Below are 57,531 nucleotides of genomic sequence, written 5' to 3' on the forward strand. Positions count from 1 at the left end.
GGATGCAGAGCACCTCCTTGACCTTGCCGGCCTCCTTCAGCTCCTTGCCCTTGGCGATCATGTCCTCGATGGTGGCGGGCGCGTCGGGGGCGAGGTCGGTGTTGCGGATCAGGGCGATGTTCTCCAGCGCGTACGGGGCTCCGTAGATCTGCCCGTTGAACGTCACGGCCTGGATGGCCTTGGGGGCGAACGACGCCTTCTGCTCCTCGGTGAGGGTGACCGGGTCGATGGCGCCGTTCTGCACCAGGTTGCCGATCCAGTCGTGCGCGCCGATCACGATGTCCGGGCCGCTGCCCTGCTGGGAGGCGGTCAGGAAGGTCATCTGGTTGTCCTTGCTGATCTCCTTCACCTCGACGGTCACGCCGTTCTCGGTGCCGAACTGCTCGGCGAAGGGCTGCAGCGGCTTGACCCGCAGCGGGTCGGCCCAGATCACGAGCGTGCCGCCGGCGGCGGCCGCCGAGGCCGGGGCGGACGTGCCCGGCGCCGCCGCGGGCTCAGCCGACGGGGAACTACCGCACGCTGTCGCGGCGAACGCCAGGGTCGCGAGTGCTGCCACTCCCAGAGCCCGCATGCGCATGGAGGACCTCCTGAGGTCACCGGGGAAACGGGGGCGCCAACAGGCGCCGCCGCCGGGTAAGAAAGCTTGAACGTTTCCGGGACGTTAGCGGCTCTTTGCAAGAATTGGAAGAACTTGCGAAAGAGCGTTACCTGATCCACATCGGGCTCACCCCGTCTGACCTCGCGTCCGAGCGTCCGTGTCCTGAAGGACGCGGTCCGCAACTTTCCGAAACTTGCGCTTGACCGTTCGCGGGTGATCGCGACATCGTTGACCGGAACATCACCGCCCGGGGGAAGGACAACCATGCTCGGCAACGACGACTGGTGGCGTGACGCCGTCGTTTACCAGGTGTACCCGCGCAGCTTCGCCGACGCGAACGGCGACGGCATGGGCGACCTGGAAGGCGTCCGTCAGCACCTGGGGTACCTCTCCCGGCTCGGCGTGGACGCCATCTGGCTCAGCCCCTTCTACACCTCCCCCATGGCGGACGGCGGCTACGACGTGGCCGACTACCGCGACGTGGACCCGATGTTCGGCACGCTCGCCGACTTCGACGCGCTCATCAACGAGGCGCACGACCTGGGCATCAGGGTCATCGTCGACCTGGTGCCGAACCACTCCTCCGACCAGCACGCCTGGTTCAAGGCCGGGCTGCGCGACCGGTACGTCTTCCGCGACAAGCCCAACGACTGGGAGTCCATCTTCGGCGGTCCCGCGTGGACGCAGGTCGAGGACGGGCAGTGGTACCTGCACCTGTTCGCCCCCGAGCAGCCGGACCTCAACTGGGACAACCCCGAGGTGCGCGCCGAGTTCCGCGACATTTTGCGCTTCTGGCTCGACCGGGGCGTGGACGGCTTCCGCGTGGACGTCGCGCACGGCATGATCAAGGCCGACGGGCTGCCGGACGTGGGCCAGAAGGACGGCCCGCAGGCCGAGATGCTCGGCGACGAGCAGGTGCCGTACTTCGACCAGGACGGCGTGCACGACATCTACCGCGAGTGGCGGCCGATCCTCGACTCCTACCCCGGCGGGCGCATGGCGGTGGCCGAGGCGTGGGTGTCCTCGCCCGAGCGGCTGGCCCGCTACGTGGGGCCCGACGAGCTGCACCAGGCGTTCAACTTCGAGTTCATGATGGCGGACTTCCACGCCAAGTCGTTCCGTACCGTCATCGACAAGTCGCTGCGGGAGGCCGACCTGGTCGGCGCGCCCACCACCTGGGTGCTGTCCAACCACGACAAGCCGCGCCACGTCACCCGGCACGGCAGCCTGGCGCGCGCCCGCGCGGCCACCCTGCTCATGCTGGCCCTGCCCGGCTCGGCCTACCTCTACAACGGCGAGGAGCTGGGCCTGCCCGAGGTGCTCGACCTGCCGGACGAGCTGCGCCAGGACCCCGCGTTCCTGCGCAGGGGCGAGAGCCGCGACGGCTGCCGGGTGCCGCTGCCCTGGACGGCCGGCGGCGACCTCGGCTGGCGCGACCCGTGGCTGCCGATCCCGCCCGAGTGGGCGGAGCTGTCGGCCGAGGCCCAGGAGGACGACCCCGGCTCGACGCTGAACCTGTACCGGGCCGCGCTGAAGCTGCGCAAGCAGCACCCGGCGCTCGGCGGCGGCACGCTGGCGTGGCTCGACTCGCCCAAGGACGTGCTGATCATCGAGCGTGACCCGGGGCTGGTCGTGGTGCTCAACACCGGCGAGGAGCCGGTGCGCCTCGACCTGGGCGGCGAGGTGCTGCTGGCGAGCGGCCCGCTGCCCGCCGACGGCACGATCCCGCCGGACACCACGGTGTGGCTCCAGCGCTGACTTCCCGAACCTGACGGATTGGCGAAACCTTTCCCCTTACGGGGCAATTGTCAATGGTCACGCTCGGTAGCCTCGTGGGATGGCACCCTGGTGGGCCAGGTCCCTGCGCGGACGCGTCACCCTCATCGCGACGGCCGTAGCCGCCCTCGTGCTCATCCCCGTGGGCATCGCCGGGGTGCTGGTGACCAGGTCGGTGATCACCGCCGGGGTGTTCAGCGAGACCAGGGACACCGCCGAGCGGATCGCCTACGAGATGCGCGGCGGCGCCCTGCCCATGGGCTCCGCCATCCCGGTGCCGCATCCCGCCGTGGATTTGATCCAGATCGTCGGCGCCAACGGGCACATCCTGGCCACCAGCGACGCCTCCAGGAACCTGCCGCCGCTCAGCGACGTCCGCCCGACCGTCAAGAACCGGGTCGTCAGCACCACGAGCTGCCTGCCGACCGAGTGCGTGCACCTGACGGCGGTGCGGGTCAGCATGTTCGCCGACTCCCCCGTCGTCTACGCGGGCCGCAGCTCGCCCGAGGTGCTGTCCAGCAGGACGCTGGAGGTCATCGTGTTCGGGGAGGTCGCCCTGCTCATCGGGGTGACGGCGTGGGCGACGTGGCTGGTCACCGGCCGGGCGCTGCGGCCCGTCGCGACCATGCGGGCCGAGCTGGACGCCGTGCACGCCGGCGACCTCAGCAGCCGCGTCACCCAGCCGCCGGGCGACGACGAGGTGGCCCAGCTCGCCCACTCCGTCAACGGCACCCTGGCCCGCCTGGAGCGCTCCGCCGAGCAGCAGCGCCAGTTCGCCTCCGACGCCTCCCACGAGCTGCGCACCCCGATCGCCGGGCTGCGCGCCCAGCTCGAGAGCGCCCAGCTCTACCCGGAGGACACCGACGTGCAGGCGCTGGTGCGCAGCGCGCTGCGCGACACCGACCGGCTGGAGGCCATCATCACCGACCTGCTGCTGCTGGCCAGGATCGGCTCCCGGGTGGACGTCGTGAAGGAGCGCGTCGACCTGGCCGACCTGGTGCGCAAGGAGCTGGCCGTGCGCAGCGACAAGCTGCCCGTACGGGTGGAGCTGGCCGACGGGGTGGTGGTCGAGGCCGTCCGGCTGCAACTGGCCAGGGTGCTGACGAACCTGCTGGACAACGCCCAGCGGCACGCCGAGCACGCCGTCAGAGTGACCGTCGCGAGGCAGGAGCCGGGCACGGCGGTGCTGGCCGTCGAGAACGACGGCGTGGAGATCGCCGAGTGCGACCGCGAGCGCATCTTCGAGCGCTTCACCCGCCTGGACGCCGCCCGCAGCCGCGACGCGGGTGGCACCGGCCTCGGCCTGGCCATCGCCCGCGACGTGGCCATGGCGCACCGGGGCGAGATCCGGGTGGAGGACTGCGCGGGCGGCGCCCGTTTCGTTCTGCGGCTTCCGATGGCGTTCGAGTAGATTTCCACCGCGCCGGTCGTGGATCATGGATTCATGACGGAACAGGCGCCGCAGGGCGTGAACCCCCACATCCCCAACGCGGCGCGGATGTATGACTACTTCCTCGGCGGCAAGGACAACTTCAAGGCCGACCGGGACCTCGGCGACATGGTGCTGAGCGTGATGCCGGAGGTGCGCGACGGCACGAGGGAGAACCGCGCGCTGATCGGCCGGGTCGTGAAATACCTGTGCGAGCAGGGCGTCACGCAGTTCCTCGACCTGGGCTCGGGGCTGCCCGCCCAGGAGAACGTGCACGAGGTGGCGCTGCGCCACGCCCCCGAGGCCCGGGTGGTGTACGTGGACAACGACCCCGTCGTGGCCACGCACGGCAGGGCGCTGCTGGCCGACCCGAACCGGGTGGCGATGGTGCTGGGCGACTGCCGCAGGCCCGAGGAGATCCTGTCCGACCCCGAGGTGCGCGCGCTGATCGACTTCGACCGGCCGGTGGCCGTGCTGATGATGTTCGTCCTGCACTTCATCACCGAGCAGGACGAGCCGCAGCGGTTCATGGCCGCCTACCGCGACGCGCTCGCGCCCGGCAGCTACCTGGCCATCTCGCACGTCACCAACGACGTGGCCACGGAGCGGGCGGCGCAGGTCTCCGACTTCTACCGCAAGGCCAACGCCGACTTCACGCCGCGCTCCGGCAAGGAGATCGGGGCCTTCTTCGGCGACTTCGAGCTCATCCCGCCCGGCCTGGCCACGGGGCTGCCCGCGCACCAGGTCTGGCCGTTCCACGACCCGCTCAACCCGGTCTTCGTGGACGAGGAGCTGGCGCGGATGGCGTACGCGGGGATCGGCCGCAAGCCGTAACGCACGGAAACCCGGAAACGGCGGGGAGGCGCCTCAGGCACTCCCCGCCGTCAGCCGGACGCTAGGCCGGGGACATCTCCTTGGCGGGCTCGTCCCGCCCGTCCTGCCCGTCCCGCGCTTCCGCGTCGTCGTCGTCCAGCAGGGTGGCCTCGTCGAACGGCGCCTGCCCCGCCAGCACCCGCTCCGCGCGCTCCCGGTCGAACTCCCCGGTCCACGTGCCGACGAGCACGGTCGCCACGGCGTTGCCCGCGAAGTTGGTCAGCGCGCGGGCCTCGGACATGAAGCGGTCGATGCCCACGATGAGGCCCACCCCGTCCACCAGCTCGGGCCGGTGCGCCTGCAGCCCGCCGGCCAGCGTGGCCAGGCCCGCCCCCGTGACGCCCGCCGCGCCCTTGGACGCGATCATCATGAACAGCAGCAGCGCGATCTGCTCCCCGAACTCCAGCGGCGACCCGGTGGCCGTGGCGATGAACAGCGTGGCCATGGTCAGGTAGATCGCGGTGCCGTCGAGGTTGAAGGAGTAGCCGGTCGGCACGGTGATGCCGGCCACGGTCTTGCTGACGCCCAGGTGCTCCATCTTGGCGATGAGCCGCGGCAGGGCGGTCTCCGACGACGACGTGGACAGGATCAGCAGGAACTCGCGGCCCAGGTAGCGCAGCAGCGACCACAGGTTGATCCTGGCCACCAGCCACAGGATCGCGCCCAGCACCACGCCGACGAACAGCACGCACGTCACGTAGAAGGCGATCATGATGATGGCCAGGCTCTTGAGCGCCTCGATGCCGGTCGCGCCCACGACGGCCGCGATCGCGCCGAACGCGCCCACCGGCGCCGCCCACATGATCATGGCGAGGATGCGGAACACCAGCCGCTGGAAGTGCTCCACGCCGCGCAGGATCGGCGCGCCCTTGGGGCCCATGGCCTGCAGCGCGAAGCCGGTGAGCAGCGCCACCAGCAGCGCCTGCAGCACCGAGCCGTCGGTGAGCGCCGACACGACCGTCTCGGGGATGATGCCGAGCAGGAAGTCCACGGTGCTGGCGTCCGCGCCCTTGGCCGCCTCCGCCTCGGCGGCCTGCCTGGCGGTGTCGGTGAGCTGCAGGCCGGAGCCCGGGTCGATGACGTTGCCCACGACCAGGCCGATGACCAGGGCGACCGTGGACATGACGATGAAGTAGCCGAGGGCGAGGCCGCCGACCTTGCCGACCTGGGCGGCCTGGCGTACGGAGCCGATGCCGAGCACGATCGTGCAGAAGATGATGGGGCCGATCACCATCTGGATCAGCGCCACGAAGCCGGTGCCGAGGGGTTTGAGCTCCTTGCCCACGTCCGGCCAGATGAAGCCGACCAGGATCCCGAGCAGGACCGCCACGATGACGGCCAGGTACAGGTAACGGGTGCGATCGCGCATAGGGGGGTTCTCTCCGGCGTTTTGAGGGACCTTCTCGATGTGCGACTATGCGCCTCACGAGTGACGCAGGTCACCATTGCGTAAGTTTCGTACATGGAGGGGAATCCGATGCGGCGCTGGAGCCTGGCAGGGCAGATGCTGGTCCTGCAGTTGCTCGTGGTCGCCGTCACGGCGGCGGGCGGCGCGGTGCTGGCCCTGCTGCAGGCCCACGAGCTGCTCCAGGAGGAGGCGGGCGCCACGGCCAGGGCCGTGGCGGTCAGCGTGGCGGCCTCGCCCGACGTGCTGGAGGCGCTCGGCGAGCCGGATCCGAGCGTGCGGCTGCAGCCGTACGCGCAGCGGGCGCGGGCGGCGACGGGAGTCGATTTCATCACCATCATGAGGACGGACGGCACCCGCTACACCCACCCGAACGAGGCCGAGATCGGTAAGCGGTTCCTCGGCCACATCGAGCCCGCGCTGCGCGGCGAGACGTTCACCGAGACCTACACCGGCACGCTGGGCGCCTCCAAGCGGGCGGTGACGCCGGTCATGGCGGGCGGGCAGGTGCGAGGGCTGGTCAGCGCCGGGATCACGATCGAGCGGATCAGCGCCAGGCTGCGCGACCAGCTCGCCTGGGGCGGCCTCATCGTGGCGCTGGCGCTCGGCCTGGGCGCGGCGGGCACCTGGCTGGTCACCGCGCGGCTGCGCCGCCAGACGCACGGCCTGGGCCCGGTCGAGCTGGGCCGCATCCACGAGCACCACGACGCGGTGCTGCACACCGTCAGGGAGGGCCTGCTGCTGGTCGGCAGGGACGGCACGCTGACGCTGTGCAACGACGCGGCCCGGCTGCTGCTCGGCCTGCCCGCCGACGCCGAGGGCCGCCACGTGCGGGAGCTGGGCCTGGACACCGTACTGGCCGGCGACGAGGAGCGCGTCCACCTGGTGGGTGACCGGGTCCTGGCCGTCAACAGCGCCGCCAGCAGGCTGGGCACGGTGGTCACCGTCCGCGACCACACCGAGCTGCAGGCGCTGACCGGCCAGCTCGACGCCGAGCGCGGCTTCGCCGAGTCGCTGCGCTCGGCCGCGCACGAGGCGGCCAACCGGCTGCACACGGTCATCACGCTGGTGGAGCTGGGCCGTACCGAGCAGGCGGTGGCGCTGGGCACGGCGGAGCTGCGCGCCGCGCAGGAGCTGACCGACCGGGTGGTGGGCGCGGTGCGCGAGCCGGTGCTGGCGGCGCTGCTGCTGGGCAAGAGCGCCGAGGCGGCCGAGCGCGGCGCCGAGCTGGTGATCACGCAGGACAGCGAGCTGGACGACCCCGGCCTGGACCCCCGCGAGCTGGTCACGATCGTGGGCAACCTGATCGACAACGCCATCGACGCGGCCGGCCGGGTGGAGGTGCACCTGAGCGCCGGGGAGCGGGAGGTGCTGATCAGGGTGTCCGACGACGGGCCGGGCCTGACCGGCACGGACGCGTTCGAGAAGGGCTGGACCACCAAGGGCGACGGGCGCGGGCTGGGCCTGGCGCTGGTGGGGCAGGCGGTGCGGCGGCTGGGCGGCACGATCGGGGTCGAGGGCTCGACGTTCACGGTGAGGCTGCCGAAACCATGATCTCCGTGCTGGTGGTCGAGGACGAGGAGATCACCGCCGAGGCCAACCGCATCTACGTCGGGCGGGTGCCGGGCTTCGAGGTGGCGGGGGTGGCCAGGTCGGGCGCGGAGGCGCTGCGCTTCCTGCGCGGCCGCCCCGTGGACCTCATCCTGCTCGACCTGTACCTGCCCGACATGCACGGCCTGGACGTGTGCCGCGCCGTGCGGGCGGGCGGCCTGATGTGCGACGTGATCGCGGTCACCTCCGCTCGCGATCTGGCCATGGTCCGTTCAGCGGTGTCGCTGGGGGTCTCGCAGTACCTGCTCAAGCCGTTCACGTTCGCGACACTGGCGGAGAAGCTGTCGCGTTACGCCCGGTTCAAGGAGGAGGCGGGCCTGGCCGTGGGGCAGGGCGACGTGGATCGGGTGCTCGCCACCCTGCGGGGTCCCTCGGAGCTGCCGAAAGGCATGGCGCGCGACACCCTGGACGCCGTGGCGGCGCAGTTGCGGGCGCACCCGGAGGGGATGGGCGCGCAGGCCGTGGCGGACGCGATCGGAGTGTCGCGTGTGACGGCCCGCAGATACCTGGAATACCTGGTCGAACGGGGTGTGGCGGCCCGCATCCCGCAGTACGGCGGAGTGGGCCGGCCAGAGTTGCTCTACCGGATCCCCATGGAAAGTTAATGGTGGTGACGCTGGCCGTTCAACCCGGCCCTCTAGCTTCTGGGTGCAATCCGATGCACTGAGGAGACACACCTTGCGAGTCCTGGCCGTTGTTCCCGCCCGCGGAGGTTCGGCGGGCGTTCCCCTGAAGAACCTCGCCCTGGTCGGGGGCGTCCCGTTGGTCACCCGGGCGGTGCGGGCCTGCCTGCGCGCCGAGCTGGTGGACCAGGTCGTGGTCAGCACCGACCACGACGGGATCGCCGAGACCGCCAGGCAGGCGGGCGCGACCGTGGTCGAGCGCCCGGCCGAGCTGAGCGGCGCGACCGCCTCCAGCGAGTCCGCGGTGCTGCACGCGCTCGACGCCCTGGGCGAGGACCCGGAGGTCGTCGTGCTCGTCCAGGCGACCAGCGCGTTCATCGACCCCGGCGACCTGTCGGCGGCGGTGCGCAAGGTGCTCGACGGCGAGGCCGACTCCGTCGTGTCCGGGCTGCCCACCCACGAGTTCCTGTGGACGGCCGCGGGCGGCGGCGTCAACCACGACCCGGCCGTCCGGCAGCGCCGGCAGGACCGCGCGCCGGAGTTCCGCGAGAACGGCGCCTTCTACGTCATGCGCACCGCCGGCCTGCGCGAGCACGGCCACCGCTTCTTCGGCGAGATCGCCGTCCAGCCGGTGCCCACCCAGCACGCCGTCGAGATCGACAACCCGGAGGACCTGGAGCTCGTGCGAGCGCTCGCCCCGTTCATCGACCAGCCCGAGCCGATCGACGTGGACGCCGTCATCACCGACTTCGACGGCGTGCACACCGACGACCGCGCCTACGTCGACTCCGACGGCCGCGAGATGGTGCTGGTCAGCCGGTCCGACGGGATGGGCGTCTCGCTGCTGAAGCGCTCCGGCGTGAAGGTCCTGATCATGTCCACCGAGCAGAACCCGGTGGTGGCCGCCCGCGCCCGCAAGCTCGGCGTGCCCGTGCTGCAGGGCCTGGCCGACAAGCGCACGGTGCTGGCCGACTGGCTGCGCATCGAGGGCCTCGACCCGGCCCGCGTCGCCTACGTCGGCAACGACGTCAACGACCTGGGCCCGATGTCCGAGGTCGGCTGGCCCGTCGCCACCCCTGACGCGCACCCGCGGGTGCGCGCAGCCGCCCGCGTGGTGCTGACCAGCGCCGGCGGCACGGGCGCGGTGCGGGAGCTGTGCGACCGCGTCGTGGCCGCCCGGCCCGAGCCCGAGCCCGCTCCTGCGGCGGTGCGCACCCGGCCGCACTTCGCCCCGGTGGCCATCGGCGACGTGCTGGTCGGCGACGGCGAGCCGGTGTACGTCATCGGCGAGATCGGCATCAACCACAACGGCGACATCGACCTGGCCAGGCAGCTCATCGACGTGGCCGCCGAGGCCGGCTGCCAGGCGGTCAAGTTCCAGAAGCGCACCCCCGCGATCTGCGTGCCCGAGGAGCAGAAGGGCCAGATCCGGCAGACGCCGTGGGGCGAGATGACGTACCTGGAGTATAAGGAGCGCACCGAGTTCGGCCGCGACGAGTACACGCAGATCGCCAAGTACTGCGACGAGCGCGGGCTGCACTGGTTCGCCTCGCCGTGGGACGTGCCGTCGGTGGAGTTCCTGGAGGACATGAACGTCCTCGTGCACAAGATCGCCTCGGCCAGCGTGGCCGACCACGAGCTGCTGCGCGCCCTGGCCGCCACCGGCAAGCCGCTCATCCTGTCGACCGGCATGTCGACGCTGTCGGAGATCGACGCCGCCGTGGAGATCCTCGGCACCGACAAGCTGATCATGATGCACGCCACGTCCACGTACCCGCTGCCGCCCGAGGAGGCGAACCTGCGGACGATCACCACGCTCAAGGAGCGGTACGGCGTGCCCGTCGGCTACTCCGGCCACGAGCGCGGCCTGCAGATCTCGCTGGCCGCGGTCACGCTCGGCGCGGTGACCGTGGAGCGGCACATCACCCTCGACCGCACCATGTGGGGCTCCGACCACGCCGCCTCGCTGGAGCCGTCCGGGCTGGAGCACCTCGTGCGCGACATTCGCATCATCGAGCAGGCCATGGGCGACGGCGTCAAGCGCGTCTTCCCCGGTGAGGAGGCTCCGAAGGCCCGCCTTCGCCGCGTGACCGTCTGACCGGAACCATCAGGAAGAAACGACAACATTGATCACGCTCTCGGTCGTCGTGCCCATCAGGGACGGCGAGCGCTTCATCGCCGACGCGCTCACCTCGCTGTCCCGCAACGCGCGCGGCGACTTCGAGTTCATCGTCGTGAACGACGGGTCCGTGGACGCCACGGGCGACATCATCGACGACTTCATCGGTGAGCTGCCCGGCCTGGTCGTGATCCGCAACCCCGCCCCGGTGGGGCTGGCGGACGCGCGCAACACGGGCCTGTCGGCCGCGACCGGCCGGTACGTCACCTACCTGGACGGCGACGACTGGCTGGCCCCCGGCTACCTGGCACGGCTCGTCGAGGCGATCGACGGGCTCGGCTGCGACTTCGTGCGCGTGGACCACGTGCAGGTGGAGGGCCGCAAACGGGTCGTGCACCGGGCCCCGCTGGCGCGGCGCGGCTCGGTGCTCGACCCCCGTGACGCCATCCTGCCGGCGAACGTGCGCACCATGGTCGACTACCCGTACGCGTGGGCGGGCGTCTACAGGCGCTCCCTGGGCGACCTGCTGCACTTCCCCGGTTCCCTGCACACCGCCGAGGACCGGCCGTGGATCTGGCGGCTGCACAGGGAGGCCGCCACGTTCGCGGTGGCGTCGCTGGCAGGGGTGTTCTACCGGCGCATGGTTTCGGGGTCGCTGACCCAGGTGGGCGACGAGCGCCAGCTCCACTTCTTCGACGCGTTCGAGCTGGTCTTCAAGGACCTGGAGCCGGAGTTCCTGCCCAAGGCGGCGCGCAACTTCTGCGCGCTGCTCGCCCACCACCTGGAGATCGGCGAACGGCTCACGCCCGCGCTGCGCGCCCGCTTCGAGGAGCGCGGCGCGCAGATGGTGCGGGCGCTGCCGCCCGAGCTGGTGGCCGAGTCGGTGTCGCGGATGTCCGTCGAACGCGAGGCCATCCTGCGGGCACTGGTGCCCGATCTGCCCCCCAGCCCGCACGTCCGGGTCCGCCGCGACCGGGAGGAGTCCTAAAGGTGAAGGTCTTCTACGCCTCGACGCTGTTCGGGGCGATGTCGCTGGCGGCAGCCATCGACGAGGGCCGCTTCGGCGACGGCCGGCGCGTCCTGATCGTGTCGAACAACGCGGCCATCCCCGAGGTGTCGGCGCCGCTGGACAGGACGCCCGGCTTCGCGGCGCTGCGCTCCCGCTTCGACGAGGTGCACTCGTGGAACGAGCTGATCGCGCCGCTGCACCCGTCCGACTGGCGGGCCCGCGTCATCGAGGTGCCGATGACGGAGCGGCTCATCCGCTCCCACTGGGGCCTGGACGGCGTCGAGGAGCTGGTGCTGGAGTCGATCGCGGTGCCGCCCGCCCGCACCATCGCGGGCCTGGTGCGCGACTGCCCGATCTCGGTCTACTCCGACGGGCTGATGAGCTACGGCCCCACCCGCGACCCGCTGCCGGCGGAGATCTTCCGCCGCATCGGCCAGCTGATCCACCTCGACCTGGTGCCGGGCCTCAAGCCGCTGCTGCTCAGCGAGTACGGCGTCGCCCCCGAGATCCTGCCCGACGAGCGGTTCCTGTCGATCGTGCACGAGGTCACCGCCACCGCCCCCGACATGATGGCCGGGCAGGCGATGATCCTCGGCCAGTACCTGTCGGCGCTGGAGCTGCTGACGCCGGAGGAGGAGGCGGGGCTGCACGAGACCATGCTCGGGGCGCTGGTCGCGCGCGGCTTCACCGACGTGGTGTTCAAGCCGCACCCGGCCGCCGGCCGCCGGCACGCCCAGCTCCTGCGCGCCGCCGCCGGGCCGTTAGGGGTGCGGCTGTCGGTGGCGGGCGAGAGCGTGCCCGCCGAGGTGTGCTTCGCGGCGCTGCGGCCCGAGCTGGTGGTGGGCTGCTTCTCCACGGGGCTGGTGACGGCGCAGCGCTACTTCGGGCTGGAGGTCGCCTCGTACGGCACGGATCTGGTGCTGGAGCGGCTGGCCCCGTACGAGAACAGCAACCGGATCCCGGTCACCATCGTGGACGCCCTGCTGCCCAGGCTGTCGGCCGAGGGGCACATCGAGCGCCCGCCGGTCGTCGACCTTCAGGCGCTGGTGCGTTCCGTCGGCTACTGCATGCAGGCCGACACCTATCCCGACCTGCGGCCGGACAGCATCGACTTCGACCGGCGCTACTTCAAGCGCAAGCGCCTGGAGACGCTGGGCTTCGTCACCGGCAAGCCCAGCGCCCTCACCAGGATCCGCAGGAAGATCAGGTCAGCGATCTGAGGTAGCGGCGCATGCGGCGCTTGGCCCGGTAGCCCACCCGCAACATCTTGGGCGGCACCTCCACCCGGAGGCGGGCCCTGCGCCGCCCCGCCGCGTGCTCCGGCCCGTCGAGCAGCGACGTGGCGGGCCGGCGCGGCCGGGAGATCGCCAGCCCGGCCAGCAGCCCCGCCCAGTCGTTGTCCTCGGCGGGCTGGAAGTAGTTGGCCGCGCACCAGGCCTCGGAGGCGGTGCGGAACTCGCCGGCGGCCAGCTCGTCCATGGTGCCCAGCAGGTCGCTGCCCTCGAACACCAGGTTGATCATCTCGGCGCTCACGCCGAAGTCGCTCAGCACCAGCGACGGCACGCCCATCGCGATGGCCTCCAGCGCCGCCGTCGAGCTGACCGTCACGAACCCGGCCGCCCGCTGGAGCTGCTCCTGCATCGATCCGGCGGCGAACACCAGCCGCCCCGGCTCGCCCAGCTCCCGCCACAGCCGCTGGTAGTGGAAGCGCTCGTTGTGCGTCTGCCGCTCGTCCTCCAGCGCGCGCAGCTTGACCACCACGTCCAGGTCGGGCCGGTGGCGCGCCAGCTCGGCCAGCGACAGCAGGATGCGCTCGCGCTGCTCGCGCTCGCGCGGCACCTTGGCCTGCGTGGCGAACACCACCCGGTTGCCGCCCGCGCCCGTCAGCTCGGGCCGCAGGAACGGCAGCCGGGCCAGGCCGACCGCCCCTCCCCCGCCGAGCCTGGCCGCGATCTGCGAGAACTCGGCCACCTCCCGCTCGCTGTGCACCACGAACAGGTCGCAGCCGCTGCGGAAGATCCACGCCTTCTCCGTCGCCGGCACCGAGATGCCCGGCAGCCCGCTGACGAACACCGGCCGGGGCCGCAGCCCGTCGAGCACCTCGGCCACCAGCACGTCCACCACCGGCCCCGTGCAGGCCACCAGGATCACGTCGGGCTGGCTCCGCTCGGCCAGCCTGCGCACCGAGCGCGCCGACAGCACGGGCGGCGGATCGCCCGCCCTGCCGTTCACCGCCGCGGCGATCTGCTCCGCGGACGGGGCGATCGGCGTGCGCACCACGACCAGCTCGGTCACGCAGCCCGCGGGCAGGTCACCGAGCAGGCAGGCCGCCCATTTCAGATACGAGTCGGAGTCGGCGACCGCCAACACTTTCAACTGGACACTCCGGTCAAATGCGATCGCAGGGCGGGGGCCGCCCTGCTGGTCCACCAGTCATCGGGAACGTCCACGGGCTCCACGGCGACGCCGCGCGGGCTGAGCAGCACCCGCAGCGAGGTGATCGCCGTGGAGGGGAGGCTGAGCACGCGCTGGCCGGCGTCCAGGCCGCGCAGCGTCAGCTCGGCGGGCACGCCGGCGTCGTGGACGGTGATGCCGGGACGCTCCCGGATCAGGGCGACGTCCACGGGGTCCTCGCGGCGGTGCGGGTAGTAGGCCAGCGGCTCGCGCGCGGCCAGGTCGGTCAGCCAGCGCAGGTAGTGGTCGCGGTGCACGAGCCCGTTGCGGACCAGGGAGGTGCCCAGCACGACCGTGCGCTCGGCGGGGCCCTGGCTGCTCGGCGGCTGGGAGCGCAGCCAGGCGAAGTCGTGGCGGACGAGGTCGACGCCTGCCCGGCGGACGGCCTCCGCCAGCTTGTCGTCCACGTTCAGTGCGGTGAAGACCGACACCTTGCTGAGCCGCAGCCGCAGCGCGGCGGCCAGGCCGAGGGTGGCGCGCAGCCTGGTGGGGTCGGCGCGGGCGCGCAGCAGCGGCCGGTACGGGCCCGCGGCGAGCAGTTCGAGCAGCCGCAGCGTGGCCAGCCCGTCGTCCACGATGACGATGCGGCCCGGCCGGGAGGTGAGCCAGCGCAGCTGCACCTTGCCGGAGAAGGCGTCCCCGACGGCCTGCACGCGCCTGGGCATGCGCTCGCGCGGCTCGGCCAGCACCAGGCCGTCGGGCAGCCCCAGGGAGCGCAGCTCGCGCCGCGTGGCCTTCAGCGGCCGCAGGCCCGCCCGCGGCACGACAGCCGTCCGGGGGCCGAGAAGCCCGGCGTGGTGGGCCTCGACGGCGCACAGCATCTGGAGCGGGGACTCCACCCAGGCCGACGCCTGTTCGACCACTCGTTGCCCTCCCAGCGGGGTGATGGCCCGTTAACGACCGCTTCAAGCTAGCCCCACCGCCTTAAGCCCTCAGAAACGCGGCGTGAACAATGGAGGGTATGAATTCGCTCATGCTCAACACTGACGGCGTGCAGATCCCGCAGCTCGGCTACGGGGTCTGGCAGGTCCCGGCCGACGAGGCGGAGAAGGCCGTCTCCACCGCGCTCGAGACCGGCTACCGGCACGTCGACACCGCCGCCGCCTACGGCAACGAGGAGGGCGTCGGGCGGGCCGTGCGCGGGAGCGGGCTGCCGCGCGAGAAGGTGTTCGTGACCACCAAGCTGTGGAACGGCGACCACGGCCGCGCCGAGGCCGCCTTCGACGAGAGCCTCACCAGGCTGGGCCTCGACCACGTCGACCTGTTCCTGATCCACTGGCCGGTGCCGCAGCAGGACAAGTACGTGCAGGCGTGGAAGGCGATGGAGAAGATCTACCGTGACGGCCGGGCCAGGGCCATCGGGGTCTCCAACTTCACGGTGCAGACGCTCACCCGGCTCATGGAGGAGACCGGCATCACGCCCGCGCTCAACCAGATCGAGCTCCACCCGTACCTGCAGCAGCGCGAGATGCGCGCCTTCCACGAGGCCAACGGCATCCTCACCGAGGCCTGGAGCCCGCTCGGGCAGGGCCAGGGGCTGCTCGCCGACCCCGCGCTGGCGGTGCTGTCGGGCAAGTACGGCAAGACGCCCGCGCAGATCGTGCTGCGCTGGCACCTGCAGCTCGGCAACGTGGTGATCCCGAAATCCGTCACGCCCGCGCGGATCAAGGAGAACATCGACGTGTTCGACTTCATCCTCGACACCGAGGACATGTCGGCCATCGGCGCGCTGAACAAAGGACAGCGACTGGGGCCGGATCCCGACACGTTCAACATGACCTGAGTGACGGGCGTGACATTTGTGACGCCGCGCCCTTAATTACATATCCCCCCATAACCCTTCCTTTACCCGCCCTATAACATCGCCGACGTGCGAGATTTCACTTGGGGAATTGCGGCCACCGGCGGTATCGCCCGTACCGTGGGGGCCGCCATCGCGGCGGAGCCCCGCATGCGGGTGGCCGCCGTCGGCTCACGGAGCCTGGCCAGGGCGCAGGCCCTGGCCGCCACGCTGGGGGCGGAGTCGGCGTACGGCTCCTACGAGCAGTTGTGCGCCGACCCGGGGGTGGACGCGATCTACGTGGCCACCCCGCACGCGCAGCACCTGGAGGTCGCCGAGCCGGCCATCGCCGCAGGTAAAGCCGTGCTCTGCGAGAAGCCGCTGGCCGCCACCGTGGACGACGCGGAGAAGATGGTGCGCCTGGCGCGCGAGGCGGGCGTGTTCCTGATGGAGGCCATGTGGATGCGGTTCAACCCGCTCATCCGGCTCATCGCGGACGATCCGCGCTTCGGCGCGCTCCGCTCGGTGCAGGCCACGTTCGGCTTCGCCGCGCCCTACGACCCCGCCCACCGGCTGTGGGCTCCGGAGCTGGGCGGCGGCGCCCTGCTCGATCTGGGGATCTACCCGTTCGGGCTGGCCCAGCTCATCCTGGGCATGCCCGCTGACCTGCGCATCACCGGATCCCTGGCCCCCAGCGGGGTGGACGCGGAGGCGGCCGGGGCATTGCTCTACCCCGGCGGCCGACACGCTCTCGTGGCCGCCTCATTGCTCGGGAATTACCCGAACACCGCCTGTGTTGTAGGTACTCAGATGCGGGCGGACATCCCGGCGCCGTTCTGGGCTCCGCAGCGGATCGTTCTCACCGGGCCCTCCATGGAGCCGGAAGAGCATGTGCTCGATCCGGCGGACAACGGATATGCCGGAGAGCTACGTGAAGTCCGCGCCGCCACGGCCGAAGGCAGGACCGAATCCTCGATCATGCCTCTTGACGAATCCCTTGCCATGATGGGGCTTCTGGCCGACGCTCGCAGGCAGATTGCCTAGCTGAGCTTTTATGGATTTGTAATCCTCTTGCCTCATGTATTACCTTATGGGGCATCTCGGGACATAAGTCCGGTTTGTCCGGCTATGTCTGACCATCGCACGAAACATCGCAGGATCGTCCTGCGACCGCTGAATCCGCCTCCGCGCGGAACCGGGGACCCATGTCTTTGGGGCGAATCGGCACTCCGGTGCCGTAGGGCAGCTTCCACGCCCGAGCCCGTCAGCTAACCCGGTAAGCGGCATGGAAGCAAGGAGCACCTCCCTCGATGGCCATGAACCGTATCAACGCTGTGTCGAAGAGCAACATCGCCCGCGCCGCCCTCGGCGTCACCGTCATCGCCTCCGCCCTCGGCGCGAACGCCATGACGGCCAACGCCGACACCGCCACGGGCGTCGCCGCGGCCACCGCCGCCAAGCACCCCGCCACCGCCCTCGCCGCCCACAAGGCCGGCGCGGCGGACAACGACCGCACCGAGACCAAGATCACCGTCACCGCTGACCAGGTCCTGGCCATGGCCAAGGCCCAGGTCGGCACCTCCGAGAACTCCTACGGCGGCGGCACCAAGTTCCAGCAGTGGTACGCCGGCTCCCAGCGCGCCGGCGAGACCGTCGCCCGCGACGGCGGCAGCCGCTCCGCGTACCTGAACGCCGCCTGGTGCTCGATGTTCGTCTCCTGGGTCGGCGAGCAGACCGGCGCCCGCCCGCAGGTCGGCTGGGACGCCTACACCGTCGCCCACGCCAAGTGGTTCGCCGCCAACCACCGCTGGGGCACCACCGCCAAGCCCGGCGCCGTCGTGTTCTTCGCCTGGGACGGCGGCAAGAGCCTGAGCGACATCCAGCACGTCGGGTTCGTCGTCAAGGACAACCAGAACGGCACCATCTCGACGGTCGAGGGCAACACCGGCAACGGCAAGGTCGAAGAGCGTGTCCGGCCGAAGTCGCAGGTCGTGGGGTACGGGTACCCGCAGTACGCCGGCTGACCGGAACGTTCCAGGCTTCCTGCCCCTTGCCGTAGTGCGATCAGCGCGCGTCCCCTCCGGGGGGCGCGCGCTCTCGCATTTCCTGGCTAGTTCAGGACCACACCCGGTCGAGGAAGCCGGCGATGAGCGGCGCGATCTCCGCCAGGTGCGTCTCCAGCGCGAAGTGCCCCGTGTCGAACAGGTGCAGCTCGGCCCCCGGCACGTCACACAGGTAGGCGCGGGCCCCCGGCTCGGGGAAGAACGGGTCGTCACGGCCCCACGCGATGAGCGTCGGCGGGGTGTGCGAGCGCAGCCACGCCTGCCACGCCTCGTACCGCTCCACGTTCGTGTGATAGTCGAAGGCCAGCGCGACCTGCGCCTCCTTCCGGCCCGGCAGGTCGAGGAAGTACTGGTCGAGTATCCAGCCGTCCGGGGCTACCACGGCGGGGTCGGGCACGCCCGTCTCGTACTGGCCGCGCGTGCCGTCCAGGGTGAGCAGGTCGCGGATCGCCTGCTCGGCGCCCGGGATCTCCGGCCGCAGCGCGACGAAGTCCCTGGCCGCGCCGGACAGGCCCTCGGTGTAGGCGTTGCCGTTCTGCACCACCAGCCCGGCGATCCACTCCGGGTGCCGCCCGGCCAGCCGGAAGCCGACCGGCGCGCCGAAGTCGAACACGTACATCACGAAGCGGGTCAGCCCGAGCCGCCGCACGAACCCCTCCGTGACGTCCGCGAGCCGGTCGAAGGTGTACGTGAAGCCGCCGGGCGCCTCGGTGTGGCCGAAGCCCGGGTAGTCGGGGGCGATCAGCCGGTAGCGGGAGCCGAGGGCGTCCATGAGGCGGCGGAACTGGTGCGAGGCGGACGGGAAGCCGTGCAGGAGCAGCAGGACGGGGGCGTCGGGGCGGTCGGGGTGCGACTCGCGGTAGAAGACGCGGACGCCGTCCACGTCGAGGTGGCCGTGGGTGATGCGGGGCAACATGGCGTTCTAACTCCTTGGGCCTTGTGTATGCATTAGGTATAGCGGTCTCTGATCTAATGGTCAACATGGCTTCATACCGTTAGGTGAACGCCTCGCGTTGGATGGCGTACAGCTCGGCGTACGGGCCTGGGCGGGCGATGAGGTCGGCGTGCGTGCCCTGCTGGACGACGCGGCCCGCGTCCAGGACGACGATCAGGTCCGCCGTCCGCACCGTCGGGAATCGGTGCGTGATCAGGAGCGTGACGGCGCCCGGGTGGCGGCGGGCCGCCTCGGCGTAGCGGGCGAAGACGGCACTCTCGGCCGGGGCGTCCAGGGAGGCGGTCGGCTCGTCCAGGACGAGCAGGAGCGGGTCGCGGCGCATCGAGGCGCGGGCCAGGGCGAGCTGCTGCCACTGGCCGCCCGACGGGCGGTGACCGCGTTCGAACGTGTCGCCCAGCTCGGTGGACAGCCCGTCCGGGAGGCGCGCGATCAGGCTTGTTGCGCCCGCTCCGGTCAAAGCCGACTCCACGGCCCGGCGGTCGCCGAGGCGGGGCAGGTCGCCCACGCCGACCGTCTCGGCGGCGGTCAGCTCGAACCGGGCCAGGTCCTGGAAGACGGCGCTGACCCGCCGCCGCCACGCCTGGGGTGTCAGGCGGTGGAGGGGGATGCCGTCCGCCCGGATCTCGCCGCGGTCCGGGTGGTAGAGGGCGCACAGGAGCTTGGCGAGGGTGGTCTTGCCCGACCCGTGCGCGCCGACCAGGGCTACGGTGGCTCCGGCGGGCATGCGCAGGTCGAGGTCGTGCAGGACCTGGCGGGTGGTGCCCGGGTAGGTGAAGGACACCCCGTGCAGGGAGATACCGCCGGCGAGCCGCCCCGGGAGACGGGACGGGCTGTGGCCGTCTTCGGGTGGGGCGGGCTGCCGCGCTGAGGCGGGCTCCTCTGCTGGGGCGGGCTCCTGTGCGTACGCGCGGAGCCAGGCCAGGCGGGCGGCGGCACGCAGCCCAGCGGTCACCGACCCGAGATGGAACGCCAGCCGGGACGCCTGCGTCACGAACTGCACCCCGACCGTCGCCACCAGCACCACGTCCCCCGCCGTCGCAGAGCCCTGCCCTGCCGTGAGACCGAGCGCGCCCACGTACCCCGCCAAAAATGTCGCCGAGCCCGCGAACGTGACCAGCCCCGCCCTGACCCCGGCCCGCCCCTGAACGTCCGACACCTCCTCCCACCGCCGGACGGCCATCCCACCCAGCGCGGGCCCGGCACCACTCAGCCGCACCTCCTTGGCAGACTCCGCACCCGTCACCATCTCCGACAGGTGCTGCTCAAGCCGGGCACTCTCCGCAGTGCGTTCCGCCGCCGCGTCAAGGTGACGGGCCGCGCGCCGCCGTACCAGCAGCGACGGCAGGACGGCGCCCCCGAGCAGCAGCGGCAGCAGCGGATGCACGGCGGCCATCAGCGCCACCCCCAGCCCGATCTGCGCCGCGTGCTCCACCACCAGCGCCAGCGCCCACACCGCGAAGTAGAGCTGCCAGCTCTCCTCCCGCAACGTCCGCAACCGGTCCAGGTAGACGGGCCGCTCCAGATGCTCGATCGTCGGCACACCCGAGGTGAGCGTGAGGATCTCCTCCTGAACCGCCAGCCCCATCCGCTCCGCCAGCTCCTGCATCAGCGCCAGCTCGGCCCGCCCCAGCGCGACACCCGCCGCCAGCGCGAACCCTGCCGCCACCGCCCACACCACGGCCTGCGGCGGGCGCCCGGACGTGGCTGCGTCGGCCACCTCGCGCAGAAACACGCCCACCAGTCCGTGGCTGACCGCGCCGGACAGCAGGAAGACCGCCAGGACGAGCCCGGCCTTGCGGTCCGTCCGCCAGGCCAGGCGCAGCAGGGTGCCCAAGGTGGTGGTGGCCCGTCTGCCGGTCATCGGTCGTCCCGGAGTACGAGGTCCGACTGGAGGCGGTACCAGTGCGCGTACCGGCCGCCCGCGGCCACCAGCTCGGCATGACTGCCCTGCTCGGCGACCGCGCCGCCGTCCAGGACGGCGATCCTGTCGGCCCGGCGGACGGTGGCGAAGCGGTGCGAGATGAGCACCAGGGTGCGTCCCGTGGTGGCGTCCAGGAGGCGGTTGAAGACGTCCCGTTCGGCGCGGGCGTCGAGGTGGGCGGTGGGTTCGTCCACGATCAGGGCTCGGTGGCGGGTGGCGTTCAGCGCGTACATGGCGCGGGCCAGCGCCACCTTCTGCCACTGGCCACCCGACAGGTCGCGACCGCCGGTGTAGGCGCGCGACAGCGGCGTGTCCAGGCCGTCGGGGAGGGTCTGGAGCAGGTCGAGGGCGTCTACCTGCTCCAGGGCTGCCAGGACGTGGGCGTCCGTGCCGTCGAAGACGGGGTCGCCGAGCCTGATGTTGTCGCGCAGTGGCAGCGGGTACCGGACGAAGTCCTGGAACACCACGGTGGCGGGGCAGGTGACGGCGGTGCCGCGGGTGGGCGGGTAGAGACCGGTGAGCAGCTTGACCAGGGTGGTCTTGCCCGCCCCGTTGCGACCGACAATCGCCAGCCGCTCCCCCGGGCGTACCTGGAGGTCGAGCCCTTCCAGCACGGGCTTCGTGGCGTGGGGGTAAGCGAACGTCACGCCGGCGAGCGAGATCCCACCGCGCCCAGGAGCCGGCCCATCGGGCGCGGGAGATCCTGGCTGGGACGTGGGAGGCGGCGGGACGGCCGCAGGAGATCGCGGCGCAGACGCGAGCGGCGGCGACGCGGACGAGGAAGGACGCGCGGCGGGCGCGGGAGACCACGAGGTGGACGCGGGCGGACACGGCCCAGGCACGGGCGGACGCGACCCGGCCACACAAGGACGCGGCGCGGGCGAGGGAGGCGGCGCAGGCGTGGGAGGCGGCGCAGGCGTGGGAGGCGGCGCAGGCGTGGGAGGCGGCGCAGGCGTGGGAGGCGGCGGCGCGGACGCGGGTGGACTTGAGGCGGGCATGCGAGGTCGCGGCGCGGGCGCGGGAGGTGGTGGGGTGGGCGTGGGCTTCAGGAGGCGGGTGATGGCCCAGTACGGCTCGGTTCCGTGGGCGATGTCGAACATGTGGTGGCCGCCCGCCCCGTACGCGAACACCAGCAGCGCCGCCACCAAGCACTCCGCCAGCTCCCCCGCCCCCAGCAGCCCCGCCGCCGCCCGCCCGCCCAGCACCGCGAACGTGCCGCATGCGGCGACCGCCTGTACTGCCAGCACCCACCCGTAGCCCCGGACCACGGCCCGCCGCCCGCGCGTCTGCGGCGCCAGGTACGCGCGCATCGCCGCCACCTGACGCCCGACGAAGAACGCCTCCAGCCCGAAGACGCGAATCTCCTTGGCCGCACCGCCCGGCCCGCCCGCCACCTCGGCCAGGTAGTCGGCCCGCCGCAGCCGCCGCGCCTGCCCCGGACTGTCGGCCAGCGCCTCCACTCCCCCAGCCCCCGGCCCCTCCCCGAATCTGCCCCCGGCCCCGGCACCGCCCCCAGCACCGCCGCCGTCCCGGGCACCAGCACCGCCATCCGTCCCCGGTCCAGCACCCCCGACAGCACCGCCAGCGCCAGCGCCGACGAGCATGGCCGTGATGCGCCGGTTCTGGGCCATGGAGAGTGCGAGCGCGGCGACCCCCAGCCACCACACGTGCGCCGACAGGACCATGGCGCCGAGTGCCGCCGAGGCGAGCCGTCCCAGCTCGCCCGCCGCGGCCACCGCCGCCGCCCCCGCGGTCCTCCCCCGGTGCCCGTGAAGCGCGAGCCGCACGTCCGCCTGCACCTGCGGGCTCTCCAGCCGCCCCGCCGGCATGGCGGCGGTCGCGGCGCGGACCCGTTCGCGCAGCACCCCGTCCACGCGGCGGGCCACGCCCGTTCCGGCCGGCTCGCGCAGCGCCGTGCACAGCTCCTGCGCGAGCAGCACCCCCAGAAGCACGACCAGCGGGACGAGCCCGCCGCCCGAGGCCAGCAGCCCGAGCGGGACGGTGCCGACCGGCCCCAGCACCGCCGCCCCCACCGCGAGCACGGCGAACGGCACCACCTGCCGCGCCCCCGCGAGCGGCAGCAACCGTATCAATCCAATGTGACCACATCGGTTTGCCATACATGCGACCGTAACAAGGCCCCGCAGGACAGGTCAAACCAATAGAGTCACATCGAAAAGAACTGAGCCAGCGCCCCGGCCACCCGCTCCGGGTCGTTCTCCATGGGGATGTGGCCCGCCCCCGCCACCCGCACCAGCCGCGTGTGAGGCATCTCGGCCGCGAACCGCTCGGCGTGCCGCACCTCCTGGAAGGTGTCCGCGTCCCCCCACACCAGCAGCTTCGGCGTCTCGTCGGCCCGCAGCGCGGGCACCAGGTCGAGGGTGTAGCGGCTGTCGGCCGCGCCGGCGAGCGCCATCCAGGAGCGGCAGACCCGCGGATCGTTCCAGGGGTCGAGGTAGTCGGAAAGCTCCGCCTCCGTGGCCGGGCGGCCCAGCGCCACCGTGACCGCCGTACGCCGCGCGGCCAGCAGTTCCTCCACCGTCGTGGCGGCCACCACGGCCGGGTCCCGGTAGCGCGCCACGGCGGGCACCGGCCACGAGTCGTACGTCACCGCGTTCACCAGCGCCAGCCTGCCCACCTTCGACACCCCGCCCGCCAGCAGGTGCTGGGCGATCGCGCCGCCGATGTCGTGCCCCGCCACGGCCAGCGGCCCCGCCACCCCGAAAGCCTCCGCGAAGCGCGCCACCCACGCCGCCAGCGCCGGCACGGCCGCCGTCTCCAGCGTCAGCTCGCCCTCCGACCGCCCCAGCCCCGGCAGGTCCACCGCGACCGGGCGCAGGCCTGCCGCCGCCAGCCGGTCGAGCACGGGCTCCCACACCCTGCTCCAGTACGTCCCGTGCAGCAGCAACACCACGGGCCCTCGCTCACCGGCCGTCAGATAGCTGGCCCGCCGCCCGTCGACCTCGATCGTCATGCGCTTCGACATGGCATAACCATGATGTTCTCGCATGGGTCCGGTCAAATATCAATTAGGGTATGGCGGTATGACATTAGCGCAGCTCAGAGTGCTGATCGCGGTGGCCGATCAGGGCGGGTTCACCGCTGCGGCGGAGCTCGTGGGGATGTCCCAGCCCGCCGTCAGCCGCGCCGTCGCCAGCCTGGAGCGTGAGCTGGGCGCGGCTCTGTTCGTCCGTCATCGCGACGGCATCGCGCTCACCGAGGCGGGCCGCCGCGCGCTCGTCCGGGCCCGCGAGGCGCTGCGCCACTTCGACCTCATCCGCGCGGACGTCGCCGCAGCCAGCGGCCAGATCACCGGTGAGCTGCGCCTGGCCAGCCTCCCCAGCGCCACCGGCACGCTCATCGCCCGGCTGCTGCGCGCGTTCAGCGACCGCTACCCGCAGGTCAAGGTCCGCCTGTTCGAGGGCATGGACGACGACGTGCGCGCCTGGCTGCGGCGCGGCGCGGCCGAGGCCGGCGTCGTCACCCTGCCCGCCCCCGGCCTGCACACCGTGCACCTCAGCACGCACGACATGGTGTGCGTGCTGCCCGCCGGCGACCCGCTCGCCGCCGAGAAGGCCGTGCGCCTGCCCGATCTCACCGGCCGGCCGTTCATCCTGACCACCGCCGGCTGCCGCCCGCTCATCATGGGCGCGGCGCTCACCGCCGGCGTGAGTTTGGACGTCGCCTTCGAGGCGAGCGGGCCGGCCGCCATCCTGGAGATGGTGGGCGCGGGGCTGGGCGTCAGCATCGTGCCCACGCTCGGGCTGCCCGCCGACCTGCCCGGCGTGGTCACCCGGCCGATGGAGCCGGGGATGACGCGGTCCCTGGCCCTGGCCGTCCCGTCGCTGGAGGATTGCGCGCCGACGGCGCGTGCGCTTCTCGACGAACTGAGCGCCTTTACGTTGTAGATCAATAGGGGGTTGACGAACGGCTGTTCGCACGTCAGTCTCGATCTCAAACCGTGAGAATCTTCGTCTTGGGGGCAGACGAGTGGAGAACGGGCATTGCATGACGATCTAACACGTGTAGTCGTCATGGTGGAGGGGTCACTGCTTCAGGCTGTGGCGTTCGGGGCGCTCCTGCGGGAGATCAGCTCGGACATCAGCGTGCTCACCGTGGTACGCGGGCTCGACGAATACCGGCGCGCGGTCGAGACGCGCGTACCGGACATCGCGCTGCTCGACGTGCGTTCCCTGCACCCGATGCTGTTGCAGGTCGTGCGGCGGCTGCGGGAGACCGTGCCGACCGTGAAGATCGTCCTGGTGGTGGGGGCCATCGACCCGGGCGGCGCGCGGGAGGTGATGCGGCTCGGGGTGAGCGGGCTCTTCTCCGGCGAGGCCGATCCGCGCGGGCTGTTACGCGGGCTCAAGGTGATCGGCGCCGGGGACGTCGTCATCGACGGGGTCGCCTCCGGCCTCGTCTTCCGCGAGCCCGGCGGGCCCGTACCGGAGCTGACCGCGCACGAGCTGCGGATACTGCGGCTGGTCGCGCGCGGCATGCGTAACGACGAGATCGCGCGGCAGCTCGCGATCAGCGAGTCGACGCTCAAGCGGAACCTCAAGCCGATACTGAGCAAGCTGGACGCCACCGACAGGGCGGGGGCGCTGCTGGCCGCCGCCAAGGCCGGCCTGCTCTGACACCTGGAAGTGCCCGTCCCCAACTTACTGGAGACGGGCACCCCGGCTCAGCCCTGCTGCTGCGCGCCTGCCCGTACGCCAGGCGTGCGCTCAGCCCTCGCTCAGCCCTGTGGTTGTGCGCCCACCTGGATCCTGGCGTGCGCCTCCCCCGGGAGCGGGCGCTGCACGCTCACCTGGATGTCGTACTCGCCCACCATCGGCACCATCACCTCGGCCGCGTACCACCCGGCCTTCCCCGGCACCTCGGCCATCTGGATCGGCCCCTTGCGATGCGCCATCGGCATCGCGACCATGTCCGCGTACATGACCACGCCGGCCCGCCCGAGCGGGTCATAGGTCCGCGTACTGACCTGAGCCTCCACCCTGACCTTGAGATCCCCGAGGTGCCGCGCCGACACGTGCACCGCCGGGCCGCCCGCCGGCGCGGACGCGGTCGGCGTCGGCGCGGCGGCGGCCGGAGGAGCGGGGAGCGGATCCGTCAGGACGAACGCCAGCGCCGCGATCAGCGTCGCCACCGTCAGCCCGGACCCCGCACCGACCAGGAAGCCGACCCGGAACGCCCGGGTGCGGGTCTGCCCCGCCGGATCCCGCCTCACGGGCCGGACCGGCTTCTTCGTCATCACCATCGAACGCCCCCACTCGTGCGCACCGCCGTGCCGAACGGATGGTCCGGCAGCTCGATCAGGTCCGGCTGCTTGGCGCCGAGGACCCGGAAGATCCCCCACTGCCCGCCCGTCAGGTGCCGGGCCAGCGTGCCCGACCGGTACAGGTAGTCGCCGGGGATCCCCGACGGGCCGCCCGCGCCGCCCGTCACGGCGGGGTCGAGGTGGATGTTGTAGGCGACCCCCGGGTTGAACTGGCCCTGGAAGGCGGCGATCTGCGACTGCGGATCGTCGGGGGCGCGCCGCCAGGTGTGCCCGTGCAGGGCGAAGCCCGTCGAGCGCGGGTCGCCGACCACCTGGGCGACGCGCAGCCGTACCGGATCCTTGGGGTAGGCGCGGAACAGCGGCGTCGCCGGGTCGCCGTGCACCGTGCTGGAGAAGATCTTCGCCAGGTCCTGGTTGACGGCGTACCGGTGGCTCCACGGCTCGTTGCTGTAGTTGATCGCGAACTCGCCCTGGTCCTCGGGGTCGTCGGCCTCGCGGCTCGGGGTGAGCGCCAGGTCCAGGTTGTCGGGCACCGGCAGGTCGTCGGCGGTGTTGCCGTTGGTGTCCTTGCGGAACAGCGACAGGTCGCTGTTCATCAGGATGACGTGCTCGCGGAAGTCCTTCCCGTTCGGGTCCACGATCACGGCGTCCACGCCGCTCTTGAGGTCGGCGCCGGTTCTCGGGTCCTTGTACGTCGAGCCCTTCGGCTCGATCACCAGGCCGCCGAAGAGGCCGTGGTGGCCGTGGTTCAGCGGGTCGGCGTAGTCCTGGAGCACGCCGAGGCCGGTCGCGCCGTCCTCCTCGGGCGCGTACCACCGGTAGAGGATCGACTGGCCGGGGCCGACCGTGCTGTCCGGGAAGTTGTACCCGACGTTGGAGCCCGCGCCTTCGACGTGACTGTCCACCATGGCTGGTCGCAGCCCGACGCGGGAGCTTACCGGGAGCGGCTTGAACCCGGGCACGTTGTGCTCGTTGCCCGGCGGCTGGTCGAGGCATCCGGGCAGCGCGAACCCGCCCTGCGATGGGTCGCGGAAGCCGAGCTGGCCTGGCTCCGTCCCCTCGAAGCAGTGGGGTTGCATCTTGGCCGGGTCGAGCTGGTTCTTCAGCGTCACCTCGACGCAGTCGCCGGCGTTGGCCCGGATGACCAGCGGCTCCGCCTTCTTCGTGCCGGCCTTGATCGCCGCCACGTCCTCCTCCAGCGCGTACATCGCCCCGTGTGGATCGTGGTCACCCGCCTTGTTGTAGGTGATGTCCTTGTTGAAGGCCGCGATCGTGAACCGTTTGATCGGCGCTGTGATCGTCTCGTCCTCGTCGTGCGGGCACGGGTTGTTGCGACCGGGGATCGGCAGCTTGGCCGCTTCCTTGGGCGGGCTCTGCGCCGGCGCCGCCGGTTGCGGCCCGGCACAGATCGTGTCCGGCATGTTGTCCGGCAGCCAGGCCAGCCGGCCGGTGGGCGGCTCGAACCCCTCCCGGCAGCCGTAGACGATGAGAGTGCCCCAGGTCCCGAGGAACCAGTCGTCCGCGCCGCCGTAGTTGTAGAGATAGGAGCGGTAATGGCCGGTGTCTCCCGGGGTGGCGATCTCGTACCCCATGTCGGCGTGCACGTCGAAGTACTCCAGCATGCCGATGTGCTGCGCCTGCACCCGAGGCGATTCCGGGTCGCGCGGCTCCTGTTTCCAGCGGAACCTGTCCAGGTTGAACCCGTGTGACTCCTCCTGGCTGAGCTGGAACAGCCGCCACTTGATCAGGTCCCCTTCGAACGCCCTGGGGATCGGCGTGTACGGGTTGCCGTGCACCCCGGAGTCGAACACATTCGCCATGTCCGACTGGCGGCGTCCCTCGAACGGTTCGAGCCGGTAGTTGATCCCCATCACGCCCTGGTCGTCGGAGCCGGAGGGGAACTTGGCCGGGAAGATGGGCACCCCCTCCGGGGTGACGAACCGGTCGTCGCCCGGGTCGCTCGCGTCCGCGGGCTTGAACATGGGGACGCGGTCCTCGATGAACAGCGACACGTTGCGGTAGTCCTGACCGTCCGCGACCCTGCCGTGGTAGTCGGTGGCGCCGGGAGCGCAGCGCACGTCCACGATGGTGCCGATGTGCACGACCGCCTCAGTGGTCGGATCATGGAACGTGCAGCCGGGCGGATGGATGGTGGCCCCGCCGAACAGGCCGTTGTCCTGGTGCACGTTCGGGAAGAAGTGGTCGTGGAACGAGTTCGTCGCCGTGTCGGCGTGCACGAAGTCGCGGTAGGTGTACTCCTTGTTCGGGGCGGCGGCGTCGGCGCCCTGGTCGTAGTTCCAGCCGTTGGCCGCGCCGTCCGACGACAGCACGTCGAACTGCACCATGTGCTGGTGGATGCCCACCTCGTTGGTGATCTGCCGCCGGTCGAAGACCGTGCCGCCGAACTCGGCGGGCAGGTCGTTGCGCAGGTGGTAGACGACGCAGTCGCCTACGTTGAGCAGCGGGGAGAACGGCTCAGGTTTCTCGCCGTTCCTGACCTTGGTGACCTTGGCGTCGCGTTCGGCGGAGGTGGTGCCGCCGACGTAGACGCGGCTCTGCGGATTGTTCCAGGCGAGTTCGGGGTTGTAGGTCTGTTTGAGCTCGATGGCCGAGACGTAGAACGTCTTGACGGGGATCGGCTTGCCGTCCGACCGCGCGGCCGGGCACGGGTCCTGGAAGAACCCGCCGGGCACCTGACCGCGGTCGTCGGCCGCCCGGATCTCCGCCGCGGTCGGCGGGAACGCGGCCCCGGTCTTGCGTTCGGCGACCGACAGCGGCGCCTTCGGCCCCTTGAAGCCGAACTTGCCCGGGATGAAGTGCGGGAACCCCGGCTCGTCCGCCGTGGGCGCCGGCGGGGCCGCATGGTCGGCGAGCGGGATCAGCCTGGGGATCTGCGTGGTGTCGGGGTTGCGGCGGGTGCCGTCCTCTAATCTGTCGAACGTGCGGTTCAGCCCCCACATGCCGTTGGCGAAGTGCGGATACAGGTGGCAGTGGAAGATGATGTCGCCGAACGTCGCCGGCTTGTCGTCGTGGGCGCTGCCCGCGCCGCCCTCCATGATCAGGGAGTAGTGCGAGCCGGGGCTGACCGCCTGCACGTCCAGCGCGTTGGTGACGGCGATGTGGTGGGTGGCCTTGCTGACCTCGTCGAGGCCGCCCTCGTCCTTGGGGTCGAACGGCCAGCGGTTGACGTGCTGGTGGAAGGTGTGCGTCTCGAACTCGGCGGGATGGATCAGCCTGAACTGCGTCGGCTCGCCCCGGTAGCTCGGGAAGACCAGGTCGCCGCCGCCCGGGTCGCCGAACGGCCAGGACGACAGGCTCGTCTCCTCGCCGATGCACTCGGCGGCGTTGAACCCCTGCGCGGCCCGCGTGGCGGCCGGACAGCCGACCTCCTCCCGGTTGAAGCCCGGCTCGGCCCGATAGTTGAACGCGAACCACTCCAGCTTCACCGGCACCTCGCCCTGCACGAGCGCGTCGGCGTCCCCGCCCGACAGGTCAGGCAGCGTGCCGGCCTTCAGCTTGGTCAGCTCCGCCGAGGTCGGCTCGACGCAGCTTCCGTCGTCCGCCTCCTCGCCCTCTTCCCCGTCGCGGCAGAGCCGCGTCAGGATGCCGGGCTGCGCCTCGACCTCGTCGTGCATGAACACGACCTGCTCGCGGAAGTCCTTGCCGTTCGGGATCTGGATGACGGCGCGGGTGCCGGACTTGATCGGCTGCCCCGTCGAGGAGTCGACCCAGGACGCGCCCTGCGGCTCCACCATGATCGCGCCGAACGCGCCGAAGGCGTGGGAGCCGATGAAGTTGCCCGCGCCGGTCTGGTGCGAGCTCATGTCGGCGCCGTCCTTGAACTGGAACTCGCCCTCCACCCCGGCGAACAGCCGGTACGACACCGACGCGCCCGGCGCGGCCGTGGAGGCGGGGTTGTTGCCGACCGCCGTGCCGTCCGAGGAGGTCACGTCGTAGGTCAGGCCGTCGAAGTGCATCGAGGCGTGCGGCGCCTTCGAGGTGTCGAACCGCACCTCGCGCGCCGACTTGGCGGGCGCGAACTGCCGCTTGGCCGTCGTGACCGCGCCGGGCGTGCCGACCAGCGTCTCCCCCGGCAGCGTGAACACCGACTCGCCGGCGTCGAACTCCAGGTCCGGGGCGGGCTCGTGCAGCCGGTTGGTGAACTTGACGGCCACGCAGTCGCCCTTGTTGACCCGCAGGGTGAGCGGCTCGACAAGGTCACGCTGCGCGAACGGGTCGGCCGCCCGCTTGAACGTGGACCGCACCGTGGCGACGTTCTCGTCCAGGACGTACATGCGCCCCTCGGGGACGACGTCGCCGAAGCGGTTGAGGAACAGCGGGATGTTGATCAGGGACACGTCGAACGTCCTGACGGGCGCGCCCGACGAGCACGGGTCGGCCGCCGCCTGGCTCGCCGCGCCGGACGGGAGCCGCTCGGCCAGCGCCGCGCTGAAGCTCCACATCCCTCCGCCCACCGCGACCAGCCACGCCGCGGCCAGCGCTCCCAGGAGCAGCCGCAGGCCGATGCCGCGGCGTCTGATCCTGATGAGCACCACGGCGAGCGCGATTCCCGCCAAGCCGACCGTGGACAGGTCGGCCACCGCATGGGAACCCACCATGCGCTCCTTTCACCGAGGGGACGGCTCTCTGCGAGGGCGTGAGAGCCTCCCCGTCAGTACCGCGCGCGCCGGGAGCGCGATCAACGACGCGGGCGCAACCTGACCCTCGCGGTTCACAAGTCGGACCGTCCACGCGGGCTCGGTGACCGGACGGGCTCACGTCCGCGAGCCTGATCGGTCACTTGTGCGGCGGAGAATGTCTCTCGGCCGTGTCGATCCGCGCCGCAGCCGTTCGACGCGTCGGTGAGACGGGACGAACCCTCGAAGGAGACGACGATGAAGTTCATGATCGTGGGCAAGGCGAGCGCCGAGACCGAGGCCGGGGGGCTGCCCAGCCAGGAACTGGTCGACAACATGCACGCCTACAACGAGTCGCTGACCAAGGCGGGGGTGCTGCTGGCGGCCGAGGGGCTGTATCCCAGCTCGCAGGGGGTGCAGATCGCTTACAGCGGGGGGCGGGCGACCGTGCTCGACGGGCCGTTCACCGAGGCGAAGGAGCTCATCGCGGGGTTCTGGATCATTCAGGTCAAGTCCCGGGAGGAGGCCGTCGAGTGGGCGCTGCGGGTGCCTGTGCCGCAGGGGGAGGAGGGGGTGGGGCTGCAGGTTTACCGGGTTTTTGACGCGAGTGACGTGCCGGACGAGTCGTTGCCTTCGGAGGAGCGGGCACACGAGGAGGCGCTGCGCCAACGGCTCCGCGGGAACGAACCCAACGCCTGATCGCGCAGGCCAGGCGGGCCGGACGCGCGCGTGTGCTGAGTGGGGCGGACGCGCGCGGGCCGGGCACGCGGGCGGGCCGGGCGCACGAGCGGGCCGGGGCAGCGCGGGGCGGGGCAGCGCGGGGCCGGGCCGGGCGCACGGGCGGGGCGGCCAAGCGCAGCGGACGCGCGGGCCGGCCGGGTGGGTGGGGTGGTTGCGGGGGTGGGGGCGGGGCTGATCTCATGGGCCGGTGACGGCTTCAGACACCCACCGCGCCATAGACGCCGTATGGCGCATCGAGGCGCCCCGCCTGATCGCCGGCCTGGCGGGCCTGGTGCGCGACGTCGGCCTGGCCGAGGAGCTGGCGCAGGACGCGCTGGTGGCCGCCCTGGAGCAGTGGCCCGAGTCGGGCGTGCCGCGCAACCCCGGCGCGTGGCTGATGACGGTCTCCAAGCGCCGCGCCATCGACCTGATCCGCAGGAACGAACGCCTCCAGCGCAACCTCATCGAGCTGGGCCACCGCCTCGACCTGGAGGAGGAGCTGCCGGAGGTCGACGAGATCGAGGACGACCTGCTGCGGCTGGTGTTCACGGCCTGCCATCCGGCGCTGTCGATGGAGGCCAGGGTGGCGCTGACGCTGCGCGTGCTGGGCGGCCTGACCACGGACGAGATCGCGCGGGCGTTCCTGGTGCCGGAGTCCACGGTGGCGCAGCGCATCGTGCGGGCCAAGCGCACGCTGGCCGACAAGCGGGTGCCGTTCGAGGTGCCGCAGGGGGCGGAGCTGGCCGGGCGGTTGTCGTCGGTGCTGGAGGTCATCTATCTGATCTTCAACGAGGGGTACTCGGCTACGGCGGGTGACGACTGGATGCGTCCGGGGTTGTGTGAGGACGCGTTGCGGCTGGGCCGGGTGCTGGCCGGGCTGATGCCGAAGGAGCCCGAGGTGCACGGCCTGGTGGCGCTGATGGAGATCCAGGCTTCGCGTTCGGCCGCGCGGGTGGGGCCGTCCGGCGAGCCGGTCCTGCTGCTGGAGCAGAACCGTGCCCGGTGGGATCGCCTGCTCATCGGGCGGGGGCTGGCCGCGCTCGAACGGGCCGAGGGGTTGTCGGGGGCGGCGGGGCCGTACACGCTGCAGGCCGCCATCGCCGCCTGTCACGCGCGCGCCGTGACCGCGGAGGAGACGGACTGGGCGCGGATCGCCGGGCTGTACGAGGAGCTGGCGCGGATGGCGCGGTCGCCTGTCGTGGAGCTCAACCGGGCCGTGGCCCTGTCGATGGCTTACGGGCCGGCGGCGGGGCTGGGGTTGCTGGATCAGATCGTGGACGAGCCGTCGTTGAAGGGGTATCACCTGCTGCCGAGTGTGCGGGGGGATCTGCTGTTCAAGCTCGGGAGGGTGGAGGAGGCGCGGGTGGAGTTCGAGCGGGCGGCGGGGATGACGCGCAACGCCCGCGAGCGCGCGCTGCTGGAGGAACGGGCCGCCGCCTGCCGGGAGGGATGAGGCTCAGGTCGCGGGCCACCGTAAGGAGGCGCGGGCAGCCGTAAGGAGGCTCAGATCACGGGCAGCCGGACGATCGGCGCGCCGTTGTAGTGGGCTTCCCAGGCCGTGGCGCCGACGAGCTTGAGCGGCGCTGTGATCATGAAGGCGGCATCACCGGCCGCCCAGCTCCCGACACGCCCGCGCGCCTCCTCCGTGTCGAGTCTGCCGACGAGGTGGGTGACGACCGTGGTCCCGTCCACCAGGGACAGGGCACACCGCAACGACGGATGGCCGGCCGCGGCGAGCGCGCGGTTCAGGCCGCCGCCGATGCCCTCGGCCGCCGCCTGCAACTCCGCGGGAGGCGGCGCGTATCCGGGCAGCAACTCCCGCAGCAGGCACCGCTCATCCGACTCGACCGCTTCCCGAGCCGGTCACCTCCCCCTCGCCGCCGAGCAGTTCCTCGACGGTGTCCTCGAGCTCGTCCCGGGGCGCGCGGGTGCCGCCGAACCACGAGATGCAGACGTCCACCGCGCCTACGGTAGCCCCAAAAAGGCGGTGACTGAGCCCCGTGACCGGCGGAAAGGGGCGGTGGTCCGGGTGACATGCCCTTGATGTGACACGAAACATGCCTGTTGAGGTGGGAGCGCTCCCAATCGGCTCTTTGGGGCCTTTATGCCGATAAAAGCAGTTTCTGGTGTCCAAACTGCACCATTGGTAACGGTTACGTTTCGCGGGATTGACGTGCACACCCGCTGAGTGCACCCTTTGTGGGAGCGCTCCCAAAGACTCCCACCGCGGCGGAGCGCGTGCCGCGGTGCACTCCCCCAACATTCACCCGAGAAGGGGTCCACCATGATGATCAGCAAGCGTCGCGGCGGTCTCGCCGCGGCTTCGGCCTTGGCCGCGGTGGCGCTTACCGTCACAGCCTGCGGTTCCGGCAGCACTCCGGAGTCCAGCGCTCCAGCCTCGTCGGCGGCCGCCCAGCCGGTCACGATCCGGGTCCAGACGTTCGGCGGCGGCGAGAACTTCGGCTACAAGAACGCCGTCGCCAAGTGGAACGCGGAGCACAAGGACATCCAGATCAAGCACGAGAACCTGACCGACCAGTTCGAGCAGCAGTACTGGCCGCAGATGATCCAGTGGCTGACCTCGGGCTCAGGCGCGGGCGACGTCGTCGGCATCGACGAGGGCGGCATGGGTCTGGCCAAGGCACGTTCCGAGTGGTGGGCCGACCTGAAGGAGTACGGCCTGGAGTCGCGCAAGGCCGACTTCCCCGCGTGGAAGTGGGAGAACGGCGTGGCCGCCGACGGCAAGGTGTTCGCCCTGGGCACCGACATCGGCGGCATGAGCCTGTGCTACCGCAAGGACCTGTTCGAGAAGGCCGGTCTGCCCAGCAGCCGCGACGAGGTCAGCGCCCTGTGGCCGACCTGGGACGAGTTCATGACCGTCGGCAAGAAGTTCCAGTCGAAGGTCAAGGACACCAAGTTCGCCGACGGCACCAACACGCTGTACCAGGTCGTCCTCTACCAGGAGGCGGCCAAGAACGGCAACGTCAGCTACTTCGACACCAGCAACAACCTCATCGTCGACAAGAACCCGGCGGTGAAGACGGCCTTCGACTTCGCGATGAAGATGAGCCAGCAGGGCATGACCGCCAAGCTGCGCAACTTCACCGACGAATGGGCGACGGGCACCCAGAAGGGCTCGTTCGCCACGGTCGGCTGCCCGTCCTGGATGCTCGGCGTGGTCAGCGGCAACGCCGGCGACGACGGCAAGGGCAAGTGGGACGTGGCCGCAGTGCCCGGCGGCGGCGGCAACTGGGGCGGCTCCTGGCTGGCCGTGCCCAAGCAGTCGAAGCACCCGAAGGAAGCGGCCATGGTGGCCGACTACCTGACGCAGGCGCAGACCGAGGCGAGCATCTTCACCGACTTCGGCAACATGCCGAGCAACACCAAGTCGCAGCAGGACCCGGCGGTGCAGGGCGCGAAGAACGAGTTCTTCAACGACGCCCCCATCGGTGAGATCTTCGCCAAGTCGGCGGCGAGCCTCCAGCCGGTCTTCCTGGGTGTGAAGCACGCGCAGGTCAAGAACGCGGTCGAGTCGGTCATCCAGGGCATGGACGACGGCTCCGTCCCCTACGACAAGGCCTGGCAGCAGCTGGTCGACGACGCGGTGAAGGCCGCGGGCTAGTCCTCCCGCCCGGCCCGCCAGCCGCGGGCCGGGCATGTTGCCGCCGAAAGGTCTGTTATGAGCCTCGACACCCTTCCGCGGGCGTCACGGAACACCCATCGCCGTGAACGTCCGCCCGGCCGCCGCTGGCGTTCCAGACTGGACGTCAAGGCGATGCCGTACTTCCTGGTGTCTCCCTACTTCATCCTGTTCGCCGCCTTCGGGCTCTTCCCGCTGGCCTTCACGCTCTACTACTCGCTCTACGACTACGACCTGACCGGGACCACGGAGTGGGCCGGGCTGGGCAACTACACCGCGCTGCTCGCCGACGACGACTTCTGGCGCGCCACGGTGAACACGGTGAGCATGTTCCTCATCGCCACCGTCCCCCAGATGCTGCTGGCGCTGTTCCTGGCCAACGCGCTGAACAAGCACATGAGGTTCCGCCTGCCGATCCGGATGAGCGTGCTGCTGCCGCTGGTCACCTCGGTGGTCGCGGTCGCGGTGGTCTTCACGCAGCTCTTCGCCCGCGACTGGGGCCTGGTCAACTACGTCCTGGGCCTGTTCGGGGTGGACAACACGAACTGGCGGGCCGAGCGCATCCCGTCGTGGATCGCGATCGCCACCATGGTCGACTGGCGCTGGACCGGCTACAACGCGATCATCTTCCTGGCCGGCATGCAGACGATCCCGAAGGACCTGTACGAGGCCGCCTCGATCGACGGCGCCTCGCGGCGCAGGCAGTTCTGGCAGATCACGCTGCCGATGCTGCGCCCGACCATGATCTTCGTGGTGCTCAACTCCACGATCGGCGGCCTGACGCTGTTCTCGGAGCCGATGACGTTCTACAACGGCAACCCCGACGGCGGCTCGCAGGGCCAGTTCCAGACGGTGGCCATGTTCGTCTACAAGGAGGCCTTCCGGGAGTTCGACTACGGCTACGCCTCCGCGGCCGCCTGGCTGCTGTTCCTGCTGATCCTCGTCGGAGCAGCGATCAACTTCCTGTTCGTGCGCAGGATCGGGGGCACGCGATGACCGTCTGGAAACCTACCGTCCTGACCAGGGTCATGCTGGGGCTGGCGATCTTCGTCTCGGCGTTCCCGCTGTACTGGATGCTGGTCATCGCCTCGCGGACGAACGCCGACGCGGTGGCCTCGCCGCCGAAGTTCCTGCCCGGCGGGAACCTGGGCGACAACATCGTGCGGGTCCTGACCCATCCGGAGGCGCAGTTCCTGCTGGGCCTGACGAACTCGTTCATCGTGGCGACCGTCGTCACCGTCTCGGTCATCCTCATCTCGACGCTGGCCGGCTTCGCGTTCGCGAACCTGAACTTCAAGGGCCGCAACGCGCTGCTGCTGCTGGTGCTGCTGACGATGGCGGTGCCGCTGCAGCAGATGGGCGTGGTGCCGCTCTACCGGCTGATGGTGAGCCTGGAGTGGACCAACACCCTCAAGGCGGTCATCCTGCCGTACCTGCTCAACGGGTTCGGCGTGTTCCTCATGACGCAGTACACGCGGCAGTCCGTGCCGATGGAGCTGGTCGAGGCCGCCCGGGTGGACGGCGCCGCCACGCTGCGCATCTGGTGGAACGTCGTGCTGCCCGCCGTGCGGCCCGGCATGGCCGTGCTCGGCATCAACACGTTCATGCTCATGTGGAACGACTACATGTGGCCGCTGATCGTGCTCAACCAGGAGAACCCGACCGTGCAGATCGCGATCAACGGCCTCAACGCGAGGTTCTCCACGGAGTACTCGTTGATCTTCGCGGGTACGGCGTTGTCCATCATCCCGCTGGTGCTGGTTTTCGTCCTCTTCGGCCGTCAGATCGTCGGCGGACTCATGGAAGGTGCGGTCAAGGCGTGACGACTCAAGAAGAACAGACGCGTACCGGGCTGCGCTTCCCCGCGGGCTTCGCGTGGGGGGCCGCGACGTCGGCGTACCAGATCGAAGGGGCCGTCGCCGAGGACGGGCGCGGCGCGTCCATCTGGGACACCTTCACCAAGACGCCGGGCCGGGTGCTCAACGGGCACAACGCGGACGTGGCCATCGACCACTACCACCGCTACCGCGAGGACGTCGCCGTCATGGCGGACCTGGGCCTGTCGGCCTACCGGTTCTCCGTGTCGTGGCCGCGCATCCAGCCGGCGGGTTCCGGCGCGATCAACCCCAAGGGCCTGGACTTCTACAAGCGGCTCTGCGACGAGCTGCGCCAGCACGCCATCGACCCGTGGCTGACCCTCTACCACTGGGACCTGCCCCAGGAGCTGGAGGACAAGGGCGGCTGGCCCAACCGCGACACGGCCTACCGCTTCGCGGAGTACGCGGCGGCGGTGCACGACGCGCTCAAGGACTACGTCCACACCTTCAGCACGGTCAACGAGCCATGGTGCGCCGCGTTCCTCGGTTACGCCTCGGGCGAGCACGCCCCCGGCAGGCGGGAGCCGGAGAACGCGATCAGGGGCGCGCACCACCTCAACCTGGCTCACGGCCTGGCCGTGCAGGCGATGGACGCGCGCAGGGTCGGCGGCTGCGTGAACCTGTACGCCATCACCCCGGAGACCGACAGCGAGCGCGACCTGGACGCCGCCCGCCGCATCGACGGCCTGCAGAACCGCTTCTTCCTGGACGCCCTGATGCTGGGCCGCTACCCGGAGGACGTGCTGGCGGACCTGCCGTTCGACAAGGACTTCATCGAGCCCGGCGACATGAAGACCATCAACGCGCCCATCGACGTGCTGCTCGTCAACTACTACAGCCGCTTCACGGTCTCGGGAGCACCGGGAGGCGCGCAGTCGGCGGCGGCGGCCCCCACGGACTCGGGTTCGCCGTGGGTGGGCAGCGAGCACGTGTCGTTCGTCAACGGCGGCCGGCCGGTCACCGCGATGGGCTGGGAGATCGACGAGGGCGGCCTGGTGGAGATCCTCACCAGGGTGGCGCGGGAGTACCCGCCGATCCCGATGGTCGTCTCGGAGAACGGCGCGGCCTTCGAGGACGTGCTGGACGAGGGCCGCATCCACGACAGGGAGCGGCTGGCGTACGTGGAGGCGCACCTGGGCGCCTGCAAGCAGGCCATCGACGCGGGCGTGCCCCTGGAGGGGTATTTCGCCTGGTCGTTGATGGACAACTTCGAGTGGGCGTGGGGCTACGGCAAGCGGTTCGGCCTGGTTCGCGTGGACTTCGAGACCCAGGAGCGGCTGGTCAAGGACAGCGCGCTCTGGTACGCGGAGATCATCCGGCAGAATAGGCGCCATGAACCGACCGACTCTTGAGGCAGTCGCGGCTCGGGCCGGGGTAGGCCGGGGCACGGTGTCTAGAGTCATCAATGGCTCGCCGAACGTCAGCGCGAAGGCCCGCGAGGCCGTTGAGCTGGCCATCCGCGAGCTGGGCTATGTGCCCAACCGTGCGGCGCGTGCTCTGGTCACGCGCCGCACGGACACTGTGGCCCTGGTGGTGTCCGAGTCCCAGTTCCGGGTCTTCGACGAGCCGTACTTCGCGGGCACCATCCGCGGCATCGGCTCGGCGCTGGCCGAGACGGGGTTGCAGCTCATCCTGGCGATGGCGCGCACCCCGGAGGAGCACGCGCGGCTGGAGCACTACCTGACGGGCCAGCACGTCGACGGCGTGCTGCTGCTGTCGCTGCACGGCGCCGACCCGCTGCCCGGCAGGCTGGAGGCGATGGGCGTGCCGACCGTGCTGGGCGGCCGTCCCGTCGGCCTCGACCCCTACAGCTACGTGGACATGGACAACAGGGCCGGGGCCCGGCAGGCGGTCAAGCACCTGCTGGGGCTGGGCCGCAGGGCGATCGCCGCGATCGCCGGCTCCCAGGACATGGGCGTGGGCGTTGACCGTCTGTCGGGCTACCGCGACGCGCTGCTGCCGTCGGGCCTGCCGGAGCTGGTGGCCTACGGCGACTTCTCCGAGCACAGCGGGGCGACCGCGATGCAGGAGCTGCTGCGGGCGCATCCCGGCCTCGACGCCGTGTTCGCCGCGTCCGACCCGATGGCCCTGGGCGCGATGCGCGTGCTCAAGGCCGCGGGCCGGGCGGTGCCCGGCGACGTGGCGGTGATCGGGTTCGACGACTCCAAGGCGGCGCTGCACGCCGATCCGCCGCTGACCACCGTGCACCAGCCGACCGAGGCCATGGGCCGGCAGATGGCGCAGTTGCTGGTGGCCAGGATCAACGGCGAGGAGCTGCGCCAGCCGGTCGTCATCCTCGACACGCATCTGGTGCGCAGGGAATCCGCCTGAGAGGGGTGACGTGGACAGCAGGACCAAGCGCCGGTTATCCGACGCGGAGCTGGACGCGCTGGTGCGCCGCGCGGTCGGCACGGGCGTCACGGCCGCCACGGAGCTGACCGACGGCTACGCCAACGCCGTCTGGCGCCTGAAGCTGGACGACGGGCGCGAGGCGGTGCTCAAGCTGTCTCCCCCGCCCGACCTGGAGCAGCTCAGCTACGAGCGCAACCTGCTGCGCATGGAGGCCGCCGCGATCGGCCTGGCCGCCGCGGCGGGCGTGCCCGTGGCGGGGCTGCTGCGGGCGGGCTACGACGACCCCGTGCTGGGCGGCGACTACCTGCTGCTGGCCGCGCTCGACGGCGTCTCGTGGAACGACGTCAAGCCGGACAACCACGCGGAGCTGCGCAGGGAGCTGGGCGGCCATCTGGCCAGGTTCAACGCGGTGACGGGCGAGGTGTTCGGCTACCCGCACGCGGGCATCACGGGCGCCACCTGGCGGGAGGCGTTCCTGGCGATGACGGCGGCGCTGCTGGGCGACACCGAGCGGTATCCGGCGCCGCTGCCGCTGCCCGCCGCGGAGCTGCAGGCGGTGTTCGGGGCCGCGGCGCCCGCGCTGGACGAGGTGACGTCGCCGCGGCTGGTGCACTTCGACGTGTGGGCGGGCAACGTCTTCCTCGATCTGAGCGGGACGCCGCGGATCCAGGCGATCATCGACCACGAGCGGGCCTTCTGGGGCGACCCGCTGGCCGAGTTCGTCACGCCGACGATCTTCGGGGAGCTGGCGGAGGACGATCCGCTGCTGGCGGGCTACCGCGAGGTGGCCCCGCTGGAGCTGACGGCGGCGGCGCGGACGAGGCTCGACCTCTACCGCGCCTACCTGTACCTGATCCTGCTGATCGAGAACGGACCCCGGCAGTACCCGCCGGACGAGTACGCCAGGGTCCGCGATCTCGCCACGGCGTCACTGACGGACGTGCTGGACCGCCTCGTACGGCCGTTCGGCGGACCGGCCGCCGGGTAGGTCGCCGCACCGGCTGCCGCCCTTGACGGTGTTGGGCACGTCGAGGTCGGCGGGCTTGCCGCCCGTGCAGACGAGCGCGCCCTTGATCGTGCTGCCGGACAGGATCGGCGCCGTGTTGCCGCTGAGCAGCGCGGCGCCGCGCACGTCCGCGCCCACGACGGTCAGGGCGGCGGCGCCGCTCACGGCGAGCGCGCCGTCCACGCGGGCGCCGAGCAGGTGCACCTGGGCGGGCCGCACGGCGTTGAGCGCGCCGGTGATCCGGCCGCCGTTGACGACCAGCGACGCGCCGGGCCTGACCGTGACGACCCCCGTGACCTGAGCGTCGTCCAGGCAGGTGACGCCGTCGGAGACGGTGAGCGGGCCGCGGTGGGCGCCCGTGACGGTCCTGGTGCAGGCGGGCGGCGGGGCGATGGTGGTGACGGTGAAGTGCTTCGCCGCGCCGTGATTGCCGGCGGCGTCGATCGAGCGGTACTCGATGACGTGCCTGCCGCGCGGCAGCCTGCCGTACACGAGGGAGTCGATCACCGTGCCCTGCTCGGAGAACGTCCAGGGCAGCTCCGAGGAGGTGGGCCAGCCGAAGTAGTTGAACCAGCCGTCGCCGTCCACCCGCGACTCCGAGACGACGTGGCCGTCGCGGTCGTCGCCGCCGGTGAGCCGCATGGTGAAGGAGCCGTTGTAGACGTAGGTGTCGCCGGATCTGGCCAGCGGCCGTGACAGCTCGTACGCCGTGCCCGGCCCCTCGGTGTCGACCGTCCAGGTGAGGGTGCGCCCGCCCAGGGTGGCGGTGAGCGTGCCGGCCTTCGCGTCGAGCGTCCCGAGGTCGAGGTCGGTGCCCTGGTAGGTGCGGCCGTTGAGGGTCCAGGTGACCTCGGGGACGGTGGCCGCCGGGTGGGTGGTCTCGACGTAGACGACGTCCTCGCGGCCGAGCGGCCGGTCGGTGGGGGTGGAGGAGACGAACGCGGGCTCGACGCCGTCCGGCGGGGTGGTGATCGCAGTGTCCACGGTCCAGGTGCGGGTCCTGGTCATGGCGGTCCTGATGGCCGGGTCCCGGACGAATTCGGTCGGGTCGGAGACGGTCGCGGTGACCGTGTGGGTGCCGGGGGCGAGGCCGAGGGTGCGCAGGTCGAGCGAGTCGCGGTCGCCGGGCAGCTCCTCTCCGTCCACGGTCCAGGCGGTCCGCAGGGAGTGGCTGACGGGGCGCATCGGCTCGACCCAGAGCACCCGGTCGGCGCCGACGGGCGCGCCGGCGGGCGTGGCGTCCTGGATCAGCATGGTCTTGGCGGTGATGCGCTGCGTCATGACCTCGCGGCTGACCTGGTCGAAGTAGTAGCCGAGGGTCTTCATCATGGAGTGGGCGCTGGGCCGCCACACGCCGGTCGTGTAGTACAGGCCGCCCTCGTAGCGGCCGATCGGGCCGCCCGACTCGCTGGGCTCGCCGAGCCAGCGCCACCACTTCCTGCGCTGGTCGAGCAGTTGCTGCTCGGTGAGCAGCGTGTGGTGGGCGCTGGACGGCTCCGCGCCGGTGTACGCGCCGCCGGGCACGCCGCGCTGGTAGTAGTCGTACTCGTCCTGGAGCCCGCCCAGGGAGTGGCCCAGCTCGTGCGGGCTGATTAGCGCGGACATGCTGTTGCTGCCGGAGGCGGTGGCGTACGAGCCGCCGGCGCCGCCGTAGGTGCCGCTGTTGCCGAGGGCGAGGATCTGCCGGTTGCCGGAGGCGGTGCCGGTGACCAGGTCGGCGTAGCGGGTGGCGGCGGCGTTGTCCATGGTGATGAGGCGCTGGACGCTGGCGGGGTTGCAGCGGCCCCAGAAGCCCATGCTGAGCGGCGTCGTACGGCGCGGCGCGTCGAGGCCGGGGTCGCAGCTGATGCCCGACTCGCCGGAGACGATGTCCACGCGGTAGACGTTGATGTAGTTCCGGTAGGACTTGAACGGCTCGATCGACCACATCACGTTGAGATGCCGGTCGGCGTCCGCGCGGAACTTGACCTGCTCGGCCTCGGTGTACCCGTCACCGAGGATGATCAGATTGAATCTCCTGTCCGGCGCGCCCGTCACCTGGACGGGCACGACCGTCGCCGCGCCGGGTTCGGCTGCGGAGGCGGGTGCCGCTGGGGACACGCATAACAGGGCGGCGGCCAGTGTCACGGCGGCGAAGATACGCATGATCGAGTATCTGACCGGCCTGGCCGCCCGGTCCATCCCTGTTCGATCACGCCTCGGGCAATTCGGCGAGCATGATGGGTTGTGTAGTGGGCTGCTCAGAGCCGCTGGCGGGCTCGACGGTGAGCGCCATGTGTTCGTCGCGGGCCAGCGGCGACAGCACCATGGGATGGCTGACGCCGTCCTGCCGCGGGTCGAGCAGGCCCGCGGGGCGCGGGCCGCCGGGGCCCATCAGCCACACCTCGTACCCCTTGGTGTCGGGCAGTTCGGCCAGCCCTGACGAGGTGAACACCATGCGGCCCATGTCGCGCGAGATCACGGCGGTGACCATGCCGCCGGTGGTGACGGACTCGCGCATGGTCTCGGCGTCGGGGGCGGCCAGCACCGCGACCATCTCCTCGTTCTTGCTGATCAGGTCGCCGAGGTCGCGGCGGGCGTCGAAGGCGACCACGCCGAGCGCGACGGCCGCCGCGGCGGAGATCGCGGTCAGCACCGCCATCGTCCTGGTGCGGCGCCGCCGCAGCGGCACCACCCGCGCGCCGTCGGCCGTCACGGGGATGGACGGCTCCATCCGGTAGGCGTTCCCCTCCGGCGGCAGGCTGAGCGTCGCCGATTGCCGCGTGTCCCCCGGCGCGGGTGGTGCGGGGGGTCTCCAGACGGTCGGGCCGTCGTCGGGCGCCTGCTGGTGCGGCGGGTCCTCGAAGCCCCTGGATCGGGAGGCGGCGTCCAGGAGACGTGCCCGCAGCCTGGCGGGCGGCCGTTCGGCCACCGTCTCGGCCAGCCTCGCGGCCGTCTCCCGCAGGCGCCGCACCTCGTCCGCGCACGTGACGCACGCATGCAGGTGTTTCTCGAACTGCACCCACTCGGCGTACGGCAGTGCGTGCACGGCGTAGGCGCCAGAGAGGGTGTGGAGTTCGTCCTTCATTTCCACTCCCTGTGTGTGAGAGGCGGCTCACTGCATGTACTTCGGTGGCTCGGGCACGCCGGATGGCCGTGAGCCTTGCTCATTTCGCATGAGACGGCCACGGCGTACGGCCCGAGCACGTCTCCGTAAAGGAACTTTGACTGCCCCTGGGTTCGTCTGCGGATAACCGCATTCTCACAACGTGGACAAGGGGGTCGGTGGGGCCGAGCCAGTGGAATACCCTCGTATCTCGTGAGCAGCAATCTAGTGGATCTCGATTCCTGGCGAGCCCTCCCCGCGGCGCAGCAGCCCGACTGGCCGGACCGCGGCGAGCTCGACAAGGTTGTCGCCGAGCTCGGCGGCCTGCCCCCGCTGGTCTTCGCCGGCGAGTGCGACCAGCTCAAGGAGCAGATGGCCGCGGTCGCCCGCGGCGAGGCGTTCGTCTTGCAGGGCGGTGACTGCGCCGAGACCTTCGCCGGCGCGACGGCCGACAACGTGCGCCAAAAGTTGAAGACGTTGCTGCAGATGGCCATCGTGCTGACGTACGCGGGCCGGGTGCCGGTGGTGAAGATCGGCCGGGTGGCCGGCCAGTTCGCCAAGCCGCGTTCCAAGGGCACCGAGACCCGGGGCGGCGTCGAGCTGCCGGCCTACCGGGGCGACATGGTCAACGGGTTCGACTTCACCCCCGAGGCGCGCAGACCCGACCCGTGGCGGCTGCTCAAGGCGTACCACTCCTCCGCGGTGACGCTCAACCTGGCGCGCGCCTTCACCAAGGGCGGCTACGCCGACCTGCGGCAGGTGCACGCGTGGAACCAGGACTTCGTGGCCGAGTCGCCCGCCGGGCGCCGCTACGAGCAACTGGCCAGGGAGATCGACCAGGCGCTCGCGTTCATGCGGGCGTGCGGGGCCGACCCCGAGGAGTTCCACACGGTCGAGTTCTACTCCTCGCACGAGGCGCTCATCCTCGACTACGACCGGGCGCTCACGCGCATCGACTCGCGGACGGGGCTGCCGTACGACGTGTCGGCGCACATGGTCTGGATCGGCGAGCGCACCCGCCAGCTCGACGGGGCGCACGTCGACTTCTTCGCGAGGATCCGCAACCCGATCGGCGTGAAGCTGGGCCCGACGACCACGCCCGACGAGGCGCTGGCGCTGATCGACAAGCTCAACCCGGCCAACGAGGCGGGGCGGCTCACGTTCATCACCCGGATGGGCGCCTCCAAGATCCGCGAGCACCTGCCCGCGCTGGTCAAGGAGGTCACCGCGACGGGCGCCAAGGTGGCGTGGATCTGCGACCCGATGCACGGCAACACGTTCGAGGCGCCGAGCGGGCACAAGACGCGCCGCCTCGACGACGTGCTCGACGAGGTGGCCGGCTTCTTCGAGGTGCACCGCTCGCTCGGCACGCACCCCGGCGGCATCCACATCGAGTTCACCGGCGACGACGTGACGGAGTGCGTGGGCGGCGGGTTCGAGATCGGCGAGACCGATCTGGCCACGCGTTACGAGACGGCGTGCGACCCGCGGCTCAACCGAGGCCAGTCGCTCGACCTCGCGTTCCGGGTGGCGGAGCTGTACCGGGGCTGAACCGCTCGACTCCAGGGCGCGCATGCCGCATCACGCCCTGTTCGAGTGATTTACGTCTCATTCCGGCAAGTGCCCATTTACCGATGTGAACGCGCCCTCCGGAGCTATGATCACCCCGAAAGACGCCAATTTCGGGAGACAATGTGGACACCGCTCCGGAGGGGGTCGACCCCAACGTCCCCAACGTCGCGCGTATGTACGACTACTACCTCGACGGCAAGGACAACTTCGCCGCCGACAGGGCGGCGGCGGAGCAGATCCTCAAGACCTTCCCCGACACCAAGGTAGGCGCCCGCGCCAACCGCGCCTTCCTGCGCCGCGCCGTGAGCTACCTCGTCAGTCAGGGCGTACGCCAGATCGTCGACCTCGGCGCCGGGCTGCCCACCCAGGGCAACACGCACGAGATCGCGCCCGAGGCGCGCGTCGTCTACGTCGACTACGACTCCGTGGTGTGCGTGCACGGCAGGGCGCTGCTGGCCAGGAAGGACAACGTCGACTTCCTCCAGGCCGACGTGCGCGAGCCGGACGCGCTGCTCGGCAAGCTGGGCGGCCTGGTGGACTTCGAGCAGCCGGTCGCGTTCCTGGCGCTGGCGATCCTGCACTTCATCCCCGACGAGATCGCCTACGACGTGGCGGCCAAGCTGCGCAAGGTGAGCGCGCCCGGCAGCCACCTGGTGATCAGCCACGCCGTGGACTCCACGCCGGACACCACCCCGCAGGCCCTGGAGATCTACAAGAAGGCCACGGCCTCGCTGAACCTGCGCACCCGCGAGGAGATCCTGCGCTTCTTCGAGGGGTACGAGCTGGCCGAGCCGGGGCTGACGTACCCGAACGGCTGGCGTCCCGACGACCCGGACGCGCCGGGCAACGGCGTCAACTTCGGCTACGTGGGCGTCGGCCGCAAGCTCTGACGTCCGTCCTGAAAACGCGAAAGCCCCGCCTCTGGGCGGGGCTTTGTCATGGGTGGGGTCAGTTCTGCTGGGCCTTCTTCAGCTCCTCGCTGAGCTCGGCCCTGATGGCGTCCATGTCGAGCGCCTTGACCTGGCGGATCAGGTCTTCGAGCGCGGGCGCGGGGATGGCGCCGGCCTGGGCGAAGACCACGATGCCGTCACGGATGGCCATCAGCGTGGGGATCGAGGTGATGTCGAAACCCTGCGCGAGCCCCTGCTCGGCATCCGTGTCGATCTTGCCAAAGGTGATGTCGTCGTGCTTGTCCGACGCCTGCTCGAAGATCGGGCCGAACTTCTTGCACGGCGGGCACCACTCTGCCCAGAAGTCGAGCAGCACGATCCCCTTGTCGGCGATGTCGTTGAAGTTCTTCTCTGTTACTTCGATGGTCGCCACAAGTGGCTCCTCGCTCGTCGTCGCTAGCAGTGCATCCGTCTCAACCACGTACCCGGCACCAGCATTCCATGCCCGCGTGCCGCCCCGTGCGGGACGCGAAGGAGCCGGAACATTTAGGCCGTATATATCCCTAGAAAAGTGATTAGACCCTAAAATTGGTGAACCTTGACGCGGGCCGCGGCGGGTATCACCCATGCATGGACTGGGTCACCTGCGCGTATTCCGCTGCTTGCACCGGAGTCGCTAGCCGGCCGTCAGGCCTCTGCCTGGCTCACCTCGATCCCGAACAACTCGGCGCGGCCCTGGCCGGCCTCTCCCCCGGCCGCCTGCTCGACCTGCGGGGCACCACCGTCACCAGCGACCTGCTGTCCAGGGTTCTCGACGCCACCGGCCGCAGACCCGGCCGCACCCGGCTCGACCGGGCCAGGTTCACCGGCGACGTGCGACTGCCGGGGGTGACGTTCGCGGGGGACGTCTCGCTCGACGGCGCCCGCTTCGACCGGCTGGCCTCGTTCTTCGGCGCCCGCTTCGAGGGCAACGTGTCGCTGGCGGGCGTGCGGTTCGCCAGGGAGCTGTCCTTCCACGGCGTCACCGTGCGCGGGCACGCCTCACTCGACCGGGCCGTCATGTCACGCGACGCGCTGTTCAGCCAGGCCGTGTTCGGCCACGGGCTGTCGTGCGAGCGGGCCAGGTTCGACGGGTACGCCACCTTCGACGGCGCCCGGCTCGGCGACGGGGGCGCGTTCAGGGGGGCGCGGTTCGGCCGTACGCTGTCGTTCCGCAAGGTCAGCGGGCACGCCGGGTTCGAGGCCGCGCACTTCGCCGCCGACGCGTACCTGTCGGCCACCGGCAGGCTCTCGGCGGCCAGGGCGCGCGCCGACGGGCTGCTCGACGTGGCCGTCGCCCGGTGCGGGGTGGACCTGCGGCGCGTGGAGGTGACCGGGCCGACGACCGTGCGGCTGACGGACTCGCAGGCCGACCTGGAGGGCGCGGTGCTGCGCGGCCCCGCCACCGTCATGGGGCGCGGCAGGTCCATGCTGACGTCGCTGAGGCAGGTCGACGCGGCCAGCCTCGAACTGCTCAGACTGGACCTGTCGTCGTGCCGGTTCGCCGGGCTGACCCACCCCTCGGGGGTGCGGGTCAAGGAGTGCACGTTCGCGCTCACGCCGCGCGGGGTGCGGGTGAGCCTGCGGTGGCCGATGCTGCGATGGTTCTCGCGGCGGCGGGCGCTGGCCGACGAGCGCACCATGCACACCGGCTCCGCCCACCCGCGCGACCCCGGTGACCCCGGGACCTCACCTGACCGGCTGGCGGCGCTGTACGCCGGGCTGCGGCCCGCCGACAGCGCCACCTCGGCCGACTTCGCCTTCGCCGCCATGGAGATGCGCCGGCAGGCCGGTCACGGGTGGTGGCTGTCGGTGTCGTGGCTGTTGTGCGGGTACGGGATGCGCATGGGGCGGGCGGCGGCCTGGTTCGCGTTGCTGATGGCGCTGATGGCGGCGGCCGTGGCCTGGAGTTCCACCTCGCACGCCGGCATCCGCGCCGAGACCGTCCACCCCGCCCTGCACCGCTGAGCCCCGCACGCAGCCGCCCGCGTCGCCCGGCTTACGTCGGTCAGGCCTCGCGGCGCCGCGCCGTCGCGTTCAGAGCTCGCCGGCGATCTGCTCGATGGCGCCGAACATGCGCGGCCAGCCGCCGCCCATGATCCGCCGCGAGAGCTGCTGCAGCTCGTCGCCCGGGTCGAAGCCCTCGTGGTCGAGGAACAGCCGCGTTCCCTTTCCCTCGGGCTCCAGCCGCCAGGTGACCGTCCAGTCGACCTTCCCGTCGCTCCAGCTGATCCGCAGCAGCTTCTCCGGCTCGACCCGCAACACCTCGCAGTACACGATCCCGTCGAACCCGACCTGCTTCCTGGGCTGCGTGGTGAAGGTGAACCGGTGGCCCACCTCGGCCTTGAAGTCGCCCGGCATGAGCCACCGGGCGACCAGGCCGGGCTCGGTGAGCGCCCGCCACACCTTCGCGGGCGGATGCGCGACGAACTGGTCGAGCCTGATCGCCCGCAGTTCTTCAGCCGTCTGTTCGTGAGTCATCTTCGTCATCCATTTCGTCGAGGAGCGCGGTGAGCGCGGTCAGCCGTTCGCGCCAGAACCGCTCGTACGGGGTGAGCCAGTCGCGGATCTCCATGAGCGGCGCCGCCTCCAGCCGGTAGTGCCGCTCCCTGCCCTGGCGCGTCTCGGCCACGAGCCCGGCGTCCTTGAGCACCTTGAGGTGCTCCGACACGCTGGGCCTGCTCATGTCGAACCGCTCGGCCAGCCGCCCGGCGGGCTGCGCGCCCTCGTCGAGCAGCAGCCGCAGCAGCTCGCGCCTGGCCGGGCTGGCCAGCGCGGTGAACACGTGGTCGGCGCTCACGTCTGGCTGACCACGAAGCCGTTGCCGAACGGGTCGTGGAAGAGCAACTGGCGGCCCCACGCCTCCTGGCTCGGCCCCTGGAAGGCGGCTCCGCCCTCCTTCAGCCCGGCGGCCAGCGCGTCGAGGTCGGGCGCGCCCAGCACGAGGCCGCCGATGGGCGCCATGTCGGGGAACCAGGAGGCCAGCAGCAGCGTGGTCGTGGCGCCATCGGGCGCGACGGTGAGCCAGCGGCCCATCGGGAACGGGTTGTCGGTGCGCACCTCGAAGCCGAGGACGCGGGTGTAGAAGTCGAGCGCCCGCTCCTGGTCGGCGACGGGCACGGTGACCGTGAGAATGGAGGAGATCGGCATGTCAGCCACTATACGTAGGAATTTTCCTACGTGACAACCCGGACGAATCTCAGGGTGCTCCCTGATGGACCCCCTAGATCGGCTCTCCCTAGACTTGAGCCATGCTCATCGACGACTACGTGGCGGAGCTCGACGGCGCCCTGAGCGGCCCGCACGGCCCCAAGCGGGACCTCGTCGTCGAGGCCCGCGACAGCCTAATCGACACCGCCGACGCGTTCGAGGCCGGCGGTCTGGAGCGGACGGAGGCCGAGCGGCTGGCGGTGGCGGAGTTCGGCGAGGTCCGCGAGGTCGCGCCCGGCTACCAGGCCGAGCTGACCGTCGTCGCGGGGCGGCGGCTGGGGGTGCTGCTGTTCATCAGCGTGCCGATCACCGTGGCCATGTGGTCGGTGCTGTGGCGAATCTACCCGGGCACCGACGAGGCCTGGCTCGCCCAGCCCTGGTGGTACTCCTCCGTCTCCCGGCTGCTCGACGTCGTCCAGCTCGGCACCGGCCTGTACGGCGGCCTCGTGCTCTACGCCCTGAGCCGGGGCTCGCGCTGGATCCGCCGCCCACGGCTGGCCACCAGGTCGCTGGGCGTGCTGGTCTTCGCCTCGCTGCCGGTCACGGCGGGCCTGGCGCTGCTGATGACGTTCGGCATGAACGCCCCCAGCACCCTGCACGGCCTGCCCGCCGTCGTGGCGAACCTGGTGACGTCGGCCATGTGGGCGATCCAGCTCTACGGCGCCACCCGGTGCGTGCGCATGACCAGGACGGCCCGCTAACGCACGGCGCTCGCGTCCGCCCGCAGGACGCCGCCGATCACGCTGGTGAACTCCCGCCAGGCCGACCGCTCCCCCTGGAGCTGCTTCTTGCCGGAGTCGGTCAGCCGGTACGTGCGCCGCTTGCGCCCGCCCACCGTCGCCCACTCGCTCGACAGGTGGCCGATCCGCTCCAGCCTGCGCAGCGCCGGGTAGACGGTGCCGGTGGGCACGTTGAGCGCGCCTCCGCTGCGCTGCTGCAGCGCCTCGATGATGGCGTAGCCGTGCAGCGGCTCGCGCTCCAGCACTGAGAGCAACAGCGCGTCCATGTGACCGCGCAGCGCATCAGGGTTCATGTCACTGATCCTAGACACCGTTCCGCTAAGTAGCCAGTCTACATGTAGGCTGTCTATATGTAGAGAGGCGCAACATCGGAGCGGTGATGGACGCATTGGATCTGGCGCGAACACAGTTCGCGGTGACGGGCAGCCTGCACTTCCTGTTCGTGGTGCTCACCCTGGGGCTGGCGCCGCTGGTGGCGATCATGCACACCCGGTGGGCGACGTCGGGCAAGCCGTTAGACCTGAGCATGACCCGGTTCTGGGGGCAGATCTACGTGATCAACTACGCCCTGGGCATCGTCACCGGGCTGGTGATGGAGTTCCAGTTCGGCCTGTCGTGGAGCGGGCTGTCGCACTACGCGGGCGACGTGTTCGGCGCGCCGCTGGCCATGGAGACGCTGGTGGCGTTCTTCCTGGAGTCCACGTTCCTCGGCCTGTGGATCTTCGGCTGGGGGCGGCTGCCCAGGTGGGCGCACCTGGCGTGCATCTGGCTGGTGACGCTGACGGCGTACGCGAGCGCGTTCTTCATCATGGTCGCCAACTCCTTCCTGCAGAACCCCGCCGGCGCCGTCGTCAGCGGCGGCCGGATGGCGCTGACGGACGTCGGCGCGCTGTTCACCAACCAGGCGCTCGTCTTCTCCTTCCCGCACGTCGTCGGGGCCGGGCTGTTCACCGGCGGCATGGTGCTGGTCGGCGCGAGCGCGTACCGGCTGCGGCGCAAGGCGCGGGAGACCGAGTTCTTCAGCCGGTCGCTGCGGACCGGCGTGGTCACCGCGGCCGTCGGCATCTTCCTGACCATGGGCTTCGGCTACGCGCAGTTCGCCGCCATCCCTGAGGACAAGTTCGGCAGCCACAACCCCCTCGCCGCCGTCGGCCTCGGCTTCATGATCGAGTTCGGGCAGCTCCTGGGGCTCGTCGTGCTGCTCGTGATGCTGCCCATGATCGGCATCCTGCCCCGGGTGCGATGGACGCACCCCATCCTGATCGCGATGACGCCGCTGCCGTTCGTGCTGTCCATCCTCGGCTGGATGGCCAGGGAGATCGGCCGCCAGCCCTGGATGATCTGGGAACGGCTCACCGTCGCCGACGCCATGTCACCCGGCCTCACCCCCGGGATGGTGACGACGTCGCTCATCGGGTTCGGCGCCGTGCTGGGGCTGCTGGCCGTCGTCGACTACGTCCTCATCGCCCGGGTCATCAGGCGCGGCCCGCACGCCCTCGACCTCGGCGCCACCCGCGACGAGCCCCGCACCCCCGCCCCCAGTTACTAGAGGAGTGTCCGCGACATGGAAGTGATCTGGTTCGCCGTCTTCACGGCGCTGCTGGCCGGCTACTTCGCGCTGGAGGGCTTCGACCTGGGCGTCGGGCTGCTGCTGCCCGTGCTGGGCAGGACCCGCGAGAACCGGGACAGGATGGTCGCCGCGATGGCCCCGTACGTGCTGGCCAACGAGGTGTGGCTGGTGGCCGTGGCCGGAACCATGTTCGGCGTCTACCCGCTGCTCGAAGGCGAGGTCCTGTTCGGGCTCTACCCGCTGGTCGTGGCCATGCTGCTGTGCTGGGTGCTGCGCGACGCCGGGCTGTGGTTCCGCCGCCGCCTGGACGGCCCCGCCTGGCGCGGCTTCTGGGACGCGGCCATCGCGTTCGGCTCCCTCGGGCTGTCGGTCGGCTGGGGCATGGCCCTGTACGCCGCCGCCACCGGCTTCGGCTCCCCGCCCGTGCACCCGCTCGGGCTCCTGCTGGGCGTGGTCGTCACGCTGCTGCTCGCCTTCCACGGCTGGACGTTCCTCGGCTGGCGGACGCCTGGCCGGTTCGGCGTCACCCGGTCGGGGCGGGTGCTGCTGGCGTCGGGGATCGTCGCCGCGCTGCCCGCGCTGGGGGTGCTCGGGGGCGCGATGCCGTACCTGCTGGAGCACAGCGCGCCCGCGGCCACGCTGAATGTGCTCAGTGTCATGGTCCTGCCCGTCGCACCCATCATGCTGGGGGCGCAAGTATGGGTATGGCGCACTTTCCGGCCAGGCAAGGACGCCTACCGCCTGCCGTCGTTCTTCTGAGGGAACGTGCACAAGGATCTGTTCGCACTCATGCGGGCCGAGCGCTCGGTCCGCCGCCACCTGGGCGTCACGATGGCCGCCGCCGTGCTCGCGGGGCTGCTCGTGCTGGTGCAGGCCGAACTGCTGGCCGGGGTCCTGTCCGGCCGCTTCGCCACCGGCCTGCTGGCGGTGCTCGCGGCGGTGGTCGGCGTACGGGCACTGCTCGCCTGGACGCAGGGCGTCTACGCGGGCCACACCGCCACCGGGGTGAAGTCCGCCCTCCGGCACCGGCTCCTGCAGCGGCTGCGCGACCTCGGCCCCGCCCGGCTCACCGCGCACCGCTCCGGCGAACTCGTCACCCTGGCGGGGCGCGGCCTCGACGGGCTCGACAACTACCTGACCGGCTACCTGCCGTCCATCGCGGTCGCCGCCGTGGTGCCCGTCGCCGTCCTCGTCCGGCTGTTCGCCGCCGACCTGGCCAGCGCGGTGATCGTCCTCGTCACGCTGCCGCTCATCCCCGTCTTCGGCGCGCTCGTCGGCATGACCACCAAAGCGGTCACCGAACGGCAGTTCGTGGCGCTGTCGCGGCTCGGCGGGCACTTCCTCGACGTGGTGCGCGGCCTGCCCACCCTGCGCGCCTTCGGCCGGGCCCGCTACCAGGCCACCGTCATCCAGCAGATCGCCGACGCGCACCGCACCGCCACCATGCGGACGTTGCGGGTGGCGTTCCTGTCGTCCCTGGTGCTGGAGTTGTGCGCGTCGCTTTCGCTGGCGCTGGTGGCTGTGCCGGTGGGGTTGCGGCTGCTCGGGGGGTCGCTGGATCTGACCACGGCATTGCTGGTGTTGTTGCTGGCGCCGGAGGCTTATCTGCCGTTGCGGGCCATGGGGACGCGGTTCCACGCCTCCATGGAGGGGGTGGCCGCCGCCGACGCGGCCTTCGCCGTCCTGGACCGGACGGGAGACGAGCCGATGCGGCCGGGCCACGCAGCACGGCCGGGCCACGCGGCGCGGCCAGACGACGCAGCACGGCCGAGCGACCCGATGCGGCTGGGCGAGGCGATGCGGCCGGGCGAGGCGGCGCTGGAGGCGCCGGAGATTCGGCTTGAGCACGTCACCGTACGCTATCCCGGGCGGGACGGCGCGGCCCTGGAGGACGTCACGCTCACGATCGGCCCGCGCGAACGGGTCGCCCTGGTCGGCGAGAGCGGCGGCGGCAAGAGCACGCTGCTCCACCTCATCCTCGGCTTCATCCAGCCGTCCGAGGGCCGCGTCCTCGTGGACGGCACCGACCTGCGCGACCTCGACCTCACGACCTGGCGGGCCCGCCTGGCGTTCGTCGCCCAGCGACCGCACCTGTTCGCCACCTCGGTCGCCGACAACATCCGCCTCGGCTCCCCCACCGCCTCGCCGGACGACGTCCGCAGGGCAGCGGAGGCGGCGCACGCCGACTTCGTGGCGTCCCTGCCGCAGGGGTTCGACACGGTGCTGGGCGAGCGCGGCGCCAACCTCTCGGCCGGGCAGCGGCAGCGCATCGCCCTGGCACGGGCCTTCTGCCGTCCCGCCGCGTCGGTGCTCCTCCTGGACGAGCCCACGGCCCGCCTGGACGGGCGCAGCGAGGCGGCGGTCGTCTCGGGCACCGCGGACCTGGCGCGCGACCGCACGGCCGTCATCGTCGCCCACCGGCCCGCCATGATCGACCTCGCCGACCGCGTCATCCGCGTCCACGAGGGCCGCATCATCTCCGACACCACCCGCCCCCAACCCCCTCCCACCCCGCACCCGCCCTCTGACACCCCACAGCACCCGGCCTCCCGCACCACCCAGCCCCCGCCGTCCGGCACGCAGCACCCACCCTCCGGCACCACCCAGCACCCGCCGCCCTCCGGCACCGCGCCCGCACCACCGGAGAGCGCTACAACAGCGCGGCAGGAAGGGAGTGCGCGATGAAGCGGCGGATGGGCACCAGGCTGGTGTGGGCGGTGCTGGCGGGGGCGGCGGCCGACCTGGCCGGGCTGGGGTTGATCGCCGCCGCCGCCTGGCTGATCACCAGGGCCGCCGAACAACCACCCCTGGCCGCCCTGAGCGTGGCGATCGTGGCCACCAGGGCGTTCGCCACCGGCAAGGGCGTCTTCCGCTACGCCGAGCGCCTCACCGGCCACGACGTGGCCCTGCGCGCCCAGGCGAGCACCCGCGAACGCCTGTACGAGGCCCTCATCCCCCCGCAGCGCCCCCGCCACGGCGGCGCCGATCTGCTGAGCCGGATGGTGGACGACACCGAGGCCGTGCAGGACCTGCTCGTCCGCTGCCTCCTGCCCGCAGCCGCGGCGGCGATGGCGGGGCTGGCGGCGGTCGTGATCGGGCTGACGATCCTGCCGGTGGCGGCGCTGGTGCTGGTGGCCGGGCTGGTGGTGGCCGGGGTGGCGTTGCCCGCGGGGACGGCGGCGGCGGCGCGCCGCTGGTCGGCCAGGATCGCCCCCGCGCGGGCGGCGCTGGCGAGCCGGGTGGCGGACCTGGTGCACGGCTCCGCGGACCTGGCCGCGTACGGGGCGGACGACGAGGCGCTGGCGAAGGCGCTGGCGGCCGACGAGGCGCTGGCCGCGCTGGAGCGGCGCCAGGCCCGCGTTCACGCCGCCGCTCTGGCGGGCGGCACGCTGGTGCAGGGGCTGACGGTGGCGGCCGTCGTCCTGCTCGCCCAGGGTGCGGGCGCCTCTTCCGTGGGTACGGCCGTGCTCGCGCTCACGTCCCTCGTGGCCTTCGAGCCCGTGCTGCCGCTGGCGGCGGCGGGCGAGCGGATGGCGGGCATCACGGCGGCCCTTCGGCGGCTGCGCGACGTGCGCTCGGCCGCCCCGGCGACGGCAGAACCCGCCGCGCCCGCGCCCCGGCCCGAGGCGCCCCTGACCATCGAGATCGACGACCTCGTGGTCCGCCACGCAACCCCGGACGACGCCCCCGCTCCGGACCCGCAGCCTGGCCGTGCCGGGCGGCCGACTCTGAACGGGCACCTCACCCTGGACAAAGAGCCCACCCCGGACGGGGAGCCCACCCTGGACGGCCAAGCCGCCCGAGACGGCCAACCGGCCCAGAGCGGCCAAGCCCCGCGCGACGGCCGGCCGGGGAGCGCCGGGCAGCCGGACAGTGCCGGGCAGCCGGGGAGTGCCGGGCGGTCTGGGCGTGTCGGGCGGCCTGCGCTGGACGGGGTGTCGCTGCGGCTGACCCCCGGCAAGCGGGTCGCCATCGTGGGCCCCAGCGGCGCGGGCAAGAGCACGCTGCTGGCCGCCCTGATGCGCCTGATCGACCCCGAGTCCGGCACGATCACCGTCAATGGCACCCCCCTGGCGAACCTGACGGGCGACGACGTACGCACGCTCATGACGGGCCTGACGCAGGACCCGTACATCTTCCGCGCCTCCCTGCGCGACAACCTGCGCCTGGCGGGCCCGGACGCCGGCGAGGAGGCGCTGCGCCGCGCCGTGCGGGACGCCAGGCTGGACGGCTGGGTGGAGCGGACCGGCTGGGACGCCGAGCTGGGCGAGGACGGCAGGACCGTGTCGGGCGGCCAGTTGCAGCGCCTGGCCCTGGCCAGGGCGCTGCTGTACGACCCGCCGGTGCTGCTGCTGGACGAGCCGGCCGAGGCGCTGGACGAGGAGACGGCCGACCTGCTGATGGCCGACCTGCTGGACGTGACGCGCGACCGCACGACGCTGCTCGTGACCCACCGGCTGAAGGGGCTGGAGGGGATCGACGAGATCGTGGTGCTGGAGGAGGGCCGGGTCATCCAGCGGGGGCGGCATGACGAGCTGGTGGCCGTGCCCGGCTACTACCGGGATCTGTGGGAGTCCGAGGTCCTGACCAGGCGGTAGCCGTGCCGGATGGGTCCGGGCTTGTGTTCGCGTCGCCGTGAGGTTTACGATACAAACCAGTTTGCGGGATCGAGGAGTTTGCATGGTGGAAGACGAGCGCACGCCGAGTCCCGGCGAGATGCTCCGCGTCATCGAGGAGCAGAGCGCCGCCACCACGAGATGGATCTACGGCGATCCGCTTCTGCTCTACGTCCCCTGGGGCGTGGCCTGGGCGCTCGGCTTCACCGCGCTGTTCCTGCGCTACGGCCTGGACGGGCACCCCTACGCGCCGATCAGCCAGATGCAGGCCGTGGGCGTGCTCATGGCGAGCCAGCTCGTGGCGGGCGGCCTGACGGCCTTCGGGTTCGTCCGGATGAACATGGTGGTGCGCGGCGACTCGAAGGCCAGGGGGACCATGTTCGGCTACGCCTGGTTCGCCGCGTTCGCGCTGATGACCGTCCTGTGCACCAGGATCGGCCCGCATTTGCCGGAGGAGGAGAGAGGCCTGCTGTGGGCGGGCGCCTCGCTGATGCTGGTGGCGGCGCTGCAGATGGCGGGCGGCGCGGTCTTCCTCATCTGGCCGATGTTCTTCTTCGGCGTCTACATCGGCGCCGTGAACGCGCTGGGCGTGCTGCTCGGCGCCGGGTGGCACGCGCTGCTGACGGCCGTGCTGCTGGGCGGGGGCTTCATCGCCGTCGGGGTGGTCCTGAGGCTCCGCTCGTGACGGCGGACACGCCGTTGCCCGAGCTCGACCCCGTCATCCACGCCCAGGCCAGGCTGCGGGTGGTGGCCGCGCTCAACGTCCTCGGCGAGGGCGACGAGATGGCCTTCAACTCGCTGAAGAATCTGCTCGGCATGACGGCGGGCAACCTGTCGGTGCACCTGACCAAGCTGGAAGAGGCGGGATACGTGGCGATCAACAAGACCCACCGTGGCCGTACGCCGGTCACGTTCGTGGCCCTGACCAGGCGTGGGCGGCTGGCTTTCGAGGACTACACCAAGGCGATCCGCGCCCTGCTGGACAACGCGGGAGGCACCCGATGACGGTTCTCGCCCGGGCGATCGAGGTCTCCCGCCGCTACGGCGACGTGCTGGCGCTCGACCGCGTCTCGCTCGACATCAGGGCGGGCGAGCTGGTCGGCCTGCTCGGCCCGAACGGCGCGGGCAAGTCCACCCTGATCAACCTGTTCGTGGGGCTGCGCAGGCCCACGTCCGGCGTGATGGAGCTGCTCGGCGGCTCGCCGCGCGACCCGGTCGCGCGGCGCGGCATCGGCGTGACACCGCAGGAGACGGGGCTGCCTGAGACGCTGCGGGTCGGGGAGATCGTCGACTTCGTGTCCGCGCACTTCCCCGACCGCGAGAACAAGGGCGAGCTGCTGGCCAGGTTCGGATTGAGCGACCTGGTCAAGCGGCAGGTCGGCGGGCTGTCGGGCGGGCAGCGGCGGCGGCTGGCGGTGGCGCTGGCGTTCGCGGGCAAGCCGCGGCTGGTCTTCCTCGACGAGCCGACGACCGGCCTGGACGTGGAGGCCAGGCGCGCCCTCTGGGACGGCATCAGGTCCTTCCATGAGGACGGCGGCACGGTGCTGCTGACCAGCCACTACCTGGAGGAGATCGAGGCGCTGGCGGAGCGGGTCGTGGTGGTCGGCTCCGGCAGGGTGCTGGCCGACGACACCGTGCGGGCCGTGCGCGACGTCGTGAGCGCCCGTCACGTCTCGC

General features: G+C 71.4%; 51 protein-coding genes and 1 riboswitch (2 of these 52 running past the window's edge). Of the genes, 32 read left to right on the top strand and 19 right to left on the bottom strand.

The window, feature by feature from the left end:
* Window positions 1-577 carry the beginning of a sugar ABC transporter substrate-binding protein gene (locus tag ABD331_RS23045; protein WP_344478055.1) on the bottom strand. The gene continues 695 nt to the left of window position 1, outside the view, so 577 of the gene's 1,272 nt are visible here — the first part of the coding sequence; the start codon lies at window positions 575-577; the stop codon falls past the left edge of the window.
* Between the two features lie 285 nt (window positions 578-862).
* Between ABD331_RS23045 and ABD331_RS23050 the strand changes: the two genes are divergently transcribed.
* The 3 genes from ABD331_RS23050 to ABD331_RS23060 all read left to right on the top strand — a co-directional run bounded on the left by ABD331_RS23050 (window position 863) and on the right by ABD331_RS23060 (window position 4,637).
* Entirely contained in the window at window positions 863-2,356 is a 1,494-nt protein-coding gene (locus ABD331_RS23050; protein ID WP_344478057.1) for a glycoside hydrolase family 13 protein, read from the top strand.
* 79 nt (window positions 2,357-2,435) lie between these two features.
* Window positions 2,436-3,785, top strand: a complete 1,350-nt coding sequence (locus ABD331_RS23055) for a sensor histidine kinase (protein ID WP_344478059.1) — start codon at window positions 2,436-2,438, stop codon at window positions 3,783-3,785.
* A 33-nt stretch (window positions 3,786-3,818) separates the two neighbouring features.
* Entirely contained in the window at window positions 3,819-4,637 is an 819-nt protein-coding gene (locus ABD331_RS23060) for an SAM-dependent methyltransferase (protein WP_344478061.1), read from the top strand.
* A gap of 61 nt (window positions 4,638-4,698) precedes the next feature.
* Here ABD331_RS23060 and ABD331_RS23065 read toward each other — a convergent pair whose 3' ends face one another.
* A complete protein-coding gene (locus ABD331_RS23065) occupies window positions 4,699-6,045 on the bottom strand; it encodes a cation:dicarboxylate symporter family transporter (RefSeq protein ID WP_344478064.1) in 1,347 nt (448 codons plus the stop codon).
* A 93-nt stretch (window positions 6,046-6,138) separates the two neighbouring features.
* On the opposite strand from ABD331_RS23065, the gene ABD331_RS23070 reads away from it, so the two are divergent.
* The 5 genes from ABD331_RS23070 (at window position 6,139) to ABD331_RS23090 (ending at window position 12,663) form a co-directional block, all read left to right on the top strand.
* Complete coding sequence (locus ABD331_RS23070; RefSeq protein ID WP_344478066.1) at window positions 6,139-7,635, top strand: sensor histidine kinase; 1,497 nt, start codon at window positions 6,139-6,141, stop codon at window positions 7,633-7,635.
* Window positions 7,632-8,297: a response regulator gene (locus ABD331_RS23075; RefSeq protein ID WP_344478069.1), complete on the top strand. Its 666-nt coding sequence runs from the start codon at window positions 7,632-7,634 to the stop codon at window positions 8,295-8,297. The genes ABD331_RS23070 and ABD331_RS23075 overlap by 4 nt, the downstream gene beginning before the upstream one ends.
* A gap of 73 nt (window positions 8,298-8,370) precedes the next feature.
* A complete protein-coding gene (locus ABD331_RS23080) occupies window positions 8,371-10,413 on the top strand; it encodes an N-acetylneuraminate synthase family protein (protein WP_344478071.1) in 2,043 nt (680 codons plus the stop codon).
* A gap of 28 nt (window positions 10,414-10,441) precedes the next feature.
* Window positions 10,442-11,422, top strand: a complete 981-nt coding sequence (locus ABD331_RS23085; protein WP_344478073.1) for a glycosyltransferase family 2 protein — start codon at window positions 10,442-10,444, stop codon at window positions 11,420-11,422.
* 2 nt (window positions 11,423-11,424) lie between these two features.
* Window positions 11,425-12,663, top strand: a complete 1,239-nt coding sequence (locus ABD331_RS23090) for a polysialyltransferase family glycosyltransferase (protein ID WP_344478076.1) — start codon at window positions 11,425-11,427, stop codon at window positions 12,661-12,663.
* Here ABD331_RS23090 and ABD331_RS23095 read toward each other — a convergent pair.
* Together ABD331_RS23095 and ABD331_RS23100 are read right to left on the bottom strand one after the other, a co-directional pair.
* A complete protein-coding gene (locus tag ABD331_RS23095) occupies window positions 12,647-13,813 on the bottom strand; it encodes a DUF6716 putative glycosyltransferase (protein ID WP_344478315.1) in 1,167 nt (388 codons plus the stop codon). The two genes, ABD331_RS23090 and ABD331_RS23095, sit on opposite strands and share 17 nt — an antisense overlap.
* 2 nt (window positions 13,814-13,815) lie before the next feature.
* Complete coding sequence (locus ABD331_RS23100) at window positions 13,816-14,760, bottom strand: hypothetical protein (RefSeq protein ID WP_344478078.1); 945 nt, start codon at window positions 14,758-14,760, stop codon at window positions 13,816-13,818.
* Window positions 14,761-14,858: 98 nt separating this feature from the next.
* Here ABD331_RS23100 and ABD331_RS23105 point away from each other — a divergent pair, with 98 nt between their 5' ends.
* The 3 genes from ABD331_RS23105 (at window position 14,859) to ABD331_RS23115 (ending at window position 17,701) form a co-directional block, all read left to right on the top strand.
* Window positions 14,859-15,680, top strand: coding sequence for an aldo/keto reductase (locus tag ABD331_RS23105; RefSeq protein WP_344478080.1), 822 nt, complete (start codon window positions 14,859-14,861; stop codon window positions 15,678-15,680).
* 87 nt (window positions 15,681-15,767) lie between these two features.
* Window positions 15,768-16,721 (top strand): Gfo/Idh/MocA family protein, encoded by a 954-nt coding sequence (locus tag ABD331_RS23110; protein ID WP_344478082.1) that lies wholly within the window; start codon window positions 15,768-15,770, stop codon window positions 16,719-16,721.
* Window positions 16,722-16,838: 117 nt separating this feature from the next.
* Window positions 16,839-16,975, top strand: a riboswitch (cyclic di-AMP (ydaO/yuaA leader).
* 12 nt (window positions 16,976-16,987) lie between these two features.
* Complete coding sequence (locus tag ABD331_RS23115) at window positions 16,988-17,701, top strand: CHAP domain-containing protein (RefSeq protein ID WP_344478085.1); 714 nt, start codon at window positions 16,988-16,990, stop codon at window positions 17,699-17,701.
* Between the two features lie 91 nt (window positions 17,702-17,792).
* On the opposite strand, the gene ABD331_RS23120 is transcribed toward ABD331_RS23115, so the two are convergent.
* From ABD331_RS23120 to ABD331_RS23135, 4 genes are all read right to left on the bottom strand, one after another.
* Window positions 17,793-18,656, bottom strand: coding sequence for an alpha/beta fold hydrolase (locus ABD331_RS23120; protein WP_344478087.1), 864 nt, complete (start codon window positions 18,654-18,656; stop codon window positions 17,793-17,795).
* 79 nt (window positions 18,657-18,735) lie between these two features.
* Complete coding sequence (locus ABD331_RS23125; RefSeq protein ID WP_344478089.1) at window positions 18,736-20,556, bottom strand: ABC transporter ATP-binding protein; 1,821 nt, start codon at window positions 20,554-20,556, stop codon at window positions 18,736-18,738.
* On the bottom strand, window positions 20,553-22,700 hold the full coding sequence (locus ABD331_RS23130) for an ATP-binding cassette domain-containing protein (protein WP_344478092.1): 2,148 nt from the start codon (window positions 22,698-22,700) through the stop codon (window positions 20,553-20,555). The genes ABD331_RS23125 and ABD331_RS23130 overlap by 4 nt, the downstream gene beginning before the upstream one ends.
* 83 nt (window positions 22,701-22,783) lie before the next feature.
* Window positions 22,784-23,602, bottom strand: coding sequence for an alpha/beta fold hydrolase (locus ABD331_RS23135; RefSeq protein ID WP_344478094.1), 819 nt, complete (start codon window positions 23,600-23,602; stop codon window positions 22,784-22,786).
* 58 nt (window positions 23,603-23,660) lie between these two features.
* Here ABD331_RS23135 and ABD331_RS23140 point away from each other — a divergent pair, with 58 nt between their 5' ends.
* Window positions 23,661-24,524 (top strand): LysR family transcriptional regulator, encoded by an 864-nt coding sequence (locus ABD331_RS23140; RefSeq protein ID WP_344478096.1) that lies wholly within the window; start codon window positions 23,661-23,663, stop codon window positions 24,522-24,524.
* Between the two features lie 126 nt (window positions 24,525-24,650).
* Window positions 24,651-25,253, top strand: coding sequence for a LuxR C-terminal-related transcriptional regulator (locus ABD331_RS23145; protein ID WP_344478098.1), 603 nt, complete (start codon window positions 24,651-24,653; stop codon window positions 25,251-25,253).
* A gap of 101 nt (window positions 25,254-25,354) precedes the next feature.
* On the opposite strand, the gene ABD331_RS23150 is transcribed toward ABD331_RS23145, so the two are convergent.
* Window positions 25,355-25,849 (bottom strand): hypothetical protein, encoded by a 495-nt coding sequence (locus ABD331_RS23150; RefSeq protein WP_344478100.1) that lies wholly within the window; start codon window positions 25,847-25,849, stop codon window positions 25,355-25,357.
* Window positions 25,850-25,872: 23 nt separating this feature from the next.
* Window positions 25,873-30,519, bottom strand: coding sequence for a hypothetical protein (locus tag ABD331_RS23155; protein WP_344478102.1), 4,647 nt, complete (start codon window positions 30,517-30,519; stop codon window positions 25,873-25,875).
* 276 nt (window positions 30,520-30,795) lie between these two features.
* Here ABD331_RS23155 and ABD331_RS23160 point away from each other — a divergent pair, with 276 nt between their 5' ends.
* A complete protein-coding gene (locus ABD331_RS23160) occupies window positions 30,796-31,236 on the top strand; it encodes a YciI family protein (protein ID WP_344478104.1) in 441 nt (146 codons plus the stop codon).
* A 229-nt stretch (window positions 31,237-31,465) separates the two neighbouring features.
* Complete coding sequence (locus ABD331_RS23165; RefSeq protein ID WP_344478106.1) at window positions 31,466-32,710, top strand: RNA polymerase sigma factor; 1,245 nt, start codon at window positions 31,466-31,468, stop codon at window positions 32,708-32,710.
* Window positions 32,711-32,760: 50 nt separating this feature from the next.
* Here ABD331_RS23165 and ABD331_RS23170 read toward each other — a convergent pair whose 3' ends face one another.
* Window positions 32,761-33,072, bottom strand: coding sequence for a hypothetical protein (locus ABD331_RS23170; protein ID WP_344478108.1), 312 nt, complete (start codon window positions 33,070-33,072; stop codon window positions 32,761-32,763).
* 19 nt (window positions 33,073-33,091) lie between these two features.
* A complete protein-coding gene (locus tag ABD331_RS23175) occupies window positions 33,092-33,217 on the bottom strand; it encodes a hypothetical protein (RefSeq protein WP_344478110.1) in 126 nt (41 codons plus the stop codon).
* 324 nt (window positions 33,218-33,541) lie between these two features.
* Here ABD331_RS23175 and ABD331_RS23180 point away from each other — a divergent pair, with 324 nt between their 5' ends.
* From ABD331_RS23180 to ABD331_RS23205, 6 genes are read left to right on the top strand one after another with little or no spacing between them, the layout of a single operon-like run.
* A complete protein-coding gene (locus ABD331_RS23180; RefSeq protein WP_344478111.1) occupies window positions 33,542-34,879 on the top strand; it encodes an ABC transporter substrate-binding protein in 1,338 nt (445 codons plus the stop codon).
* 57 nt (window positions 34,880-34,936) lie between these two features.
* A complete protein-coding gene (locus ABD331_RS23185; RefSeq protein ID WP_344478114.1) occupies window positions 34,937-35,893 on the top strand; it encodes a carbohydrate ABC transporter permease in 957 nt (318 codons plus the stop codon).
* Window positions 35,890-36,720, top strand: a complete 831-nt coding sequence (locus ABD331_RS23190; RefSeq protein WP_344478117.1) for a carbohydrate ABC transporter permease — start codon at window positions 35,890-35,892, stop codon at window positions 36,718-36,720. Before ABD331_RS23185 ends, ABD331_RS23190 begins: the two co-directional genes overlap by 4 nt.
* Window positions 36,717-38,126, top strand: coding sequence for a GH1 family beta-glucosidase (locus ABD331_RS23195; protein ID WP_344478119.1), 1,410 nt, complete (start codon window positions 36,717-36,719; stop codon window positions 38,124-38,126). Before ABD331_RS23190 ends, ABD331_RS23195 begins: the two co-directional genes overlap by 4 nt.
* Window positions 38,107-39,105: a LacI family DNA-binding transcriptional regulator gene (locus ABD331_RS23200; protein ID WP_344478121.1), complete on the top strand. Its 999-nt coding sequence runs from the start codon at window positions 38,107-38,109 to the stop codon at window positions 39,103-39,105. Before ABD331_RS23195 ends, ABD331_RS23200 begins: the two co-directional genes overlap by 20 nt.
* A gap of 10 nt (window positions 39,106-39,115) precedes the next feature.
* Window positions 39,116-40,114 (top strand): phosphotransferase family protein, encoded by a 999-nt coding sequence (locus ABD331_RS23205; protein ID WP_344478124.1) that lies wholly within the window; start codon window positions 39,116-39,118, stop codon window positions 40,112-40,114.
* On the opposite strand, the gene ABD331_RS23210 is transcribed toward ABD331_RS23205, so the two are convergent.
* Window positions 40,055-42,277, bottom strand: coding sequence for a M64 family metallopeptidase (locus ABD331_RS23210; RefSeq protein ID WP_344478126.1), 2,223 nt, complete (start codon window positions 42,275-42,277; stop codon window positions 40,055-40,057). The genes ABD331_RS23205 and ABD331_RS23210 overlap by 60 nt on opposite strands.
* A 46-nt stretch (window positions 42,278-42,323) precedes the next feature.
* Entirely contained in the window at window positions 42,324-43,199 is an 876-nt protein-coding gene (locus ABD331_RS23215; RefSeq protein WP_344478129.1) for an anti-sigma factor, read from the bottom strand.
* Window positions 43,200-43,430: 231 nt separating this feature from the next.
* Between ABD331_RS23215 and ABD331_RS23220 the strand changes: the two genes are divergently transcribed.
* Together ABD331_RS23220 and ABD331_RS23225 are read left to right on the top strand one after the other, a co-directional pair.
* Window positions 43,431-44,768 (top strand): class II 3-deoxy-7-phosphoheptulonate synthase, encoded by a 1,338-nt coding sequence (locus ABD331_RS23220; RefSeq protein ID WP_344478131.1) that lies wholly within the window; start codon window positions 43,431-43,433, stop codon window positions 44,766-44,768.
* Between the two features lie 143 nt (window positions 44,769-44,911).
* Complete coding sequence (locus ABD331_RS23225) at window positions 44,912-45,679, top strand: SAM-dependent methyltransferase (protein WP_344478133.1); 768 nt, start codon at window positions 44,912-44,914, stop codon at window positions 45,677-45,679.
* A gap of 58 nt (window positions 45,680-45,737) precedes the next feature.
* Here the strand turns inward: ABD331_RS23225 and ABD331_RS23230 are convergent, their stop codons facing one another.
* A complete protein-coding gene (locus tag ABD331_RS23230) occupies window positions 45,738-46,112 on the bottom strand; it encodes a thioredoxin family protein (protein WP_344478135.1) in 375 nt (124 codons plus the stop codon).
* Window positions 46,113-46,309: 197 nt separating this feature from the next.
* Between ABD331_RS23230 and ABD331_RS23235 the strand changes: the two genes are divergently transcribed.
* Window positions 46,310-47,686: a pentapeptide repeat-containing protein gene (locus ABD331_RS23235; protein WP_344478137.1), complete on the top strand. Its 1,377-nt coding sequence runs from the start codon at window positions 46,310-46,312 to the stop codon at window positions 47,684-47,686.
* A 69-nt stretch (window positions 47,687-47,755) separates the two neighbouring features.
* Here the strand turns inward: ABD331_RS23235 and ABD331_RS23240 are convergent, their stop codons facing one another.
* The 3 genes from ABD331_RS23240 to ABD331_RS23250 are packed head-to-tail and all read right to left on the bottom strand — an operon-like array spanning window position 47,756 to window position 48,868.
* Window positions 47,756-48,199 (bottom strand): SRPBCC family protein, encoded by a 444-nt coding sequence (locus ABD331_RS23240; protein WP_344478139.1) that lies wholly within the window; start codon window positions 48,197-48,199, stop codon window positions 47,756-47,758.
* Entirely contained in the window at window positions 48,177-48,518 is a 342-nt protein-coding gene (locus tag ABD331_RS23245; RefSeq protein ID WP_344478141.1) for an ArsR/SmtB family transcription factor, read from the bottom strand. Before ABD331_RS23245 ends, ABD331_RS23240 begins: the two co-directional genes overlap by 23 nt.
* A complete protein-coding gene (locus tag ABD331_RS23250; protein ID WP_344478143.1) occupies window positions 48,515-48,868 on the bottom strand; it encodes a VOC family protein in 354 nt (117 codons plus the stop codon). The genes ABD331_RS23245 and ABD331_RS23250 overlap by 4 nt, the downstream gene beginning before the upstream one ends.
* 101 nt (window positions 48,869-48,969) lie before the next feature.
* Here ABD331_RS23250 and ABD331_RS23255 point away from each other — a divergent pair, with 101 nt between their 5' ends.
* Window positions 48,970-49,629, top strand: a complete 660-nt coding sequence (locus tag ABD331_RS23255; RefSeq protein WP_344478145.1) for a permease prefix domain 1-containing protein — start codon at window positions 48,970-48,972, stop codon at window positions 49,627-49,629.
* On the opposite strand, the gene ABD331_RS23260 is transcribed toward ABD331_RS23255, so the two are convergent.
* Window positions 49,626-49,961, bottom strand: coding sequence for a helix-turn-helix transcriptional regulator (locus ABD331_RS23260; RefSeq protein ID WP_344478147.1), 336 nt, complete (start codon window positions 49,959-49,961; stop codon window positions 49,626-49,628). The genes ABD331_RS23255 and ABD331_RS23260 overlap by 4 nt on opposite strands.
* 86 nt (window positions 49,962-50,047) lie before the next feature.
* Between ABD331_RS23260 and ABD331_RS23265 the strand changes: the two genes are divergently transcribed.
* The 7 genes from ABD331_RS23265 to ABD331_RS23295 all read left to right on the top strand — a co-directional run.
* Window positions 50,048-51,217 carry a cytochrome ubiquinol oxidase subunit I gene (locus tag ABD331_RS23265; protein WP_344478149.1) on the top strand — a complete coding sequence of 390 codons (1,170 nt, stop codon included), beginning with the start codon at window positions 50,048-50,050 and terminating at the stop codon, window positions 51,215-51,217.
* A gap of 15 nt (window positions 51,218-51,232) precedes the next feature.
* Window positions 51,233-51,997, top strand: coding sequence for a cytochrome d ubiquinol oxidase subunit II (locus ABD331_RS23270; RefSeq protein WP_344478152.1), 765 nt, complete (start codon window positions 51,233-51,235; stop codon window positions 51,995-51,997).
* Window positions 51,998-52,003: 6 nt separating this feature from the next.
* Entirely contained in the window at window positions 52,004-53,923 is a 1,920-nt protein-coding gene (cydD, locus tag ABD331_RS23275) for a thiol reductant ABC exporter subunit CydD (protein ID WP_344478154.1), read from the top strand.
* Window positions 53,920-55,836: an ATP-binding cassette domain-containing protein gene (locus tag ABD331_RS23280; RefSeq protein WP_344478157.1), complete on the top strand. Its 1,917-nt coding sequence runs from the start codon at window positions 53,920-53,922 to the stop codon at window positions 55,834-55,836. The genes cydD and ABD331_RS23280 overlap by 4 nt, the downstream gene beginning before the upstream one ends.
* Before the next feature lie 82 nt (window positions 55,837-55,918).
* Entirely contained in the window at window positions 55,919-56,539 is a 621-nt protein-coding gene (locus tag ABD331_RS23285) for a hypothetical protein (RefSeq protein ID WP_344478159.1), read from the top strand.
* Complete coding sequence (locus tag ABD331_RS23290) at window positions 56,536-56,859, top strand: winged helix-turn-helix domain-containing protein (RefSeq protein WP_344478162.1); 324 nt, start codon at window positions 56,536-56,538, stop codon at window positions 56,857-56,859. Before ABD331_RS23285 ends, ABD331_RS23290 begins: the two co-directional genes overlap by 4 nt.
* On the top strand, window positions 56,856-57,531 hold the 5' portion of the coding sequence (locus ABD331_RS23295; RefSeq protein ID WP_344478164.1) for an ABC transporter ATP-binding protein. 206 nt of this gene lie beyond the right edge of the window; only the first 676 of its 882 coding nucleotides appear in the window; it begins with the start codon at window positions 56,856-56,858; the stop codon falls past the right edge of the window. The genes ABD331_RS23290 and ABD331_RS23295 overlap by 4 nt, the downstream gene beginning before the upstream one ends.

The sequence above is a fragment of the Nonomuraea monospora genome (genome assembly GCF_039531895.1).
GTDB classification, from domain to species: domain Bacteria; phylum Actinomycetota; class Actinomycetes; order Streptosporangiales; family Streptosporangiaceae; genus Nonomuraea; species Nonomuraea monospora.

Coding starts and splice junctions, on each gene's coding strand:
- ABD331_RS23050 (WP_344478057.1), top strand. CDS start 863: ATGCTCGGCAACGACGACTGGTGGCGTGACGCCGTCGTTTACCAGGTG.
- ABD331_RS23055 (WP_344478059.1), top strand. CDS start 2,436: ATGGCACCCTGGTGGGCCAGGTCCCTGCGCGGACGCGTCACCCTCATC.
- ABD331_RS23060 (WP_344478061.1), top strand. CDS start 3,819: ATGACGGAACAGGCGCCGCAGGGCGTGAACCCCCACATCCCCAACGCG.
- ABD331_RS23065 (WP_344478064.1), bottom strand. CDS start 6,045: ATGCGCGATCGCACCCGTTACCTGTACCTGGCCGTCATCGTGGCGGTC.
- ABD331_RS23070 (WP_344478066.1), top strand. CDS start 6,139: ATGGAGGGGAATCCGATGCGGCGCTGGAGCCTGGCAGGGCAGATGCTG.
- ABD331_RS23075 (WP_344478069.1), top strand. CDS start 7,632: ATGATCTCCGTGCTGGTGGTCGAGGACGAGGAGATCACCGCCGAGGCC.
- ABD331_RS23105 (WP_344478080.1), top strand. CDS start 14,859: ATGAATTCGCTCATGCTCAACACTGACGGCGTGCAGATCCCGCAGCTC.
- ABD331_RS23115 (WP_344478085.1), top strand. CDS start 16,988: ATGGCCATGAACCGTATCAACGCTGTGTCGAAGAGCAACATCGCCCGC.
- ABD331_RS23120 (WP_344478087.1), bottom strand. CDS start 18,656: ATGTTGCCCCGCATCACCCACGGCCACCTCGACGTGGACGGCGTCCGC.
- ABD331_RS23125 (WP_344478089.1), bottom strand. CDS start 20,556: ATGACCGGCAGACGGGCCACCACCACCTTGGGCACCCTGCTGCGCCTG.
- ABD331_RS23135 (WP_344478094.1), bottom strand. CDS start 23,602: ATGTCGAAGCGCATGACGATCGAGGTCGACGGGCGGCGGGCCAGCTAT.
- ABD331_RS23140 (WP_344478096.1), top strand. CDS start 23,661: ATGACATTAGCGCAGCTCAGAGTGCTGATCGCGGTGGCCGATCAGGGC.
- ABD331_RS23145 (WP_344478098.1), top strand. CDS start 24,651: ATGGTGGAGGGGTCACTGCTTCAGGCTGTGGCGTTCGGGGCGCTCCTG.
- ABD331_RS23155 (WP_344478102.1), bottom strand. CDS start 30,519: ATGGTGGGTTCCCATGCGGTGGCCGACCTGTCCACGGTCGGCTTGGCG.
- ABD331_RS23160 (WP_344478104.1), top strand. CDS start 30,796: ATGAAGTTCATGATCGTGGGCAAGGCGAGCGCCGAGACCGAGGCCGGG.
- ABD331_RS23180 (WP_344478111.1), top strand. CDS start 33,542: ATGATGATCAGCAAGCGTCGCGGCGGTCTCGCCGCGGCTTCGGCCTTG.
- ABD331_RS23185 (WP_344478114.1), top strand. CDS start 34,937: ATGAGCCTCGACACCCTTCCGCGGGCGTCACGGAACACCCATCGCCGT.
- ABD331_RS23190 (WP_344478117.1), top strand. CDS start 35,890: ATGACCGTCTGGAAACCTACCGTCCTGACCAGGGTCATGCTGGGGCTG.
- ABD331_RS23200 (WP_344478121.1), top strand. CDS start 38,107: ATGAACCGACCGACTCTTGAGGCAGTCGCGGCTCGGGCCGGGGTAGGC.
- ABD331_RS23210 (WP_344478126.1), bottom strand. CDS start 42,277: ATGCGTATCTTCGCCGCCGTGACACTGGCCGCCGCCCTGTTATGCGTG.
- ABD331_RS23215 (WP_344478129.1), bottom strand. CDS start 43,199: ATGAAGGACGAACTCCACACCCTCTCTGGCGCCTACGCCGTGCACGCA.
- ABD331_RS23235 (WP_344478137.1), top strand. CDS start 46,310: ATGGACTGGGTCACCTGCGCGTATTCCGCTGCTTGCACCGGAGTCGCT.
- ABD331_RS23240 (WP_344478139.1), bottom strand. CDS start 48,199: ATGACTCACGAACAGACGGCTGAAGAACTGCGGGCGATCAGGCTCGAC.
- ABD331_RS23250 (WP_344478143.1), bottom strand. CDS start 48,868: ATGCCGATCTCCTCCATTCTCACGGTCACCGTGCCCGTCGCCGACCAG.
- ABD331_RS23255 (WP_344478145.1), top strand. CDS start 48,970: ATGCTCATCGACGACTACGTGGCGGAGCTCGACGGCGCCCTGAGCGGC.
- ABD331_RS23260 (WP_344478147.1), bottom strand. CDS start 49,961: ATGAACCCTGATGCGCTGCGCGGTCACATGGACGCGCTGTTGCTCTCA.
- ABD331_RS23265 (WP_344478149.1), top strand. CDS start 50,048: ATGGACGCATTGGATCTGGCGCGAACACAGTTCGCGGTGACGGGCAGC.
- ABD331_RS23270 (WP_344478152.1), top strand. CDS start 51,233: ATGGAAGTGATCTGGTTCGCCGTCTTCACGGCGCTGCTGGCCGGCTAC.
- ABD331_RS23280 (WP_344478157.1), top strand. CDS start 53,920: ATGAAGCGGCGGATGGGCACCAGGCTGGTGTGGGCGGTGCTGGCGGGG.
- ABD331_RS23285 (WP_344478159.1), top strand. CDS start 55,919: ATGGTGGAAGACGAGCGCACGCCGAGTCCCGGCGAGATGCTCCGCGTC.